This is a genomic window from Xanthobacter sediminis (genome assembly GCF_043195015.1).
Taxonomy (GTDB): Bacteria; Pseudomonadota; Alphaproteobacteria; order Rhizobiales; family Xanthobacteraceae; genus Xanthobacter.
In genome coordinates this window covers 110,959-167,821 of sequence record NZ_JBAFWH010000008.1, presented here as the reverse complement: position 1 = coordinate 167,821, position 56,863 = coordinate 110,959, and the positions used below count along the sequence as shown (strand labels likewise).

Here is a 56,863-nt window from a genome sequence, read left to right as displayed (position 1 = left end):
CGCGACGGCAGCCTCGACCTGCTCGACCGCGCCTCCGACCAGACCGTGAGCCTCGACGACCTCGACCTCACCGGCGAGGCCCGCTCCCTCTCCGGCCCGTTCAGGCTGGACGGCGAGGTCGCGGCCTCCGGTGCCCGCTTCGGCCTGCGCGCCACCCTGGGCAAGCTCGACGCGGCGGGCAGCGGCAAGCTGCGCCTCGTGCTCGACGGTCGCACCCGCCCCTACAAGGTGGATCTTGACGGCGCCCTTTCCGCCGCCGATGGCGTGCCCGGCTTCGACGGCCGCGCGAGCCTGATCCGCAAGGGCGCGGGCGGGCTCGAATCCTGGCAGCTCTCCGGCCACCTGAAGGCCTCCCCCGCCCAGATGCTGGCGGACAGCCTGGAGCTGGCCCTGGGCGGCGAGGCGACACCGGCCCAGCTCGCCGGCGCCGCGCGCCTCACCCTGGGGCGGGCCATCGGGCTCGATGTGGTGCTGAACGCCCGCAGCCTCGATCTCGACGCCCTCGGCGCCTCCGGCGGCGCCACGGACGGGATGAGCCCGGCCGTGCGCCCGGCCGAGACCCTGGCGCGCGGCGCGCGCCTGCTGGCCGACCTGCCAGCGCCCGACATCGCCTCGCGCATCGGGGTCTCCTCCGAGCAGCTCATGCTGGGCGGCACCGTGGTGCGCGACGTGCGCCTCGACATCACCGGCAGCCATGCCGGCTGGCGCATCGACACCGCCGAGGCCCAGTTCCCCGGCAAGGCGACCCTGAAGGCCTCCGGCGCGCCGGAGGCGGGCGGCTTTTCCGGCAACCTCTCGCTCGCCGCCGAGGACCCCGCAGCCTTCCTGCGCTGGGCGGCACCGGAGGCCGCGCGCGATCTTGCGGCGAGCGTGGCTGGCCCGGCGCGCGTGGCGACCCGGCTGAAGCTCTCGCCCGGCGCCGTCGCCCTCGACAACCTGAACGCCGCCTTCGGCGACAGCCGGCTCACCGGTTCCATCTCCGCCGCCCTGCCCGACAGCGGCGGCCCGAAGCTGGACATGAGCCTCGCCATGGACGGCTTCGCACTCGACCCGCTGGTGGCGGCGCTGCAGCGGGCGGCCACCGCCGTGGGCGGCGGCGCCGACGCCAGCCTGAAGCTCGACGGCCGCAACCTCACCCTCGCCGGCCAGCCCCTGGGCCGCCTCGCCCTCGATGCCGCCGCCACCAGCGGCAGCTGGCGGGTGAAGCGCATGGTGATGGACGACCTCGCCGGCCTTCATCTGGAGGGCGCGGGCTGGATGGAGAATTTCTCCACCACCCCGCGCGGCGAGTTCAATCTCACGATGAGCGGTGCCAAGGCCGATGGCCTCGTGCCCGTGGCCGCCCTCGTGGCCGGGCCCGAGACCGCCGAGGTCATGGCGCGCCTCGCGCCGGTAGCGGCTCCGGTGAAGCTTTCCACAGCCGTGGTGTGGGGCGAGGCCGGCAGCCGCGGCATCACCACCGCCGGCAGCCTCGGCCGCATCACCGGCGAGGTCGCCTTCACCCGCAGCACCGCCGGCGTGCCGCTGGCGGTCTCGCTCACCGCCGACGCGGCCGACGGCGCGGCGGTGCTGGGCGCGCTCGGCATCGGCGGGCTCAACCCGAAGCTCGGCGCGGTCCACGGCACCTTCAGCCTCTCCCCCCTCACCCAGGGCGAGGGCGATGTGCGCGCGGCGCTCACCGCCACCGGCGTGAGCCTGACCGCCGAAGGCACGGCGCGGCTCGTCAACGGCGCGTTCGCGCCGCAGCTCGCAGTGCGTGCCGATGGCGCCGACCTCGGCCGGCTGCTGCCGCAGGTCGCGGCCGCAGCCGGCAACGCCCCCGTGCCCGCCGCCCTCGCCTTTTCCCTTTCCCGCGCGGACGGGTCGTGGCAGGCCGCGAACCTTGAGGGCTCCCTCGGCGGCGCGCCCATTGCCGGCGCGCTGGCGTTGGAGCCCGGCAGCGTGCCGCGCCTCACCGGTCGGCTCTCCTTCGACACGCTCTCCGCGCCGGTGCTGATCGGCCTGTTCGGCGCGCGCGCGGCCGAGCCGCCAGCGGGCCCGGCCGCCCTGCCCTGGAGCAACGCCCGCTTCCTGCCCAATCCGGTGAACGGCATCGCCCTCGGCATCGATCTCGACGCCGGCCGGCTCGCCCTCATCGGCCCCTACGTACTGGAGCAGGGGAAGCTGAGGCTCGCGAGCGACGGCACCGGCCTGGAGCTGCGGGACATCTCCGGCGCCTTCGGCGGCGGCAAGGTGGGCGCGCGCATCGAGCTGCACCGGCGCGCCGACGATGTGGTGGAGGCGGAAGGCCGCCTGCTGCTGGACAAGGTGGAAGTCGCCGCCCTCGCCGCGCTGGCGGGCGCGCGCACACCGCCCTCAGGCCGCGTCAGCCTCTCCCTCGACCTCGGCGGCACCGGCCGCACGCCGCTGCAGCTGGTGCAGGCCCTTTCGGGCCAGGGCACCATCGCGGTGCAGGACCTCGGCGTCGCGGACGCCGACCCAGCCGCCCTCGCGGCGGTGCTGGCGGAGGCCGAAAGCCTCTCCCCGCCCCCGGACGAGCGGCACACGGCCCTCATGTTCGACCGTGCGCTGATGCGCGGCCCGCTGGCGGTGCCGGTGGCCGAATCCACCCTGAGCGTGGTGGGCGGGGCAGCCCGCCTCTCCCCCGCCCGCGCCCAGGCGGGCGACACCCGGCTCGCGTTCTCCGGCAGCCTCGATCTGGCGCGGCTGCTGGTGGAAACCGCCATCGACTATGAGGGCCCCGCCCAGGGCGGGGCCGCGCCCACGGCCACGCTCGCCTGGCGCGGCAACCTTGCCGCCCCCGACCGTCGCGTGAGCGCCACCGGGCTCACCGGCGTGATCGCCATGCGCGCCATCGAGCGCGAGACCCGCCGCCTGGAGGAGCAGCACGGCGGCGCCCCCTCGCCGACCACGCCGACCGCATCGCCGGCCCCCACGACAGCGGCTCCCACCACGCCCGCACCGGCCGTGCAGGCCGCGCCGGTGCCGCCACCGGCCACGGCCCTCCGCCCTGCCCCATCGCCGGCCCCCGCCACACCGACACCGGCCGTGCCGACCACTCCAACGCCGCCGCCGGCCGCGACGCCCCCGTCCACCGTCCAGCCGCCCCCCGCAACGCCCGCTCCTGCCGCGCAGACCCCTCCGGCGCAGCCGCCGGCCGCAGCCTTTCGCCCGGCCGCTCCGGCGACGGCGCAGCCGGCACGTGCCTCGCCCGGCCGCGCCGGTGGGGTGATCGAGCGCCAGGACCTGCCGCCACCCGCAGCCGCTCCCTTTGGCGCCGCCACCGGCGCACCCACGGCCGGCGCCGCGACGAGCGGAGGCCCGGCGGCCGAGCCGATCCGAGGCCCCGCAGCCGTGGCGTCCCCCCCCGCACCGGCTCCGGCAAGCGCGCCGGAAGCCGCGCGGCCGGGCACCACTCCGGCGCCCCATCGCGCCCCGCCCCAACAGGCCGCGCCTCCCACCAGCGTCCAGGCGCGCCCGCGCCCGGCGGCGACCGCGCAGCCGGCGGCGCAGAGGCCTCCGGCCAATGTCGTGCGCCCACCGCTGCCACTGGAACCCACCCTGCCGCCCACCCGCGGCTTCGGCGACCTGCCGCGCCCGCCGGGCCTGGTGGGCGACTAGCCGGCTCGGGCAAGGCCGGCACAGGACAGGGCGAAGAAACGCGCGGCGGGGTGCAAGGGGCACCGCCCGCCGCTGGCTGGGCGCGGCCCCCGAAGGGGCTTCGCCAGCATCGCCGCTCGGGCGCGGCGTGGAGCCCACTCGGCGCTCGCGTGGGAGCTCCGCCCCACACCCCCGGCATGATCTTCGCGCAGGCAAAGTGCTGTGCAAAATTTCGGCACGGTGCCTGAAGAACGACGTTGCCTTCGCTCGCCCTTCCGACTTTTATGAATGCAATGAGTTGGCGGCTAGGGTTCCGGTCTCGCAGGAGACGCTGGTCCGAGAGCTGCTACCCGGGCGGGAGACATCCGCGCGGGCACGGCGGGGCAAAATCCCGGGAGACCTCAGTGGCCAGGAATTGGCACCACTAGGTCTCGCCAGTTCCAGGTCTCGATTGGATCTCGCGCCGAAACAGGCGCGCTTCGAACCACGAGGGGAATTGGCGATGTCAGGCAAATACCACATCCAGAACATCCTCAAGGCCGGCGCGCTCGCGCTCGGCGTGCTCGCGGCCACGGTGCCGCTGAGCACCGGCAGCGCTTTTGCCGCGCCGAAGAAGGACTTCAAGCTGGCCTGGACCATCTATGTGGGCTGGATGCCCTGGGGCTACGCGAAGGAAGCCGGCATCGTCAAGAAGTGGGCCGACAAGTACGGCATCAACATCGATGTCGTTCAGGTGAACGACTATGCCGAATCCATCAATCAATACACGGTGGGCGGCTTCGATGCCCTGACCGTCACCAACATGGACGCCCTCTCCACTCCGGCGGTGGGCGGCGTGGACACCACCGCCCTCATCATCGGCGACTTCTCCAACGGCAACGACGCCGTGATCCTGAAGGACAAGGACAAGCTGGCCGACATCAAGGGCCAGAAGGTGAACCTGGTCGAGTTCTCCGTCTCCCACTACCTGCTCGCCCGCGCGCTCGCCTCCATCAACCTCGCGGAGAAGGACGTGAAGGTGGTCTCCACCTCCGACGCCGACATGGCGAGCGCCTGGAAGACCCCGGACGTGACCTCGGTGGTCACCTGGAACCCCATCGTCTCCGAGATCCTGGCCGATCCCAAGGCCCACAAGGTGTTCGATTCCTCGCAGATCCCCGGCGAGATCATGGACCTCACCGTGGTGAACACGCAGACGCTGAAGGACAACCCCGCCTTCGCCAAGGCCCTCACCGGCATCTGGTACGAGACGCTGGCCCTCATGATCGCCGACACGCCGGAGGGCAAGGCCGCCCGCGAGGCCATGGGCAAGGCCTCCGGCACCGATCTCGCCGGCTTCGAAAAGCAGATGGCCGCCACCAAGCTGTTCGCCAAGCCCGCCGACGCGGCCGCCTTCGCCCGCTCGCCCGAGGTGGGCACCACCATGGACAAGGTGCGCCACTTCCTGTTCGACCACGGCCTCTTGGGCAACGGCGCGCCGTCCGTGGACGTCGTGGGCATCGAGCTCGCCGACGGCAAGGTGCTGGGCGACAAGAAGAACGTGAAGCTGCGCTTCAACGACGCCTTCATGTCGGACGCCGCCGCCGGCAAGCTCTGAGGCTTCCTGCCCTCGCCCCTCTCCCCACGCGGGAGAGGGGACCCGAGCCACCTTCCCCGCCGCGCCGGCCGCGCCCGCGCACCCCGCATGAACCCCGCCGAGAGAGGACCGTCGATGCGCCTCGTCAATCGACTCCCCGCCCCAGGATGGGCCCGGGTCCTGGCGCTGCTGCCCTTCGTCTGCGTGCTGGTGCTTTATCTCGTCGCCTCGGCGGTGCGCCTCGCGGACAATCCGGCGGACAAGCTGCTGCCCTCCTTCGCCACCATCGGCGACGCCGTCGTGCGCATGGCCTTCACGGTGGATCCGCGCACCGGAACCATTCCGCTGTGGTCCGACACGGCGGCGAGCCTCGGGCGCCTGTTCGCCGGGCTCGGCATCGCCACCCTGGTCGGCGCGGTGCTCGGCATCGCCATCGGCGTGCTGCCCTATCTGCGGGCGCTGCTGGGGCAGTTCGTGGCGGTCGTCTCCATGGTGCCGCCGCTCGCCATATTGCCCATCCTGTTCATCACCATGGGGCTGGGCGAAGCGTCCAAGATCGCGCTCATCGCCATCGGCATCGCGCCTCTTCTCGTGCGCGACATCGCACTGCGCGTCACCGACATGCCGCCACAGCAATTCATCAAGGCGCAGACCCTGGGCGCCTCCTCCTGGACGCTGGTGCTGCGGGTGGTGCTGCCGCAGATCCTGCCCCGGCTCATCGATTCGGTGCGGCTCCAGATCGGCCCGGCGTGGCTGTTCCTCATCTCGGCGGAGGCGATCGCCTCCGAGAGCGGGCTCGGCTACCGCATCTTCCTGGTGCGCCGCTATCTCGCCATGGACGTGATCCTGCCCTACGTCGTCTGGATCACGCTGCTCGCCTTCCTCATGGAAATCGCGCTGGTGGCGCTCCAGCGCCGCGCCTTCCCCTGGTTCGCCGCCGCGAGGACCGCCCAATGAGCCTCATCAGCGTCCGCCACCTGTGGAAGGAATATGACGACCGCGTGGTGCTGGAGGACATCGACCTGGAGATCGAGGAGCGGGCGTTCGTGGCGCTGGTCGGGCCCTCCGGCTGCGGCAAGACCACCTTCCTGAAAATGCTGCTCTCCGAGGAAGTGCCCACCCGCGGCGTGATCGAGCTGGACGGCAAGCCCATTCCGGCCGAGCCCGGCCCCGAGCGCGGTGTGGTTTACCAGCGCTATTCCGTGTTTCCGCACCTCACCGTCCTCGGCAACGTGGTGCTGGCGCGGGAGCTGGGCGCCCGCGATGCCGGCGGGCGCCTCCTCGGCCGCCTGTTCGGCGCCGCGCGCCGCGCCGCCACGGAGAAGGCCCGCGAGCTGCTCGCCGCCGTCGGCCTTTCCCACGCGGCGGACAAGTATCCGAGCGCGCTTTCCGGCGGCATGCAGCAGCGCCTCGCCTTGGCCCAGGCGCTGATGGCCGAGCCGCGCGTGCTGCTGCTGGACGAGCCGTTCGGCGCCCTCGACCCCGGCATCCGCGCCGACATTCACGTGCTGATGCGCAAGCTCTGGCACGAGCGCGCCCTCACGGCGGTGATGGTGACCCACGACCTGCCCGAGGCGTTCGGCCTCGCCACCCGTGTCATCGCCTTCGAGCGGCGGCGCGACGAGCCCACCGACGGCGGACGCTACGGCGCCCGCATCGCCAAGGACATCGGCATCTGGCCGCCGCGCGTCGCCGGCGCCCCGCAAGGCCGGCCCTGACACTCAACCTCTCCGGCCGGGACGACCCGGCGCGCAAACGGCCATCAGGCGGGACGACCCGCCGGTTCAAGGCGTTGAGACATGACATCATCGATCGACACCCCCGATGCCGAGAAGGCAGCCCTGATCGCCGCCCGCCGCCGCAATTACGAGCAGCTCAAGGCCGCCGGCGACGCCGCCGCCCCCCGCGTGCTGCCCGCCCCCACGGCGCGCGACGGCGCGCCCCTCGCGCCCGAGGCCGTGCGCCATGCCGAGACCATTCCCGGCGGCTGGTACTGGACCAAGGTGATCCGCCGCGGCGAGGGCCTGCGCCTCCTCAACACCGCCGGCAATTCCGGCGTGGCGCTGTTCGCGTGGACCCTCACCGACCCCTCCGAGCGCTACAACAGCGCCGACACGGTGAAGATCCAGTGGACCGCCGACATCCGCAAGGGCCGGGTGCTGCTCTCGGACATGGGCCGCGTGCTGCTCTCCATCGTGGAGGACACCTGCTGCGCCCATGACACCATCATCGGCGGCTCCACCCCCGCCTCGAACCTCGCGAAATACGGCGACGCCGCCCTGCGCAACACGCGTGACAACATGTGGCTCGCCGCCGCCAAGCACGGCCTCGGCGTGCGCGACGTGGCACCCGTCATCTCCTTCTTCGCGCCGGTCTCGTTCGTGGACCACAGGCCGGTGTGGCGCGACGGCGTGGTGAAGCCCGGCGACTTCGTGGACCTGCGCGCGGAGCTGGACCTCATCGTCGCCATTTCAAACTGCCCGCATCCGCTGGCGCCGGAGGCCGCCTTCGCGCCCGCGCCCATCGAGGCCACCGTGTTCCGCCTTCCCGCGCCGGCGCAGGACGATCTCTGCCGCACCGCCACCGCCGAGGCCCGCCGCGGCTTCGAGAACAACGCCACCTACCTGCAGGCCTGAGGGAGGGAAAAATGACCGCGCTCAATACCGCTTCCGCCACCACCCCCTTCTTCGCCCAGCCGGTGCTCGACCCCGCCAAGGCCGTCTACGACTTCACCGTGCCGGCCAACCGGCCGTGGTCGAAGGTGATCGCCAAGGGCCAGATCCTGCGCATCGTCGATCTCAAGGGCTGCCAGGCCGTGGACACCCTCGTCTACGACGCCCACGACACCTCCGAGCGCTATTCGGCGCAGGACACCATCCTCACCCAGGGCGCGCCCTACGTGACCACCGGCACGCGGCTCATGTCGAACTTCGGCAACGTGCTGGCGGTGGTGGTGGGCGACAGCTGCGGGCGGCACGACACCTCCGCCGGCGCCTGCTCGTGCGAGGCGAACACGGTGCGCTTCGGCCACCACACCCGCTACATGCACGCCTGCCGCGAGAATTTCGTGATGGCCGCCGCCCGGCACGGCATGACCAAGCGGGACATCGTGCCCAACATCAACTTCTTCATGAACGTGCCCATCGAGGCCGACGGCAAGCTCGCCATCGTGGACGGCGTTTCCGCCCCCGGCGACCATGTGGACCTCCTGGCCGCGCGCGACATGCTGGTGCTCATCTCCAATTGTCCGCAGGTGAACAACCCCTGCAACGATTTCGACCCGACGCCCATCCGCGTCCTGGTGTTCGATCCCACCACGGCGTGAGGGAGGAGGCCCCATGTTCAAGAAGGTCCTCATCGCCAACCGTGGCGAGATCGCCGGGCGCGTTATCCGCACGCTCAGGAAGATGAACATCGGCTCGGTGGCGGTCTATTCCGATGCCGACCGCTTCACCGCGCCGGTGCTCGCCGCCGACGAGGCCGTGCACATCGGCCCCGACGCGGCCAGGGACAGCTATCTGAAGGCCGATGCCATCCTCGCAGCCTGCAAGGCGACGGGGGCGGAGGCCGTGCACCCCGGCTACGGCTTCCTCTCGGAGAATGCCGCCTTCGCGGAACGGCTGAAGGCCGAGGGCATCGCCTTCATCGGCCCGCGCCCGGAACATCTCACCGACTTCGGCCTGAAGCACACGGCCCGCGAGATCGCACGCGCGGCCGGTGTGCCGCTGCTGCCGGGCTCCGGCCTGCTGGACGACGCGGAAGCTGCGGTCGTGGCCGCCCGCGAGGTCGGCTATCCCGTGATGCTGAAGAGCACCGCCGGCGGCGGCGGCATCGGCATGCAGCTCTGCGCCGACGAGACGGAACTGCGCACGAAATTCGCGAACGTGCAGCGCATGGGCAAGGCGAGCTTCGGTGACGCGCGGGTCTATCTGGAGCGCTTCGTCGCCACCGCCCGCCATGTGGAGGTGCAGATCTTCGGCCTTGGCGACGGCCGGGTGCTGACCCTCGGCGAGCGCGACTGCTCGCTCCAGCGCCGCAACCAGAAGGTGCTGGAGGAAACCCCGCCGCCCGGCCTCACCCTTGAGCAGCGCGCGCGCCTCGCGGACGCCGCCCGCAAGCTCGGGGAAGCGGTGTCCTACGAAAGCGCCGGCACCGTCGAGTTCATCTGGGACGTGGCCCGCCGGGACTTCTATTTCCTAGAGGTGAACACCCGCCTGCAGGTGGAGCACCCGGTCACGGAAGAAGTGTTCGGCGTCGATCTGGTGGAATGGATGATCCGCCAGGCGGCGGGCGAATTCACCCCGCCCGAAAGCCTCACGCCCAGGGGCGCGGCCATCGAGGCGCGCATCTATGCGGAGAATCCGCAGGCGGATTTCCGCCCCTCCACCGGCCGTGTCACCGCGCTGTCCTTCCCCGCGGGCGCGCGCGTGGATGGCTGGATCGAGCGCGGCAGCGAGGTGACCGCCCATTACGACCCCATGCTCGCCAAGCTCATCGTCCATGGCGCCGACCGCGCCGAGGCGGTGCAGAAGCTCCAGGCGGCGCTGAAGGCGGCGCGCATTTACGGCCTCGAGACCAATCTCGACTACCTGGGCGCGGTCACGGCCGGCGACGCCTTCGTGTCCGGCGAGGTCGCCACCAGCGTGCTGAAGGACTTTTCCTTCACGCCCCGCGCCATCGCGGTGCTGAGCCCCGGCGCGCAGACCAGTGTGCAGGACGTGCCCGGCCGGCTGGGCCTGTGGGACGTGGGCATTCCGCCCTCCGGCCCCATGGACGCGCGCTCCCACCGCCTCGCCAACGCCCTGGTGGGCAATCCGGAGAGCGCTGCGGCGCTCGAATGCACCCTCACCGGCCCCACCCTGCGCTTCCACCGCGACGCGCTGATCGCCCTCGCCGGCGCCGACATGCAGGCGAAAGTGGACGGCCGCCCCGTGCCGCGCTTCGCGCCGGTGGCGATCAAGGCGGGCGAGACACTGAGCCTGAAGGCCATCACCGGCCCCGGCCAGCGGGCCTATCTCGCCGTGGCGGGCGGGCTCGACGTGCCCGACTTCATGGGCTCCAAGGCCACTTTCGGCCTCGGCGGCTTCGGCGGCCATGCCACCGGCACCCTGCGCGCCGGCGACGTGCTCAAGATCGGCGATGCCGAAACCACGCCCGCCCGCGCGGCGGCGCCGGAAGAGATCCCCGCCCTCACCGGCGAATGGACGCTCACGGTGCGCTCCGGGCCCCACGGCGCGCCGGATTTCTTCCAGGTGGAGGACATTTCCGACCTCTTCACCCACCGCTACGAGGTGCATTTCAACAGCGCCCGCACCGGCGTGCGCCTCATGGGCCCGCAGCCGCGCTGGGCCCGCACCGACGGCGGCGAGGCGGGGCTCCACCCCTCCAACATCCACGACAATGCCTATGCGGTGGGCGCGCTCGATTTCACCGGCGACATGCCCATCATCCTCGGCCCGGACGGGCCCAGCCTCGGCGGCTTCGTCTGCCCCGTGGTGGTGGCGAGCGAGGACCTGTGGAAGGTGGGCCAGCTCAAGCCCGGCGACGGCGTGCGCTTCGCGTGCGCCGACGGCTACGTGGCCGACAGCCCGCGCATCACGGCGCCCACGGTGCTGCCGGCGGCGCAGGGCCTCACCCAGAGCCCCATCCTCGGCTCCATCCCCGATGGCGAGGTGCCGGTGGTCTATCGCCGGGCGGGAGATGAATATCTCCTGGTCGAGTACGGCCCCATGGTGCTCGACATCGCCCTGCGCCTGCGCGTGGGCCTGCTGGCCAAGGCCATCCGCGCCGCGAAGCTGCCGGGCATCGTGGACCTGACGCCGGGCATCCGCTCGCTGCAGGTGCATTTCGATCCCGCCCGCATCTCCGGCGCCAGGCTGGCGGCGGCGCTGGCGGAGCTGGAGGCGGGCCTGCCCCACGCCGAGGATGTCACGGTGCCCTCGCGCATCGTGCACCTGCCCCTGTCGTGGAACGACCCCTCGGTGCAGCTCGCCATGCGCAAGTACCAGGAGCTGGTGCGGCCCGACGCCCCCTGGTGCCCCTCCAACATCGAGTTCATCCGCCGCATCAACGGGTTGGAGTCCATCGCAGACGTCCACCGCATCGTGTTCGAGGCGGACTATCTGGTGCTGGGCCTGGGTGATGTCTATCTCGGCGCGCCGGTGGCGACCCCGCTCGACCCGCGCCACCGCCTCGTCACCACCAAGTACAATCCGGCCCGCACCTGGACCCCGGAGAATGCGGTGGGCATCGGCGGCGCCTATCTGTGCGTCTACGGCATGGAGGGACCGGGCGGCTACCAGTTGTTCGGCCGCACCATCCAGATGTGGAACTCCTGGCGCGCCACCCGCGAGTTTCCGGATGGGCACCCCCACCTGCTGCGCTTCTTCGACCGCATCCGCTTCTACCCGGTGGACGAGAAGGAGCTGGCCGAGGCGCGCGCCGCCTTCCCCCATGGCCGCTACCCCTTGAAAATCGAGGAAACGGAGTTCTCCTGGCGCGAGCACGCGCGCTTCCTCGACGCGAACAAGGCGGAGATCGACGCTTTCCAGGCCCGCCGGCAGGCCGCCTTCGAGGCCGAGCGGGCGGATTGGAAGGCCCGGGGGCTCGACAGCTTCGTGGCGGAAGACGCCCTGGTGCGCGCCGCCGGCGAGGAGGAGCCCCTGCCCTCCGGCGCCACGGCGGTTGCCGCGCACATGACCGGCACGGTGTGGAAGGTGGTGGCCGAGGAAGGCGCCGTGGTAAAGGCGGGCGAGCCCATCGCCATCCTCGAGTCCATGAAGATGGAGATGGAAGTGCTCGCCCCCGCCTCGGGCCGCCTTCTGGAAGTGCGCTGCAAGCCCGGCCGCACGGTGCGAGCCGGCGACGTGATCGCGGTGGTGGAGGAGAGTGCCTGATGCTGCCGGACATGCTGGACATCTCGACCCTGAAGGCGGGCTACGCCTCCGGCGCCTTCACGCCCCTCGACGTGATGGAGGAGGTGATCCGCCGCCGAAGCGCGGGCACCGATCCGGCGGTGTGGATCTCGCGGGTTCCGGACGAGGCGCTCCGCGCCGCCGCCCGCGCGCTCATGGCCGCGGGCGGGCGCGAGGCCCGGCCGCTCTGGGGCATCCCGTTCGCGGTGAAGGACAATATCGACGTGGCGGGGCTGCCCACCACCGCCGCCTGCCCCGCCTTCGCCTACCAGCCGAAGCGGGATGCCGTGGTGGTGGAGCGGCTGAGGGCGGCCGGCGCGCTGGTGATCGGCAAGACCAACCTCGACCAGTTCGCCACCGGCCTCAACGGCACCCGTTCGCCCTATGGCGCGCCGCGCTCGGTGTTCGATGCCGATTACGTCTCCGGCGGCTCCTCCTCCGGCTCGGCGGTGGCGGTGGCCTCGGGGCAGGTCGCCTTCTCCCTCGGCACCGACACCGCGGGCTCGGGCCGCGTGCCGGCGGCCTTCAACAACCTCGTGGGCGTGAAGCCCACCAAGGGGCTGGTGCCCAACACCGGCCTCGTGCCGGCCTGCCGCAGCATCGACTGCATCTCGGTGTTCGGCGTCACCGCGGGCGACGCCACCCTCGTGCGCGGGGTGATGCAGGGCGAGGACGCCGGCGACGCCTATTCGCGCGCCGATGCACCGCGCCCGCTGCCGCTCGAAGGCTTCCGCTTCGGCGTGCTCGCCGGCCGGGAGCGCTTCTTCGACGGCGACCGCGAGGCCGAGGCGCTCTACGACGCCTCCGTCGCGCGCCTCACGGCCCTGGGCGGCACCGCCGTGGAGATCGACTACGTGCCGTTCCGCGAGTGCGCGAACCTGCTCTACGGCGGCCCCTGGGTGGCCGAGCGGCTGGCGGCGGTGGAAGCCTTCTTCGACGCCCATGAAGCGGAGATGGACCCCACCGTGCGCACCATCGTCGCCGGCGCGCGCCGCTTCTCGGCGGTGGATGCCTTCCACGGCGCCTATGCGCTCGAAGCCTATCGCAAGGCCACGGACGCCCAGTGGGCGAAGATGGACCTGCTGCTGCTGCCCACCGCGCCGCGCATCGTCAAGGTGGCCGACATGCTGGCCGATCCCATCGGCCTCAATGCCATGCTGGGGCGCTACACCAATTTCGTGAACCTGCTCGACTGCTGCGCCGTGGCGGTACCCGCCGGCTTCCGGGCCGATGGCCTGCCGGTGGGCGTCACCCTCGTCGCCCCCGCCTTCCGCGACGATGCCCTCGCCGTGCTGGCGGACCGCCTGCACCGCGCCGCCGCCGCGCAGGGCGGCTGCGGCATCGGCCGCGACCGGACGGCGGCGGTACCGGAAAGCGCGCGCCTCGCCCCCGCCACCGAGGGGCTGGTGCCGCTGGCCGTGGTGGGCGCCCACCTCTCCGGCATGCCGCTCAACCCCGAGCTGACGCGGGCCGGCGGCGTGCTGCTGAAAGCCTGCCGCACCGCGCCCGACTACCAGCTCTTCGCCTTGCCCGGCACCGTGCCGGCCAAGCCGGGCCTCGTGCGCGCGCCGGGCTTCTCGGGGCCGGGCGTGGAGGTGGAGGTGTGGGGCCTGCCGCCGGCGGCCTTCACCGCCTTCGTCGCCGCCATTCCCGCCCCGCTCGGCATCGGCAAGCTCACGCTGGAGGACGGGAGCGCCGTGAGCGGCTTCCTGTGCGAGGCCCACGCCACCGCCGGCGCCGAGGACATCACCGCCTTCGGCGGCTGGCGCCCCTGGTGCGCCCGCGGCGCCGCTGCCTGAGCCGGCGCCGCTTCGCAGGAGTGCCCGGCACGGGCCGGCGGCGACCGCCCCGGACGCCCCGGCGGAGGCCCGCACCAGCAGGCACCGAGGACATCACGTTTTCGACGGCCGGCGCCCCAGGTACGCCCGCGACGCCGTCGCCCGAGCCGGCGCCGCTTCGCAAACGGGCACGACGCGGGCCGGCGGCGGTACGCCGGGGATGCTTCCGGCATGCGGGCGCCCACCCGGACACCCCGGCGGGGGCCCCGCGCCGGAGGGCACCGAGGACATCACCGCTTTCGGAGGCCGGCGCCCTGGTGCACCCGCGGCTCCGCCAGAGCCGGCGCCGCTTCACAGAGGAAGCCACGGACCGGCGGCGACGAGCCGGGGCATCTTCCCTCGGATCCCCCGTCAGAAGCCCGCACCGGCAGGCACCGAAGACGTCACCGCCGTCGGCGGCTGGCGCCCACCGACGGGAATGCAGGCTCCCGCGCCTTGCGGACCCGCGCCGAGAAGCCGGCTCGGCTGCCGGGGGCATCCTACAGGGCGCGGCGCGACGCCCAGCGCGGGAAGGCAACGCCCGAAGTCGCGCGATCTCGCGACGGCCGCAACCGGGCCGCCGCGCCGGCTATCCCGCTGAAGCTCTCCACCATCGCCCTCGGCGATCTGAACGCCGCCTTCGGCGACAGCCGGCTCACCGGTTCCGGTTCCGTCTCCGCCCCCCCGCGCGGCGGCGGCGACGATCGGGGGAAGCAGGCGGAGCCCATGGGAATGCGAAACCGCGACGCCTCCGGCATGCCTCCGCTCACCCGGACCCGCGCCCGGCACGCGCCGTCCTTTCCAGTCTCAGGTAAGCGGAGCACAGGACGCCCTCACCACCAGCGGCGCTTCGCACGGGCGGCGGGCAGGGCCCCGCCCGCAGTAAACGGCCGCTTCTGGAACAGCCGCCCCCGAAGGCCGGAGCACGGCGCCACCCGGCCCGGAGCGGCGGCGCGGCGCCGCCGGCGAGGCGCGTTTCAAAGAATCGCGGCGATGCTCTAAGAGTGGCGGCATCCCTGCGTCTTCCCCGCGCGATCCCGCCATCGGGCGTGCGCGAAAGGGCCCGCCATGACCGAAACGCCCCCATCCGAAACGCCGTCCCCCGAAAAGCGCGCCTCCGTGCCCGCCTCTCCCCCGCCGCGGCCGCGCCGGCGCGCGCCGGCGCGGGAAACCCCGAAGCTGGGCGGCGCGCTCATGGTGCTGTTCTGGTGCGCCTGCGGCATCACCGCCTTGCCGCTGGCGGCGCTGTTCTCGCTGGTGGCGGCCACCGGCGTCTCCGGCGCGAGCTGGGCGCTCAGCGAGACCTTCGCCGGCTCCACCATCCAGGCCCAGTTGCTGCGCCTCGGCCTGTGGCCGCAGCTGGTGCTGTTCGCCTGGGGGGCGAGCTTCGTGGTGCTCACGGTGATGAAGTCGCGCCATGCGCTCACCGTCACGCCGGTGCTGCTCATCGCCTGGGTGGCGGTTTCCACCTACAGCCAGTTCTCCATCCGCTCGGCCATGGCGCCCGATGGCGCCACGGTGGCGGATTTCGCGGCCCTCGCGCCCGGCATCCTGGCCCAGGTGGTGGGCGCCGCCGCCCTGTTCGGCTACTTCCGGGAGGGCAGCCGGCCGAAGGCCTATTTCGTGCGCGGCTAGGGCCTTTTCACGCGCAAGGTGAAGCCGGCGCGTGAGGAAAACACGGCAACTCAATGAGCTGGGGCATCTCCCCGTTTCCGTAAAACGGGGAGATGCCCCACGCGGCCGCTACAGGAACCGCCGCGCCGAGAAGGGCTTGGGATCGGTGAAGGGGGTGTTGCCGGTCATCATCTGCGCCAGCAGCAGGCCGGTGACGGGGCCGAGCGTGAGCCCCCAGTGCCCGTGGCCGAGGGCGAGGTGCAGCCCGCCGATGCCGGGGGCCGGGCCGATGATGGGCTTCGAATCCGGCAGCGCCGGGCGCCGGCCCAGCCACGGCTCCGCCTCGCGCACCGCGCCGAGGGGCAGAAGCTCGCGCGCCATGGGAATGTCCTTCTCCACCTGCACCGGGGTGGCCGGCGCGTCGCGGGCGGCGATCTCGATGCCGGTGGTCAGGCGGATGCCGTAGCGCGTGCTCTGCAGGGCGTAGCCGCCGGCCACGTCCACCAGCGCGCGGCCCAGCGTCATGCCGCCCTCGGGCGCGAGGTGGACATGGTAGCCGCGCTTGGCCACCAGCGGTACCCGCACACCCAGCGCGTCGAGCAGGTCTCGGCTCCAGGGGCCGAGTGCCACCACCGCCTCCTCCGCGTCCACCGGCCCCTCGGCCGTCTCCGCCCGCCAATAGGCGCCGGCGCGGCGCAGGCTCTGCGCATCGCCGTGGAGGAACAGGCCGCCGCGCTGCTCGAACAGCCCGGCGTAGGCCTTCACGAGGCCGCCGGGGTCCGCGCAATTGTCGCAATCGTGCCAGTGGATCGCGGCCTCGAAGCGGGGCTTCAGGAAGGGTTCGAGGGCGATGGCGCCGGCCGGGTCCAGCACCGTGTAGGCCACCTTCAGCTCGTCCGCGAGGGCGCGCTCGGCGGCGGTGGCCGCGAACGCGGCCTCGTCGCGATAGAGCTTCATCCAGCCGGTGGGGGTGAGGAGCCCCATGGCGCCGGCCGGCGCGGCGAGCGCGTGATGCTCGGCCCGCGCGCGCGCCATGAGGGGCCGCAGGTCACGGGCCGTGGCTTCCAGCGCCTGCGGCGTGGAATGGCGGAAATAATCCCACAGCCAGGGCGCCAGCTCCGGCAAATCGGAGGCGTGGTAATTGCTTTCCGGGGCCTGCTTCAGCGCGTGGCGCAGCAGGGTCAGGGGATCATGCGGGAAGCCCACCGGCAGCAGCGCGCTGCCCTCGATGACCCCGGCATTGCCGAAGGAGGTGCCCTCCCCCGGCTGCGCGCGGTCCATCAGCACCACCGAGAGGCCGTGCGCCTGCAGGTGCAGCGCCACGCTGACCCCGACGATACCGGCTCCCAGAACGACCACATCGCAACGCGCCATGACCTTGAGTCTCCCACAGGGACGGCCGATCTTAGGCGCGGCGGATGACATCAGCACGCCCATCCTGGGGCCGCGCCGGGGCAAATCCCTCGCTTATCGTTGCCGGCGGCGCCACAGCGCGGCGAGGCTCACCGCCAGCAGGGTGGCCGCGAGCGCATACCAGGTGAGGGCATATTCCAGGTGATGGTTGGGAAAGCAGAGGCGCGTCGTGCCCGCCACCGGCAGGCCGCCCAGCACCGGCCCGGCGTCGAGATCGATGATGAAGGGCGCCGCCCCCGCGAGCCCGCGCGCGACGGCGATGCTTTCCGGGTCGAGGCGGTAGAAGGCCTCGCGCGCCGCATCGTTCGCGGGCACGAACCAGCTCGCCTCCTCCGGCAGGCGCAGCAGGCCGGTCACCTCCACCTCGCCCGCCGCCTGCCCCTCGGCCCGGCTCGCGGGATCGCGCCGCGCCTGGGGCACGAAGCCCCGGTTGACCAGAAGCGGCGGCCCGTCCGGCCGCATCAGGGGCGTGACGACGAAGGCGCCCGGCCCGGCCGGCGGCCCCTCGTCCGCGCCGCGCACCGCATAGACCAGGGTCTCGCGCGCATGGTCGAAGCGGCCGCGCGCCCGTACGTGGAGATATTCGTCCCGCGCGCGGTTCAGCCCCGCCCAGAGCGAGGGCGGAGGCACATCCTGGGCCGGAACGCCGGCGCGGAGCGCGGCGGCGGCGATCAATTGCTCCTTCCAGGCGAGGCGCCGCAATTGCCAGGTGCCAAGGCCGGCGAGCACGAGGAATGCCGCCGCCACCGCCAGCGCCGGCACGAGGACGCCCCGCGCGCTGCCGGACGAAATGCGCTGCCGCACCGGACCCGCCGCGCGGGCGATCACGGCGGGCCGCGCCGGTCGAGGCGCCCTTCCGCCGCGCGGTTGCGGTATTGCAGCGCCACCAGCAGCCCCTTGAGCGGGCGCAGGAGGCCGAGTGTCACGGCCAGGGTGGCGGGAATCCACAAGACCGCATGCACCCACAGCGGCGGCTCGAACACCGCCTCCACCCACAGCGCCGCAGCCACCACCACGGAGCCGCCGATGAGGATGACGAACACCGCCGGCCCGTCCCCGGAATCGGCGAAGCCGTAGTCGAGCCCGCAGGCCGTGCAGGCGGGCGCGAGGCCGAGGAAGCCCTTGAACAAGCGCCCCCGGCCGCAGCGCGGGCAGCGCCCGAGAAGGCCGGACGCGAGGGGCGAGGCATCGCCCGGCTCGGGTGCGCGTGCCATGCCGACCTCAATGCGCCGCGCTGCCGAGGGAGCCCCACACATAGATGAAGGCGAACAGGAACACCCACACCACGTCCACGAAATGCCAGTACCAGGCCCCCGCCTCGAAGCCGAAATGGCGCTCCGGCGTGAAATCCCCGAGGTAGGCCCGCAGCAGGCACACCACGAGGAACACCGTGCCCGCGATGACGTGGAAGCCGTGGAAGCCGGTCGCCATGAAGAAGGTGGCGCCATAGATGTTGCCGGCGAAATCGAAATGGGCGTGGGCGTATTCATAGGCCTGGAGCAGCGTGAACAGCGCGCCGAGCCCCACCGTGCACCACAGGCCCCATTTCAGGCCCTCACGGTCGTTCTCGATCAGGGCATGGTGCGCCCAGGTGAGGGTGGTGGCGGATGTGAGCAGGATCAGCGTGTTGAGCAGGGGCAGGTGCCAGGGATCGAGGGTCTCGATGCCCTGGGGCGGCCACATGCCGCCGGTGACCTGGGTGCGCTGGAAATTGATGGTCTCGCCGGGAAACAGGGAGGCATCGAAGAAGGCCCAGAACCAGGCGACGAAGAACATGACCTCCGAGGCGATGAACAGGATCATGCCGTAGCGCAGGCCCAGGTCCACCACCAGGGTGTGGAGGCCCCGCCGCCCCTCGCGGATCACGTCCCGCCACCAGCCGGCCATGGTGAAGAGGATGCCGAGGCCGCCGAGCGCCATGATGAGCGCCGTTCCACCATGCATCCACACCACCGCGCCCAGGGTGAGCACCAGCGCCGAGAGCGAGCCCACGATGGGCCAGGGGCTGGGATCGACCACATGGTAGCCGTGCGCGGGTGCGTGCGCCTCATGGCCGGCGCGGGCCTCGACATCCGTATGGGCCATGGCGAACCCTCTCCCTTGCCTTGCATTCCCGTTCCGGCGCGCCCCGGTGACGCGGCGCGCCGTGTTATTCCCTGTGCCCTGCGCGCCCCGTCTCTCGGCGATCTCGGCCTAGCCGCCCGGCTCGCCGGCCCGCGGCCGGGCCGGGAAGAAGGTGTAGGAGAGCGTGATGGCGGGCAGCGTCCTGAGGTCCGGATCGTCGAGGATGGCCGGGTCCACGTAGAAGGCCACCGGCATGTCCGCCGCCGCGCCGGGGCCGAGGCGCTGCTCGTCGAAGCAGAAGCACTGCATCTTCACGAAATAGGCGCCCGCCTGGGGCGGGGAGACATTGTAGGCGGCGTTGCCCGCCGTCTCCGTGCCGGAGGTGTTGCGGGCGCTGTAATGGGCAAGGCTCGGGGCGCCGATCCGCACCACCATCTCACGCGCCTCGGGCGCGAAGCTCCAGGGCAGGCCGGCGGCGACATTGGCATCGAAACGGATGGTGATATCCCGCTCCGCCACCGCCTGCGGCGGGCGGGCCGCCACGCGGGTGCTGCCGCCAAAGCCGGTAAGGGTGCAGAAGGCCGCATAAAGGGGCGCCGAGGCATAGGTGACGCCCACCATGACCGCCACGAAGCCGGCGAGGGCCGCCGCCGTCACATGTCCCCGTCCGCGTCCGTCCATGGCCGCCTCCCCTTCCTCACAGCGGCCGGTCGAGGATGCCGGGGCCGAGCTTCACGAGGGTGACCGCGTAAAACAGCAGGGCGAGCGCCCCCAGCACCACGGCGATGGCGATGGAGCGGGCGCGCCGGCTGCGCCGCTGCTCGGGCGTGAGCACCAAGCCTTCCGGCGCGGCCTCCCGGTGCGGCGTGGCGACCACCGGCCCGGCCCCGCCCGCGCCTCCGCCCTTGCCCCCGGTGCCCCGGCGGCGTTCCGGCCCGGCGGCGGGGGCCCGCCCTTCCCTCAGCTTGCGGCTGCGCGTCACCACGAGCGTCCCTCCAGGACATGCGCCGCCAGCGCTTCCCCGAGCAGGGCCGCGAACAGCGCGAAGAGATAGAGGATGGAGAAGGCGAACAGCCCCCGCGCCGCCTTCACGGCCGCCTCGCCCCGCCGCACCCGGAACACGCGGACCGCCCGGCGCAGCATCACCGCCCCGGCGACCAGCGCCACCGCGCCATAGGCGGGCCCGGCAAGACCGAGCAGCGCCGGGCTCGCGGCCAGCGGCACCAGCATAAGGGTATAGAGCAGGATCTGGAGCCGGGTGGCGTCCGGCCCCGCCACCACCGGCAGCATGGGCACGCCGGCGCGGGCATAGTCGTCGGCCCGGAACAAAGCGAGAGCCCAGAAGTGCGGCGGCGTCCAGAAGAAGATGATGGCCACCAGCAGCAGCGGTTCCAGCGAGACGGTGCCGGCGGCGGCGGCCCAGGCCACCAGCGGCGGCAGCGCCCCCGCGAGCCCGCCGATGACGATGTTCTGCGGCGTCGCCCGCTTCAGCCACATGGTGTAGACCACCACGTAGAAGAAGATGGTGAAGGCCAGCAGCAGGGCCGCGAGCGGATTCACCAGCAGCCCCAGCACGCCCACCGAGAAGGCCGCCAGCGTCAGGCCGAAGGCCAGCGCCTCCCGCGGGGAGACGCGGCCGGCGGGCACCGGGCGGCCCCTCGTGCGGGCCATGAGGGCGTCGATGTCGGCATCCCACCACATGTTGAGGGCGCCCGCCGCCCCCGCGCCCACGGCGATGCACACCAGTGCGGTGAAGCCGAGCAGCGGGTGCAGATCCCCCGGCGCGCGCACGAGGCCGACGAGGGCGGTGAACACCACCAGCGACATCACCCGCGGCTTCATGAGGGCGAGGTAGTCGCCGGGGGTCGCGAGCCCCTCCGCCGGCGCGAGCCCCGCCCGCGCCGCGGAAGCGCCCGCGCCAAGCCCCGTATGGCTGATCCCGATGTCGCTCATGACTGTGACCCTCACGACATGCTTCACGGCCCGAGAAACGGGCGGCCGGGAAGCGGCGGCGTCTGCCCTCGCCGTCGCTTCCCTTCGCCATCCTCAGCTGATCCGCGGCAGCACCTGGAACTGGTGGAACGGCGGAGGCGAGGACAAGGTCCATTCCAGCGTGGTGGCGCCCTCTCCCCACGGGTTGTCGCCGGCCTTCTGCTTGCGCACGAAGGCGAGCGTGGTGCCGGTGAGGAAGATGAGCACCGCGACCCCCGAGATGTAGGAGCCCACGGAGGAAACGAAGTTCCAGGGCGCGAACGCATCCGGATAGTCCGCATAGCGGCGCGGCATGCCGGCGAGACCCAGGAAATGCTGGGGGAAGAAGATGAGGTTCACGCCGACGAAGGTGACCCAGAAGTGCAGCTTGCCCCAGAACTCGGGGATCATGTAGCCGAACATCTTCGGGAACCAGTAATACCAGCCGGCGAAGATGGCGAACACCGCGCCCAGAGACAGCACATAGTGAAAGTGCGCCACCACGTAGTAAGTGTCGTGCAGGGAGCGGTCTATGCCGGCATTGGAGAGCACCACGCCCGTCACGCCGCCGACGGTAAAGAGGAAGATGAAGCCGAGCGCCCACAGCATGGGCGTGCGGAACTGGAGGGAGCCGCCCCACATGGTGGCGATCCAGGAGAAGATCTTCACCCCCGTGGGCACGGCGATGATCATGGTGGCGGCCACGAAATAGGATTGCGTGCCGGCGGAAAGGCCCACCGTGTACATGTGGTGCGCCCACACCACGAAGCCCACGACGCCGATGGCCACCATCGCATAGGCCATGCCGAGATAGCCGAACACGGGCTTGCGCGCGAAGGTGGACACCACGTGGGAGATGATGCCGAACCCCGGCAGGATGAGGATGTACACCTCCGGGTGGCCGAAGAACCAGAACAGGTGCTGGAACAGGATGGGATCGCCCCCGCCCGCCGGATCGAAGAAGGTGGTGCCGAAGTTGCGGTCGGTGAGCAGCATGGTGATGGCACCCGCCAGCACCGGCAGCGACAGCAGCAGCAGGAAGCCGGTGACGAGCTGCGACCACACGAACAGCGGCATCTTGTGCAGCGTCATGCCCGGCGCGCGCATGTTGAAGATGGTGGTGATGAGGTTGATGGCGCCGAGCAGGGAGGAGATGCCCGCCAGGTGCAGCGCGAAGATCAGCAGGTCCATGGCCGGGCCCGGATGGCCCACCTTGGTGGAGAGCGGGGGATAGATGGTCCACCCGCCGCCGAAGCCGTTGGTGCCCGGCGCGCCTTCCACGAACAGGGAGGAGCCGGCCAGGATGAAGGCCGGCGGCAGCAGCCAGAAGGCGATGTTGTTGATGCGCGGGAAGGCGGTATCCGGCGCGCCGATCATCAGCGGCACGAAATAGTTGCCATAGCCGCCGATGAGCGCCGGCATCACCATGAAGAAGATCATGATGAGGCCATGGCCGGTGGTGAAGACGTTGAACACCTGCGGATCGGAGAAGATCTGCAGCCCCGGCTGCTGCAGCTCCATGCGGATGCCGATGGAGAGCGCGCCGCCCACGATCCCCGCCACGATGGCGAAGATCAAATACATGAGGCCGATGTCCTTGTGGTTGGTGGAGAACAGCCAGCGCCGCCATCCGGTGGGGATGGAGGCGTGATCGGCATCCGAAAGCGCATACATGGCCATGCCCTGCTCTCCCTGGCGAAGTCTCCCGCGGGGACCCGTGCCGCGCGCGGGCGCGGGGCCCGCCGGGCTGCGGGCGCCTCGGGATTCTTCCGCCCCGATGGCGCCCTGCCCCTCTTGTTCGTGTCCCTCAGCGTGCGTCGGCGAGGCGCCCGGCCGCATCCGATGCGGCGGCGAATTTGCCCTTGGCGGCCGCCACCCACGCCTCGAAGTCCTTCTCGCTCAGCGCCCGCACAGCGATGGGCATGAAGGCGTGGTCGCGCCCGCACAGCTCCGAGCACTGGCCGTAGTAGACCCCCTCCTTCGTGACCCTGAACCAGGTCTCGTTGAGGCGTCCCGGCAGGGCGTCGATCTTGATGCCGAAGGAGGGCACGGCGAACGAATGGATGACGTCCGCCGCGGTCACCTGCATGCGGATCACCTTGTTCACCGGCACCACCAGCTCGTTGTCCACGGTGAGCAGGCGCGGCTGGCCGGCCTTCAGCTCGGCCTCCTGCACCATCAGGGAATCGAAGCCGAAGCCGCCGTGGTCCGGATATTCGTAGGACCAGTACCACTGGTGGCCCACCGCCTTCAGCGTGATGTCGGCAACCGGCACCCTCAATTCCAGGTGCAGCAGGCGGAACGAGGGAATCGCGATGGCCACCAGGATCATCACCGGCACCACCGTCCAGATCACCTCGATCAGCGTGTTGTGGCTGGTGCGCGAGGGCACCGGATGGGCCTTCTCATTGAAGCGCAGCACCACGATGGCGAGCAGCACCAGCACGAACAGGACGATGGAAACGATGATGACCAAAAGGAAGGTATTGAAGTCGCGGATGCTCTCCATCACCGGCGTGGCCGCGCCCTGCAGGTTCATCTGCCATGGAGATGGTTGCCCGGTGCCGGCAAGGGCGGCCGAAGCGAAGGTGAACGCCGCGGAGAAACTCGACGCGGCGCAGGCGGCGATGGCCGTGCGCGACATGTCTTGCTCGCCTCTTCCCTGGCTCGGCCATTTGCTGCCGATGTGCCACCCCGTTCGGGGGATGTGCGGCTTTCGCCACAATCGCCGGCTTTTTGCCGGTCATGCTCAGGCTGCCACCATCGCAAAATTTCGGCAAACACATTCGTTTGTGCTTTGCAATGCGCCGACGCACCGCAGACATGCGACACAGTAGCGCTTTAGATGGCAGCGCCAGCCCCGCCCCACCGCAGACGGTCCTGAAAATCAAGATTACCTTTTTATTTCAAACGGACATGAAAGATCGGTGGTGATTGAACACCTCTCCACAGCGCCGGCTCAGACCCCTGTATCGTGACAATTTACCGCAGCCTGAGCCGAGCAGATTACCCCCGCAGGCGCCGGCACCGCCTGCCGGTTGCGGCAGCCCAATCGGCGGGTTCATGACGAGACGACGGACTCGGAATCGCCCCATTGTTGACAGGAACGCCTGAGCATTAAGGCAATCGTTGCGAAATGCCGCTATTCGAGATGCAGCCCGGCCCCAGGTCGAGGCGCCCCGCAGCTTCCGGAGTCGTGTTGATGGTCGTGTCGTCCCGTGCCCTCCTCCCCATCCCGGCCCTGCGTGGCGCGGCCCCGCACGGGCGGGCCCTCGGCGGCTTCAAGGGCCTGCTGCTGCTTGCGGTGCTCCTCATCGCCGGGCTCGGCGCGGCCGGCCCCGCCGCCGCCCAGGGGGTGGTGAAGTCGGTGCACGGGGAGTGGCAGATCCGCTGCGACACCCCGCCCGGCGCCCAGGGCGAGCAATGCGTGCTGCTCCAGTCGGTGCAGGCGGAGGACCGGCCCAACGTCGGCCTCACCGTGATCGTGCTGAAGACCGCCGACCAGAAAAGCCGCCTGCTGCGCGTACTCGCGCCCCTGGGTGTGCTGCTGCCGGCCGGGCTCGGCCTCAAGATCGACGACCAGGACGTGGGCCGCGCCGGCTTCGTGCGCTGCCTGCCCAACGGCTGCGTGGCCGAGGTGGTGATGGATGACAATCTCATCAACCGCCTCAAGACCGGCAAGCAGGCCACCTTCATCATCTTCCAGACCCCCGAGGAGGGCATCGGTGTGCCGCTGAGCCTCGAGGGCTTCGGACCGGGCTTCGACTCGCTGAAGTAGGCGCGGCCGGCAGGAGCCGTTGCCGTATTGCCGCACCGCCTGGGTTTATCGGCCCCGCCGCCGACATGCCCCATCGACGGCACGGTTTGGTCACGCTTTGATGCGCTCCTTGCGCCCGCGCCAATGGCCTTTGGGCCGGCGCTGCGGACCCCCGCGCGGGTGATGCGAGTTTCCATGGAGGCATCCGCCGGTCGCGGCGGCAGGGAGATTTGGGGATGCACGGCGAGGACCACACGCTGTTCGTCGCAGCGCTCGCGCTTCTGACCGCCGCCGTCATCTCGGTTCCCATCGCCCGGCGCCTCGGCTTCTCGCCCATCGTCGGCTACCTGCTGGTGGGGGTCGCCATCGGCCCGGTGGGGCTGAACGTGGCGGACCCCTCACTGGTCTCCACCGTCGCCGAGCTCGGCGTGGTGATGCTGCTGTTCCTGATCGGGCTGGAGCTGAAGCCCTCGCGGCTGCTCTCCATGGGGCGCTACATCTTCGGCCTCGGGGCGGCGCAGCTTCTGCTCAGCGGGCTCGCCTTCGCGCTGCTGGCCTATTTCGTGTTCGGGTTCGGCACGGCGGCGGCGGTGGTGAGCGGCATGGCGCTCTCAGTTTCCGGCACCGCCATCGCGCTCCAGCTCCTCAACGAGCGGGACGACCTCGCCTCCCCTTACGGCCAGCGCGCCTTCTCCATCCTGCTGTTCCAGGACATCGCGGTGGTGCCGCTGCTGGCGCTGGTGCCGCTGCTGGCGCCCGGCGAGAGCAAGCTTGCCCAGGACCCCATGGCGGCGCTGCTGCGCGCGGGCACCGCCATCGTCGCCATTGCCGTGATCGTGGTGGCCGGGCGCTACCTGCTCAATCCCCTGTTCCGGGTGCTGGCCCGCTCCGGCGCGCGAGAGGCGATGACGGCCGCCGCGCTGCTGGTGGTGCTGGGCGCCGCCGGCCTGATGCAGGCGGCGGGCATGTCCATGGCCCTCGGCGCCTTCCTGGCCGGGCTGCTGCTGTCCGAATCCACCTTCCGCCACGAGCTGGAGGCCAATGTGGACGCCTTCCGCGGCCTGCTGCTCGCCATGTTCTTCATGAGCGTGGGCATGTCGCTGAACGTGGCGGTGGTGGCGCACAACATCGGCCCCCTGCTCATCGCCACGGCCCTGGTCTCGGTGATGAAGTGCGTGGTGGTCTATTTCGTCTTCCGCAACGACAACATCGCGCCCCGGCAGTCGGCCCTGGCCTCGGTGGTGCTGCTGCCGGCGGGCGAGTTCGCCTTCGTGCTGTTTCCGCTGGGCCTCAACACCGGCATCCTCCAGCCGGCCCAGGCGGACCTGCTGATCGCCCTGGCGGTGCTCACCATGGTGCTCGGGCCGCTGCTGTTCGCGGCCATGGGGCTGGTGCTGCCGCGCCTCTCGCGTACCGCGCCCGAGCCGGAGGCCGACGACTTCTCCGATGCCGACGGCTCGGTGCTGGTGATCGGCTTCGGCCGCTTCGGGCAGATCGTCTCCCAGTGCCTGCTGGCAGAGGGGGTGGGCGTCACCATCATCGACAATGACGTGGAGATGATCCAGAGCGCGGGCCGCTTCGGGGTGCACATCTACTATGGCGACGGCACCCGGCTGGAGGTGCTGCGCGCCGCCGGCGCGGAAACCTGCAAGGTCATCTGCGTGTGCGTGGACGACAAGGAGGATGCCAACCGCATCGTGGAGGTGGTGAAGGCCTCCATGCCCGGCGCCAAGCTGTTCGTGCGCTCCTTCGATCGCATCCATTCCATGGAGCTGATGCGCCTCGGCGTGGATTTCGAGATTCGCGAGACCCTGGAATCGGCGCTCGGCTTCGGCGGGCAGGCGCTTCGGGCGCTGGGCATAGGCGCCGAGGCAGCGAGCGCCCGCGTGGCGGACGTGCGCGCGCGCGACAGCGCCCGCCTGCGGCGCCAGCTCGAGGAGGGCATCTTCGCCGCGCCGGAGCTGGTGCGCGGCCGCAAGGTGGAGCCCGAGCCCCTCCACACCCCGGAAAAGCCGGCCAAGCCGCTCAATCCCGAGGCCCAGGACATCCTGAGCCACGAGACCGAATTCTCGGGCTGACCCGAGCCCGTCTCCGCCTCAGCGGCGATCCCTTCGTGATTTTGACGCCCCCTTTGGTATAAGCTCTCCAAAAGGGATATCGCGCTGCGGCGCGGCTGCGGCTAGGTTGCACGCGACTGCAACCTCGCGCGCAGGAGCCGGCGTGCCGCCGTCGGGCCCGCGCTGGCGCAGCCCGTCACGACCGTGCGTGTGGCGCGACAACAACCCGCCGCACGCGGGCGAGGATACCGACCGGATCTGCCGGGCGACGAATCACAGCCTTCGGCGTCACCCGTCGAAGGAGGGTGGATGGATCAGTTCGTGGAGCCGCCGCGCGCCGCTCAAAGGGGACACGGGATGGAAAATCTTGCACGGGTCTATGGCCTCTCCGCGCAGCAGGCCAAGGCTGTCGCCGATGCCCTGATGCCCGCCTTCGCCGACGGCTTCCGGCACACCACCCAGTCGCCCGAGGCCATGGCCTCGCTGATGGCGCTCATGCTGAGCGGTCCCTATGGCGCCTATTACGGCCAGCCCGGCGCCTATGCCGCGCCCCAGCCCGCGCCGGCAGCGCCGCCCCCGCCGCAGCAGGCGGACATGAACCAGCTCGGCGTGGATGCCCTCAACGCGGTGTTCGGCTCCGATGAGGTCAGCCGCGCGGTGGCGGGCCATGTGGCGGCCTCCACCGGCCTCGGCATCGCCATCGTCAGGCAGATGATGCCCACCTTCGCCAGCCTGTTCGTGGGCGGGCTCGCCAAGTCGCTCGCCGCCTCCGGCGCGCTGCAGACCATGACCGCGGCGCTGCTCAGCCGCCTGCCGCTGGGCCTGCCGCAGACGCGGCCCGCCCCTATCTCGTCCGGCAATCCCTGGATCGACGCCTTCCTGGCGTTCTCGGCCACCACCGCAAGCCAGCCCACCTATTCCTCGGGCAACCCCTGGGCGGATGCGTTCGCGCGGGCGATGTTCCAGCATGGGGCGCCCCCCGCCCCGGCGCAGCCCCGCGCCAATCCCGCCAGCGCCTGGCAGGACGTGGTGAGCGCCATGGCCAACACCCTCGCCCAGACCGGCGCCCCGGCCCAGAATCCGGCCGCGCCGCCGCCCCCTCCGCCCCCGGTGCCGCCGATGCCGGCGCAGGGGGATGCACTGCTCAATCCCCTGCAGCCGTTCCAGGAATTCTTCGCGAAGATGTTCGCGCAGGGCTTCCCGCCCAATTTCCCCACCGGCGGCGCCGAGCGCCAGCCCTATTCCGTGCCTGAATTCTGGCTCGACGTGCTCAGCCGTGCACGCCAGGCGGTGCCCGAGGCGGAGATCCTGCCTCCGGAGAAGCCCCGCCTCGTCAAGAAGGACGGCGAGGGCCGCTAAAGCAAAAAGGACCCGCGCCGGTTGCGGTCGGCGCGGGTCCAGCATCGGCGGGGCAGAGGGGCGTGCCCGCCGATATTCCTTGAAGACGATTGTGCGGTCAGCCCTGGCCCAACTCACGGCACAGCAGGCGGCGGGCGGCGCGCCGCTCGGTGGCGCGCAGCACCAGCACGCGGGTGGGATCGGCCCCCAGGGGGGCGCTCACCGCGTCGCGCACGTCGGCGCGGGTGATGCCGATGTCCTTGAGCATGTGGTCCTCGAGCGCGGCGAGATCGGTCATCACGCGGCGGCTTTCGATGGTGCGCGCCACCACGGCAAGCCGGGTCACGGCCCAGGCCGCCGCGCGGCCGGCAGCCGCCACGAAGGCCGCCGCCGAAGACTGGAACCCTGCGCCCCCATGGGGCGCGTCGATGCTGCGGGTTTCACCAAGCGCGCTCATTCTCATCTCCCTCACCGCGACACGGTCGCCGCTCTCCCCTTCCAGGCGATCGACCCCCAGGTGCGGAGACGAGCGCCCTCATCCATCGATTTCGCCACGGTTCCGGTCACGCCTCCCGTGTACGGAGGGCCGCTGCCGCGAGGGCACCGGCGCGCCGCCTGAGCCGGCGTTGCGTGTCGTGAGGGACCGTGGCGGGGCTTCTTTTGCGCGCGGCGGACAAATCACGCTAGCGAATGTTTTTCATTCCACATATCATCTTGCGTGATGATTGATCCGGGGTGCCGCCGCCCCGCACCGGAGCCCCGCCATGACCGCCCTGCTCGACCCGGACCAGCTGCGGACCTTCGTCGCGATCGCCGAGACCGGCAGCTTCACCCGCGCGGCCGAGGTGGTGCACAAGACCCAGTCGGCGGTGTCCATGCAGATGAAGCGGCTGGAGGACCGGGTCGGCCGCGCCATCTTCGCGCGCGACGGCCGCGCCTCGCGCCTCACCGAGGACGGCGAGCGGCTGCTGGACTTCGCCCGGCGCATCGTGCGGCTGAACATGGAGGCCGTGCTCACCTTCGCCGACACCGAGCTTTCGGGGCGCGTGTGCCTCGGCGTGCCCGACGACTATGCCGACCGCTACCTGCCGGACATCATGGCCCGCTTCTCCCGCACCCATCCCGGCGTGGAGCTCACCGTGATCTGCGAGCCCACCAGCGAGCTGGTGCAGCGCATCGCCGCCGGCACCATCGACCTCGCCATCATCACCGCCACCGAGATCACCGCGCGCAATGCCCAGGTGATCCGGCGCGAGCGGCTCATGTGGGTGGCCTCGGCCCGCCACGCCGTGCACCAGGAGCCGGTGGTGCCCCTCGCCCTGGGCCGGCCCACCTGCCAGTGGCGCGGCATCGCGGTGGCGCGCCTCGCCGCCGCCGGGCGCGGCCACCGCATCCTCTATTCCAGCCCCAACAGCGGAGCGGTGGCGGCGGCGGTGCTCTCCGGGCTCGCGGTCTCCGTGTTCCCGGAATCGGGGCTGCGGCCGGGCATGCGGGTGCTGGGCCCGGCCGAGGGCTTCCCGCCCCTGCCGCCGTGCGACATCGGCCTGCTGCGCAACCGGCATGAGCCCTCGCCGCTCGCCGATGCGCTGGCGCAGCACGTGGTGCAGGGCCTCGACAACCTCACAGCCCAGGAGGCGGCGCAGTAGCCGCGCGGCGGGCCGCTCCCCCCTTGCGCGGCGGCGGAAACGGGGAAACCCTGTGCGCCTGCCCGCGAGGGAAAAGATGACGCGCCCCCCTGCCCTGATCTGGTTCCGCGACGATCTCCGCCTTTCCGACAACCCCGCCCTCGATGCGGCGGTGCGCTCCGGGCGGCCGCTGGCCGCCCTGTTCGTGCTCGACGAAGACGCGCCGGGCATCCGGCCCCTTGGCGGGGCGGCGCACTGGTGGCTGGCCGGATCGCTGCGGGTGCTGGCCGCGCAGCTCGGCCGCCACGGCGTGCCGCTGGCGCTGCGGCGCGGCCCCGCCACCCGCCTCGTGCCCCAGGCGGCGGCGGAGATCGGCGCCGCCCTTGTGGTGTTCAACGACCGCGCCGGCGGAGCCGAAGCGCGGGTAGACGATGCGGTGGCCGCACGCCTGCGCCAGGAGGAGCGGCAGGTGGAGCGCTTCTGCGGCCACCTGCTCCACGCGCCGGGCACGGTGACGACCGGCGGCGGGCGCCTGCCCCGCACCTTCTCCGCCTTCCATCGCGCCACCATGCGCCTGCCGGCGCCCGGCGCGCCCTTGCCGGCGCCCGAGCTTCTGCATCCGGCGCCGGCACTCGCGGGCGACGCGCTGGAAAGCTGGCGCCTGGAGCCGGAGCATCCCGATTGGGCGGGCGGCCTGCGCCTCACCTGGCTGCCGGGCGAGCCCGCGGCCCAGGAGCGCCTTTCCGATTTCATCGATGAAAGGCTGGCGGGCTATGGTGTGGGGCGGGACTTTCCCGCCCGGCCCCATGTCTCCCGCCTGTCGCCACACCTGCGGTTCGGGGAAATCTCCCCGCGCCAGATCCTGGCTGCGGTGACCCACGCTGTCGCGGCGGGCGAGGCACCGGCCGGCGACGCGGAGAAGTTCCTGAGCGAGCTCTACTGGCGCGAGTTCAGCCACCACCTGCTGGCGGCGGAACCGGATATCGCCCGCCGCAACATCCAGCCCGCCTTCGATGCCTTCCCATGGCGCGAGTGCCCCGGCGAGCTGAAGGCATGGCAGCGCGGCCAGACCGGCTATCCCCTGGTGGACGCGGGGCTGCGCGAGCTGTGGCAGACCGGCTGGATGCACAACCGCGTGCGCATGGTGGTCGCCTCCTTCCTCGCCAAACACCTCCTGATCGACTGGCGCGCGGGCGAGGCCTGGTTCTGGGACACGCTGGTGGACGCCGACCCCGCCAGCAACCCGGCGAGCTGGCAGTGGGTGGCGGGCACCGGCCTCGACGCCGCGCCCTTCTTCCGCATCTTCAACCCGGTGATCCAGGGCGAGAAGTTCGACCCCGACGGCGCCTACGTGCGCCGCTTCGTGCCCGAGCTGGCGCAATTGCCGGCAAGCGTGATCCACAAGCCCTGGACCGCCGACCCCGCCACCCTGCGGCGGGCCGGCATCACCCTCGGCGGCACCTATCCGCACCCCCTCGTGGACCACGCCGCCGCACGAGAGCGGGCGCTGCTCGCGCTCAAATCCACGAAATAATATCGGATAAATTGACTTGATACAGCCATCCTTAGCGATATAGGCTGAGCCTACTTTGTTTAAGGGCTTACTCGATCATGATCCGTAACGGTCTTGTGGAATCCATTGGCAACACGCCCCTCATTCGCCTGAAGCGCGCCTCGGAGGAAACCGGCTGCGAGATCCTCGCCAAGGCGGAATTTCTCAATCCCGGACAATCCGTGAAGGACCGCGCCGCCCTCGGCATCATCAGGGACGCCATCGCGCGTGGAGAGCTGCGGCCGGGCGGCGTGATCGTGGAAGGCACCGCCGGCAACACCGGCATCGGCCTCGCGCTGGTGGCGGCGCCGTTCGGCTTCCGCACGGTCATCGTCATTCCCGAGACCCAGTCCCAGGAAAAGAAGGACATGCTGCGGCTCGCCGGCGCCACGCTGGTGGAGGTGCCCGCGGCGCCCTATTCCAGCCCCAACAACTACGTGAAATATTCCGGCCGCCTCGCCGAGGCCCTCGCCAGGAGCGAGCCCAACGGCGCGGTGTGGGCCAACCAGTTCGACAACGTGGCCAACCGGCAGGCCCACATCGACACCACCGGCCCCGAGATCTACGAGCAGACCGGCGGCAAGGTGGACGGCTTCGTGTGCGCGGTGGGCTCGGGCGGCACCCTCGCCGGCATCGGCATCGCCCTCAAGGAGCGCGACAGCAACATCAAGATCGCCCTCGCCGATCCGCCCGGCGCCGCGCTCTATTCCTATTACACCACCGGCAGGCTGGAGGCCGAGGGCTCCTCCATCACGGAAGGCATCGGCCAGGGGCGCATCACCGCCAACCTGGAGGGCGCACCGGTGGACCTCGCGTTCCAGATCCCCGACACGGAATCGGTGCCCATCGTGTTCGACCTGCTGGAGCACGAGGGCCTGTGCGTGGGCGGCTCCTCGGGCGTGAACGTGGCGGGCGCCATCCGTCTCGCCAGGGAGATGGGGCCGGGCCACACCATCGTGACCATCCTCGCCGACTACGGCACGCGCTACCAGTCGAAGCTGTTCAATCCGGAATTCCTGCGTTCCAAGAGCCTGCCGGTGCCGGCGTGGCTGGAGCGCAAGACCGAGGTGCCCAGCGTCTTCCTCTAGGGCGTCCCTTGCGCGCATTGCTGCAAAATCCACTCTAGTTTGTTGATATCACGCATTTTCTTCACGCGAACCGCCCCACACACCGCGGGAAAATGCCCCAACGCCCTGCGACGCCGGGCCTGTGGATGAGCGCCGCCGGGCCCGCCCATGGGCCGCGCCCGGCGCGCTACAACCTGCCGGTCGCCCCCGCCGGGGCCACCCAAGAGGAGCATGTGCCATGGCCGACACCCCCGCCTTCGTGTCCACCGAGTGGCTCGCCGCCAACCTCGGCGCGCCCGATCTCGTCGTGGTGGACGCCTCCTGGCACATGCCGAACTCCGGCCGCAGCGGCGCAGCCGAGTTCGAGGCGCAGCACATTCCCGGCGCCGTCCATTTCGACATCGACGCCATCGCCGACCATTCCACCTCGCTGCCGCACATGCTGCCGGGCCCGCACGCCTTCGCCCAAGCAGCGGGCGCGCTCGGCATCGGCGACGGACTGCGCATCGTGGTCTACGACAGCCTCGGCCTGTTCTCCGCGCCGCGCGTGTGGTGGACCTTCCGGGTGTTTGGCGCCCAGGAGGTGATGATCCTCGACGGCGGCCTGCCCAAGTGGCTGGCCGAGGAGCGGCCGGTGGAAAGCGGCCCGGCGCGGCGCGCGCCCGCCACCTTCACCGCGCGCCTCGACCATTCCATGGTGGCGGACATCAACACCGTGGAACGGGCGCTCGCCGCCGGCAGCGCCCAGGTGCTCGACGCCCGCGCCGAGGCCCGCTTCCGCGGCGAGGCGCCCGAGCCGCGCGAGGGGCTGCCTTCCGGCCACATGCCCGGCGCCTTCAACCTGCCCCACGGCCGCGTGGTGGAAGGCGGGCGCCTGCTGCCGCCCGAGCAGGTGCGCACCATCGTGGAGGCCACCGGGCTCGATCTCTCGCGGCCGGTCATCACCTCCTGCGGCTCCGGCGTCTCGGCTGCCATCCTGTGGCTGGCGCTGGAGAGCATCGGCAAGCGCCCCCTGGCGCTCTACGACGGCTCCTGGACCGAGTGGGGCGCCAGCGGCAAGGCCATCGCCGTCGGCTGAGGCCCGCGAGCGGCGCGCGCAAATGCTTTTGCGCGCGCGATGGTGTATAGGGACGCGCGATCAACGAAGGGGCGTGACGGCAGATGCGGATCTTGATCACGGGTGGCGCGGGCTTCATCGGCTCGGCGGTGGTGCGGCATGTCGTGGGCCTCGGGCACGAGGCGCTCACCTTCGACAAGCTGACCTACGCGGGGAACCTCGCCTCCCTGGCGCCGGTGGCGGACAATCCGCGCCACCGCTTCCTCAAGGCGGACATCTGCGACGCCCAGGCCGTGCGCGCCGCGCTCGCCGCGTTCCGCCCGCAGCTCGTGATGCACCTGGCGGCCGAATCCCACGTGGACCGCTCCATCGACGGGCCCGCCGCCTTCATCGATACCAACGTGACCGGCACTTTCGTGATGCTGCAGGAGGCGCTCGCCTATTGGCGCGGCCTGCCGGACGCGGAGAAGGCCGCCTTCCGCTTCCACCACATCTCCACCGACGAGGTGTTCGGCAGCCTCGGGCCGGAGGGCCTGTTCCGCGAGGACACGCCCTATGCGCCGAACTCGCCCTACTCCGCCTCCAAGGCGGCCTCCGACCATCTGGTGCGGGCCTGGCACCACACCTATGGCCTGCCGGCGGTGATGTCCAACTGCTCCAATAATTACGGCCCCTACCACTTCCCCGAGAAGCTGATCCCGCTCGTGATCCTCAATGCCCTGGAGGGCGCCGAGCTGCCGGTCTACGGCACCGGCGAGAACGTGCGCGACTGGCTGTTCGTGGAGGACCACGCCGAGGCCCTGTTCACCATCGCCACGCGCGGGCGGCCGGGCGAGAGCTACAACGTCGGCGGCGCCAGCGAGCGGCGGAACATCGACGTGGTGCGCACCATCTGCGCCGCCCTCGACGCCAAGGTGCCCGATGCCGCCGGCCCGCGCGAGCGGCTGATCCGTTTCGTGGCCGACCGGCCGGGACACGACGCGCGCTACGCCATCGACTTCTCCAAGCTCAACACCGAGCTGGGCTGGTCGCCGCGCCACACCTTCGAGAGCGGCATCGCCGACACCGTGCAGTGGTATCTCGACAACCGCGCCTGGTGGGAGCCGCTGCGGCAGCGCTACCAGGGCCAGCGGCTCGGCCTCGCGCCGGAACGGAAGGCTTCCTGATGCGCATCCTGCTGCTTGGCGCCGGCGGCCAGCTCGGCCGCGAGATCACCGATCGCGCCTCCGCCCGCGGGGTGGAGCTCACCGGGCTCGACCACACCGCCCTCGACATCTGCGATCCCGCCGCCGTGGCGCGGGCCCTGGAGGCCCACCGGCCCGACGTGGTGGTGAACGCCGCCGCTTACACCGCCGTGGACAAGGCCGAGAGCGAGCCGGAAATCGCCGCCCGCATCAACGCCTTCGCCCCGGCCCATATCGCCGAGCGCTGCGAGCGCTATCGCACCCCCTTCATCCACGTCTCCACCGACTACGTGTTCGACGGCACCAAGCCCGCGCCCTATGTGGAGCAGGACCCGGTGGCGCCCATCGGCGTCTACGGCCGCACCAAGGCGGCGGGCGAATCGGCGGTGCGCTCGGCGACGGAGCGGCACATCATCGTACGCACGTCCTGGGTCTACGGCGCCCATGGCCACAACTTCCTGAAGACGGTGCTGCGCCTCGCGCGCGAGCGCGACCGGCTCACCATCGTGGCCGACCAGCACGGCTGCCCCACCGCCACGCACGACCTCGCCGAGGCTCTGCTCACCGCCGCCGCAGCGGCGGTGGCGGGTGAGGCGCGCTGGGGCACCTATCATTTCGCCGGCGACGGGGCGACCACGTGGCACGGCTTCGCCGCCGAGATCGTGCGCGTGGCGGGCCCGCGCCTGGGCCGCACGCCGGAGGTGGCGCCCATCACCACCGCCGACTACCCCACCCCGGCGCAGCGCCCGGCCAATTCGCGGCTCGCCAGCGACCTGTTCCAGCGCACCTTCGGCCTGCGCGCGGCGCCCTGGCAGGAGCGCGTGGCCGAAGTGGTGGACACCCTGCTCGCCGAGGCCCCGGCCGCGAGCTGACGACGACAGCGTGCTCCCGCGCGGACACGCCGCCGCACTTTTTCGCACCGCACGCATCCTGTAGGCTGCGCCGCGGCATTCCTGACGAAGCCCGCCGGATCTTGAGATGAGCAGCAACTTCAACGAAGAAACCGTGAAGAGCGTCCACCACTGGACCGACCGCCTCTTCACCTTCACCTGCACCCGCGATCCCGGCTTCCGCTTCCTCAACGGGCAGTTCGCCATGATCGGCCTGCTGGTGGACGGCCGCCCGCTGCTGCGCGCCTACTCCATGGCCAGCGCCAATTACGAGGAAGACCTCCAGTTCTTCTCCATCAAGGTGCAGAACGGCCCGCTCACCTCGCGCCTCCAGCACCTCAAGGTGGGCGACAAGATCCTGGTCGGGCGCAAGCCCACCGGCACCCTCATCCAGGACAACCTCCTGCCCGGCAAGCGGCTGTACCTGCTCTCCACGGGCACCGGCCTCGCGCCCTTCCTCTCCGTCACCAAGGACCCGGACGCCTACGAGCGTTTCGAGAACATCATCCTCGTCCACGGCACCCGCACGGTGGCCGAGCTGGCCTATGAGGACTTCTTCACCAAGGAATTGCCGCAGAACGAGTTCATCGGCGAAGAGGTGAAGAAGAAGCTGATCTACTACCCCACCGTCACCCGCGAGCCCTTCCGCAACCAGGGCCGGCTGACGGAGCTCATGACCTCCGGCAAGCTCTTCTCCGACATCGGCCTGCCCGTGATGTCGCCGGAGGAAGACCGCTTCATGCTGTGCGGCAGCCCGGCGATGCTGAAGGACACGGTGGCCATCCTGGAGGAGCGGGGCTTCAAGGAAGGCAGCCAGTCCGAGCCCGGCCATTATGTGATCGAAAAGGCCTTCGCTGAGCGCTGAGGTCGCACCGGTTCCCCTTGAGCCGCCCCCGGGGGCCTCTTGCGCCGGTCGCATCCAGCAGTCCTAATGCCAACGGCCCGTGGGCGTTCTCATGGGTATCCGGCCTGGCCCGTGCCGCGACGGAGCGAGCCCCGTCCGGCGCTGGGCGGGCCGATGATGCAATGCAGCAGGCGGCCGCGTGAGGGCAACCGAGGGGGTGGACGAACCGGGGCATGTTCGACGCGGTCATCATAGGCGGCGGACCCGCCGGCGCCTCCTGCGCCCTGTGGCTCAAGATGCTGGGCTTCCGCCCCTGCCTCATCGAGCGCAGGGCGGCCCTGGGCGGGCTGCAGAACGACAACCCCTACCCCAACGAATGGATCGCCTCCGCCCCCGACCGCACCGGCTACGAGGTGGCGAGCGACATCCATCGCCACGTTCTCGCCCATGACATCGTGTGCCGCCTGGGCGAGGGGGTGAGCGCACTCGACCGGATCGACGGCGGCTTCCGCGCCACCACCACCAGCGGCGCCATGGTGTTCGCCCGCACCGCCGTGCTCGCGAGCGGGGTGCGGCCGGTGAAGGGCGGGCTCGCGGCCTCCGAGCAAGTGCTCATCGGCCCCGGCCGCACCATGTTCAACGCCGCCTTCGAGGGCCAGGAGGTGGCCATCCTCGGCGGCGGCGACAACGCCTTCGAGAACTACATGTTCGTGCGCAAGCGCGGCGCGGCGGCGGTGCACATCTATGCCCGCACCATCCGCGCCCGCCGCGAGTTCCTGGAAAAGGTGCCCGCCAACGACGTGCGCATCGGCTCCTACCACGTGGAGCCGGAGCGCCCGGCGGTGGCGAGCCGCCCCTATGACCGGCTGGTGGTGCTCTACGGCTGGGAGCCCTACCTGCCCTATGCCGCCCACCTCGACCTCGCCCGCACCGCGCGCGGCTTCGTGGAGACCGACCCGGACTGCCAGACCTCCATTCCCGGCCTCTACGCCATCGGTGAGATCGCCCAGCGCATGCACCCGTGCTGCGTCACCTCCATGGCCGATGGAGTGGTGGCGGCCAAGGCCATCCAGCGCACCCTGGAGCAGGATGCGGTCTCTCGCTTCGTGGAGCGCGTGCGCGCGAGCCGGGCGGCGGAGGAGTAAGGCCAGGGCCGGCGGGCATCGTTCCCGTGGGCCCGGCGCGTGGGCCGATGATCGCGCCCACGCCGCGTTCGGGCGAGACCTGCTGGAGGCCGACCAAGGACCACTACCAAGGGCATGAAGCTTCGCAGCGCCCCGCTTCATTTCCTGGCCACCGGCGCGACCTGCGCCGATGACAGGGGAGCGCCCTCATCTCGTACCACGGCAGCAGGCGCGGCCAAGGCCGCCGCCACCGCGCGCCGGCGCATAAGGGCGGCGGCAAGGACCACAACCAGGAGAATGAAGCGTCGCAGCGCCCCGCCTCATTCCCCGGCCACCGGCGCGACCTGCACCGATGGCAAGGACACGCCCTCATCACGCACCACGGCAGCAGGCGCGGCCAGGGCCGCCGCTACCTCGGGCCGGCGCATGAGGGCGGCGGCGGCGGCATAGACGTCGCCGGGGTCGCTGGCGGGGGTCTGCGGCACCTGCGCCATCATCCGCGCGGGGCGTGGGGACAGCACCACGATGCGGTCCGCGAGGCGCACGGCCTCCGCCAGATCGTGGGTGACGAACAGCACCGCCGTGCCCGCCCGCTCCACCTCCCGCCGCACCAGGGCCTGCAGCTCCTGCCGCAGGCCCACGTCGAGCGCGGAGAAGGGCTCGTCCATCAGCACGAGGTCCGGCGCGGGCGCGAGCGCGCGGGCGATGGCCACGCGCTGCTGCATGCCGCCGGAGAGCATGGACGGCCGCTTGGCGAGATCGGCCGGCGAGAAGCCGAAGCGCAGGAGGATGTCGGCGGCCGCCGCGCGCCGGGCGGCGCGGGGCATGCCGCGCGCCTTGAGGCCGAAGGCGGCATTGTCCAGCGCATCGGCCCAAGGCAGCAGCCGCGGCTCCTGGAACACCATGGTGAGATTGGCAAAGCCGTTGCGCAGCGTGCCCGCGCTCGGCGCCTGCGCGCCGGCGGCGAGGCGCAGCAGCGTGGTCTTGCCGCAGCCGGAGCGGCCGATCAGCACCACCAGCTCGCCGGGCCGCACCTCGAGATCGACGTGGTCGAGCACCACGCCGTCGGCGAAGGCGAGGCCCACCCCCTCGAAGCGCAGCATGGCTCAGCCTCCCGCCATGGGCACGGCGGCGGAGGCGCCGTCGCGGGCCGCGAGCCAGCCGCGCAGGGGCGCCAGCAGCACCGCGTCCGCCAGCAGCAGGAACGCCACCACGAGCACGATCCACGCCATGGTCTCGGCCAGATCGAGATAGGCCCGCGCATTGGCGATGCCGCCGCCCACGCCGTCGGAGCCGCTCAGCACCTCCGCCATGACAGCCACCTTGAAGGAGAAGGCGAGCGCAGTGGCGAAGGCCGGCACCAGATGGTCCGCCAGGGCGGGCAATATGAGGTCCGTCGCCCGCAGGCGCGCGGGCGCGCGGTAGACCCGCGCCATCTCGTCGAGGCGCGGATCGCGGCTGCGCACGCCCTGGAGCGCGGCGAGGAACACGATGGGCGCCGCCGTGACCGCCACCGTGAAGGCCGGCGCCCCGCCGCCGGGGCCGAACCACAGGAGCGCCAGCACCACCCAGGCGATGGGCGGGGTGCCCAGGATCATGACGAGCACCGGCGCGGCCATGGCGCCCACCGGCATCACGAGGCCGCCGGCAAGGCCCAGCGCCAGGCCCGCGGCCCCGCCCGCCAGGAAGCCGCCGAGCGCATGGCCGGCGGTGGCGGCGAGCGCGGGCAGCGCCAGTCCTTCCGCGACCAGGCGCCAGAGCGCCCGCGCGGTCTCCTGCAGCGACGGCAGCACGAACGGGCCGAGGGCGTAGTGCCCCCATTGCCACGCGGCCAGCAGCGCGAGCACGCCCAGCGCCCCCCACCCGAAGCGGGCGGCACGGCTCCCCCTCGACCGCCCCCGCAGGCGCGCATGCATGTCTGCCGCCTCACATGTCCAGGTAGAAGTCGTCCGGCGGCAGCTTGCCGCCCAGGGCGTCCGGCTGCATGGACAGGATCGTCTCATAGAAGGCGACGAGGCCGGGCTTCAACGTTTTGGCGCCGGTGGCGACCACGTTGAAGTGGTCGAGCGAGGCGGCGAATACGGGCGCCTTCATGCCCATTTTTTCCTGCGCCAGCTCGCCGGCGGCGGCCTTGTCGGCCAGCACCCAGTCCTTGGCGGGCACGAGGCCGGTGCGCAGGGCCGCCACCACCTCCGGATTGTCCTCCAGAAGCTTCTCGTGCACGGCGATGCCGGCCATGGGCAGGCCGAGCCCGTTGTGCTGCTCCCGCCACACGGTCTGCAGATTGACCGCGCGATAGAGGCTCTTGCCGGCGTGCTTCGCCATCATGATGGCGGCGGTGGCCGGCGGCTCGGAGAGCACGGCGGTGGTGGCGCGCCCGGCGGCGAGCATCTGCGCCGCCTCCATGGGGGTCTGCACGTAGGTGAGCGTCACGTCCTTGTCCGGGTCCATGCCGGCGCCCTTCAGGCAGGCGCGGAAGACGAGGTCCGGCATGTCGTTGCGGAAGAAGCCCAGCACCTCCTTGCCGGCGAGATCCTTCAGGTCCTTGATGTTCTCGTCCGCGCTCACCACCGTGAGGTGGCCCATGGAGAGGATGGCGAACAGCTTCAGCGGCAGGCCGCGGTTGGCGAGGTTCGCGGGCACGTGGGTGGGGGTGGTGAAAAGACGGGTGCGGCCGGAGACGATGGCCGCGCGCAGGTCATCGGTGTCGCGCCACAGGCGGAAGGTGGCGCCGGGGGCGGCGGCATCGAGCCCGCCGGAGGCCAGGAGGCGCACCAGGACGATGGTGGAGCCATTGGGCGCACCGAGAATCTCGAGCCCCTCGGCCGGCTTGGCGAAGGCCCGCGAGAGGCCGCCGGCGCCGAACGCGGCGAGGCCCGTGGACGCCATGGCGCCGAGCATCTGCCGGCGGGAAAGCAATGCGGTCATGAAAATCATCCCCTCGACGCCCCAGCGGCCGGGGCGCAATGCTATATACAATTAGACATAGCACAGCCTGTGCGCGGACTTCACGCGGCAGAGAGCCGCCACGATGTCGCGCCGGGGAGGCGGGTAGCCTTTTGCCTGCCGAGATGGCAGCATCCGGACCCATCGCGCTTTCGGGAACGGGGGAAGACATGAGGGCTCTTGCGAAGCGGCTGCTGGCCGTGGCGGTGGCGGTGCTGCTGCCGGCGGGAGCGCTGCCGGTGGCGGCGCAGACGCTGGACCGGGTGGCCCAGAGCCAGGCCTTCCGCATCGGCTATCGCCAGTCCGCCCCGCCCTATTCCTACGCCGCCGCCGACGGCAAGCCCGCCGGCTATGTGGTGGACCTGTGCCGCGAGGTGGCGGCGGGCGTGCAGAAGGCGCTGAAGCTGCCCAAGCTCAACATCGAATATGTGCGGGTTTCCGCCGATGACCGGCTCCAGGCGGTGCACGACGGGCGGGTGGACGTGCTGTGCGAGCCCACCTCCATGACCATGTCGCGCCGCGCGCTGGTGGACTTCTCCCTGCCCACCTTCATCGACGGCGCCAGCGTCGTCACCCGCGGCACGCCGGTGAAGGGGCTGGAGGATCTCGCCGGCCGCAAGGTGGGCGTGCTGAAGGGCACCACCACCGAGGAGACCCTGCGCTCCACCCTCGCGCAGATGGGCGTGAAGGCGGACGTGGTGGCCGTGGACGACCACCCCCAGGGCCTGAAGATGCTGGCCGACGGCAAGCTGGACGCCTATTTCGGCGACCGGGGGATCCTGTTCTACCTCGTCACCAACAGCCCCTATGCCAAGTCGCTCTCGCTGTCGGACCAGTATTTCACCTTCGAGACCTACGCCCTCGCCTTGCCGCGCGGCGACCAGGCCTTCCGCCTGCTGGTGGATACGACGCTGGCCGACCTCTACCGAACCGAGCGCATCCGCGACATCTACGCCCGCACCTTCGGCAAGTTTCCGCCGGACCAGTTCCTGAATGCGCTGTTCGTCATCAACGGCGTGCCGAGATAATCCCCGCGGCGGAGCCCCTGCCGTAGCGAGACCGACTTCTCCGCGTCGTGCAGTCATGCCAGGAAGGGGCGGAAACCCGTCCTGAAACTGATTGCCCGAACGGATTGCCCATGAACGGTCTCGAAACCGAAGGCCTGCTCTCCGCCTGGTCCTTCGACGGCAAGGGCGCAGCCACCCAGATCGGCTGGAACGAGATCCTCAACACGCCGATTCCCGAGCAGGGCTTCGTGTGGCTGCACTTCCGCCACCTCGAACGCGCGCCCCAAGAGTGGCTGCGGCAGAAATCGGGCATCGACCCCTCCGCCATCGAGGCGCTGGTGGAGGCGGAGGCCCGCCCGCGCTGCGCCGTGTTCGCGGACGGCGCCCTGCTTTCCCTGCGCGGCATCAACCTGCAGCGCAATGCGCTGCCGGAGGAACTCATCACCGTGCACCTGTGGGTGGATGCCAAGCGCATCATCTCGGTGCAGCACGAGGCCCTCTCCGCCATCGCCGATTACGAGGACATGCTCAAGCGCGGCCGCTGCCCGCGCACCCAGGGCGAGTTCGTGGCCGAGCTCTCCATGCGCCTCGTGGACCGGATGGACGCGGTGGTGAACAGCCTCATCGACGAGGCCGACGACCTGGAGGACGATGTCGCGCGGCTCGAAAGCTCGGTGCTGCTGCCCAAGGTCGCCATCCTCCGGCGGGTCGCCATCAAGCTGCGCCGGCACATCGCGCCCCAGCGCGAGGCGCTCAACCATTTCTCCCTGGAGGACGATTCCTGGCTCGGCCCCAAGGACCGCAACCGCCTGCGCGACGCTGCCGACCGCGTGACCCGCTTCACGGAAGAGCTCGACAGTGTGCGCGAGCGCGCCGCCGTCATCCGCGACCAGATGGTGGATCGCCGGGCCGAGCAGATGAACCAGTCCATGCTGGTGCTGGCGGTGGTGACGGTGGTGTTCGCCCCGCTCACCCTCATCTCCGGCATGTTCGGCATGAACGTGGGCGGCATCCCCGGCTCCCAGGACGGCGAGGGCTTCTGGATCGTGACGGTGATCCTGGTACTGCTTGGCCTGTTCTTCCTGTGGGCCTTCCGGCGCCTGCGCTGGATCTGACGGGCGCCCTGCCAAAAGAAAGGGAGCGCCCCGGCACGACGGCCGCGGCGCTCCCCCTTATCCTGCCGGATCAGATGGCCTTGCTGTACAGCTCGGCCACGTAGTCCCAGTTTACCAGGTGGTCCACGAAAGCCTTCAGGTAGTCGGGACGGCGATTGCGATAATCAATGTAATAGGAGTGCTCCCACACGTCGACGCCCAGAATGGGGGTCGCGCCGTGGATCAGCGGGTTCTCGCCGTTGGGAGACTTGGAGACCTCGAGCTTGCCGTCCTTGACGGACAGCCAGGCCCAGCCCGAGCCGAACTGGCTGGCACCGGCGGCGATGAAGTCTTCCTTGAACTTCTCGACCGAGCCGATGTCGGCGATGATCTTCTTTTCCAGCTCGCCGGGAATGGCGCCGCCGCCGTTCGGCTTCAGCCAGTTCCAGAAATGCAGGTGGTTATAGTGCTGGCCGGCGTTGTTGAAGAGCGCGGCATTCTTGCCGTAGGAGCCCTTCACCACCTCCTCAAGGGATTTCCCTTCAAATTCAGTTCCCTTTAGGAGATTGTTGCCATTATTGACATAAGCGAGATGGTGCTTGTCGTGATGGTACTCCAGGGTCTCACGCGACATGTACGGGGTGAGAGCATCGTAGGAGTAAGGCAGGTCGGGCAGCGTAAAGGACATGAAACATCTCCGCAAACGATCCGGCACACACTCGGCGCCAGATCGCAGGTCCCGACCGGGCGGGAGATGCGGAGCGACCGAGCTGCGAACTAGATAGGGCGGGGTCGTTCCTCAAACAACCTTGATCTCGCCAATTTTCTGGATGCGACGCCTCCCTGGCGTCCTGTCCGGATGGACTGCAAAGGGGCATCCGGCCACCGGTCTCTTCGGGACGCGCGCGGCCGGCACAGCGGAGTGGGGTAGCGGGATGTGGTGGTTTCTGGTCCTTCTCGGCATACTGATCGCGCTCTCGGGCCTCTCGGTCATCGCGCTCGGCATTTCCATCTTCGTATCGACCTTCGGCAACACGCTCATCACCACCGGCGCGGTGGCGGCCTCGGGCGGGTTCGTCATCACCGCCATGGGGCTGGTGCTGCGCCAGATGGAGCGCCTGACCCGGCGCGTCGAGGCCGTGATCGGCCGAGACAGCGCCGAGGCGCCCGCAGCCGAGGCTGAGCCAGCCGCAGAACCCGCGCCGTCCCGGCGCGGCAAGGCCGCAGCGCCCGCCGCCACGGAAGCGCCGTCCGCGGAGGCGCCGTCCGCGCAGGCCCGCGCCGCCGAGCCCACGCCGGAGGGCCCCGCCCGCGACCTTTCCGCCATGGGCGACAAGCGCGGCATCGGCGCTCCAGCGCCTGAAATGAAGCTCATGACCGCCCGCGAGCGGATGAAGCCGGAACTGCGCGCGCCACGCCTGCCGGCGGACGAGGCCAAGCCCGCCGAGCCCGCAGCGCCGGAACCCCCGCGTGCCGCCCAGCCGGCGCCGGCGGAGGACCCCATGGTCCAGGCGCGGCGCGAGCGGCTGGAGCGCCGCGGCGAGACGCCCGCCGCCACGCCGGCGGAACCGCGCGCGCCCCTGCCGCCACGCCTGCGCGCCGGCCTGGAGCAGCCCGCGCCGCGCGGCCCCCGCCCGCCCGAGCCGCGCGCCACGGAACCGCGTGAAGCGGAAACCCGCGCCACAGAGCCCCGCGCGCCGGAGACGGAGGCCGCCACGCCGGCCGCCCCTGAAGCGCCGGCTGCGGAACCCCAGGCCGCTGCGTCGCCCGAGGAACCGCGCATCCTCAAGTCCGGCATCGTCGGCGGAATGGCCTATACGCTGTATTCGGACGGCTCCATCCAGGCCGAGCTGCCCGATGGCGTGGTGCGCTTCTCCTCGTTGCAGGAGCTGCGCGACCATGTGGCGCGGGCCCAGCAGATGCGCTGACGCCACCGCGCCCTCCGCGACGCCGGGGGCGCCTCGCACCGGCGGGATATGGGCTCCCGGAGGCACAACTCCAGATGGATTTTCGGAACGTCTTTCACGCAGACAGCATTCCGTCCAGAGTGGCGAATGCCGCGCACAGCACTCCACGCCTCTCTGCGGCCGAGATGCCTTGCGCACGATGCCCCCGGAAGCCGCTGGAGCAGCCCGAAGGCCCACGGGAGAGGCGCTCCCGCGCGCCGGGGCGTGGTGCGGACGGCGGGGATCGAACCCGCATACCCGGAGGTGAGGGATTTTAAGTCCCTTGCGTCTACCAGTTCCGCCACGTCCGCATCGCGCCCGGCCGGACGGGAATGCCTCAGGATTGGGCGTAAGTCGAGGGGTCCGCCGGGGTCAGCGAAACCGACTCGCCACAACCGCAGGAAGAAACCTGATTCGGATTGTTGAAGACAAACTGGGCGGCCAGCTTGTCCACCTTAAAGTCCATCTCGGTTCCCAGCAGGAACAGCAGGGCCTTCGAATCGATCACCACCCGCACGCCCTTATCCTCGACGACGGTATCCAAGGGGCCGGTGTCGTGAGTATATTCCATGGTGTACGACATCCCGGCGCAGCCTCCATTGGCCACGCCCAGTCGCACCGCGTCGCCGGGCCGCTCGGCGGCGGCGAGAAGCTCCTTCAGGCGCGCGGCGGCAGCGTCGGTGATGCGGAGAACCGGTGGACGTGGACGCCTGCCCTCGGTCGGACGCTGGCCCTCGGCCGGCGGGGAAACCTCGCTCATGAACGCTCTCCAGCTCGCGCCCCACAGCCTGGGGCGATCCTTATCCCCTAGATGGTGGATCGCACCGGCCACGGCAAGGCATCGTCCCGCCGCGGCGGTGCACGCCGGCAGCGGCTAGAGGGGAACCCCGGAATCCGGTATTTGCCGGCCCGCCCCCGTGTTCCCCGGGGCCGGCACTGTCCCGCTGATCGAGAGTTCGAGTACGAGATGCTTATCCGCAGTCAAAGCCTGGGCCTGACGATCGCATACGTGGTCATCGCGGGCATCTGGCTGCTCCTCCCCGACATGTTTCTCGCCCGCCTCCTCGGGGCGGACACGGCCGCCGTGATCTCCCCTTACCGCAACGCCCTGTTCGTGGCCTTCTCGGCGCCGCTCCTGCTGCTGGCGCTGCAACGCACGGGCGGCGCGGAAGGGCGCGCGCGCGCGCTCCAGCCCAAGCTGGTACACATGGCGATCGCCTCGCTGGTGCTCAGCATCGCGGTCATCGCCGGCATCGCCTACACCTACGAGACCGCCTCCCAGCGTCTCATCAGCGACAACCGCCGCTACCTCGCCGGCTTCACCGAGGTGCAGAACCAGACCCTGCTGCGACAGCGTGCCCTGCGGACCGCCGCGACCCAGGCCATTGCCGGCATGCCCGCCCTCGCCGGCGCGACGGAGCCCGACACCTCAGGCCGGGAACAGGCGCGCCTGCTGCTCGAGCATTCCACATCCGCCTTCGATTTCAGCGCCTTCCAGGTGCTCGACCTCGACGGCCGCCCCCTGGTTGCCACCGCCAAGGGCCTGGTGGTTCCGCCCGGCATCACGAGAGGCATCCGTCAGGCGGCGGAAACCCGCGAACCGGTGTTCGTGCCGCTCTGGGATTCCGGGGATGGCGACACCCGCAGCGGCGTGCTGGCCCCCATCATCGACGCGAAGGCGCCGGGCAGGCCCGTCTCCGGCGTGCTGCTGAGCGAGACCTCTGCCTCGCAATTCCTCTACCCTTTGCTCGCCGGCGCGCTGCGCGGCTCAAACACCACCGACGTCTTCCTCATGCGCCCCGCCGAAGGCGGGCGCTGGATCATCACCTCGCCCCAGCGGGGCAGCGATTCGCCCCCCCTCACCGAGACCATCGACGGGCGCACCTACGATTTCGCCGCCAGCCCCGACGGCAGGCAGATCGGCATCGGTACCGATCACCTCGGGCAGCCGGTGCTGGCCTTCCGCCGCCCGCTGGAAGGCACGCCAGCCGATGTGGTGGCGAAAACCGATCTCCAGGAAGTGCTGGGCAACGCGCAGATGGTAGCCGCGCTTTCCACCGCGGTCGCCGGGCTCTCGCTCATGCTCGCCTTCGCCGTCGGCTATGCGGTCACCGAAAGCGCCAAGCGGCGCGCGACGGCCCGCATCACCGCCCAGGCGCGGGCGCTCGACCATGCCGAGATCCGCTTCCGCGCCACCTTCGAGCAGGCGGCCGTGGGCATCGCCCATGTCGGGCTCGACGACACCTTCCTCGAGGTGAACGAGACCCTGTGCAGCCTGCTCGGCTACACCAAGCAGGAACTGGCCGGCCAGCACTATGGGCGCATCCGCCGCCCGGACGAGAGCGCCGACGACATCCGCATCTGGCGCGCCCTCATCGCCGGCGACGTGCCGAACGTGCAGACCGAGCAGCGCCATGTGCGCAAGGACGGCAGCGAGGTCTGGCTCGCCTGCACCACCTCCCTCGCCCGTACGCCCGAGGGCGAGCCGGACTATTTCATCATGGTTGCCCGCGACATGTCGGTGCGCCGCGCGCAGGAGATCGCCCTGCTCGAAAGCCAGGAGCGGTTCGAGCTTGCCGTGGGCAGCACCGAGCAGGGGGTGTGGGACTGGCGCCGCCGCGGGCCCGGCATCTACCTCTCGGAGCGCTGCTACACCCTGCTGGACCTGCCGGCCGACAGCCCGCTCGACCTCACGCGCCTGTGGCGCGAGCTGCTGCATCCGGAAGACCGGGCCGTGTTCCGCAAGGCCTGGCACCGCCTGCGCAACTCCACGGACGACCTGTTCCAGGCCGACGTGCGGCTGCTCCACGCCGACGGCACCTATCACGACTACCGCCTGCGCGGCTGCGCCAAGCGCGACCGGAGCGGCATGGTGGAACGCGTGGTGGGCATGCTCGACGACGTGACGCAGGACCGGCGCACCGAGCGCCACCTGCGGCTCGCCGCCGCCGTCTTCGTCAGCTCGAACGAGGGGCTGGTGGTCACCGACCTCGGCGGCACCATCTCCGCGGTCAATCCCGCCTTCACCCTCATCACCGGCTACGAAGAGCACGATGTGGTGGGGATGAACATGCATGTCATGCGCTCCGGCCGCCACGACATCACCTTCTACAAGCAGATGTGGGGCGCCATCCGGAAGAATGGAAGCTGGCAGGGCGAGATCTGGAACCGGCGCAAGAACGGCGAGGTGTTCCTGCAGCAGCTCGTCATCAGCACCGTCTACGACGCCGACGGCGCGCCGCAGAGCTATGTGGGCGCCTTCCACGATATCACCGCCATCAAGCGCAGCGAGTTCGAGCTCGACCACATCGCCCATTACGACCTGCTCACCGACCTGCCGAACCGCACCCTGCTCGCCTCCCTGCTCGACCACGCGGTGACGCGGCCGGCCGCGCGCTGCGCCGTGCTGTGCGTGGACCTCGACCGCTTCAAGACCGTGAACGAGAGCTATGGCCATGTGGCGGGCGACCAGGTGCTGCAGATGGCCGCCGCCCGCATGCGCGGCGTGCTCGGTGCCAACACCACCCTGGGCCGCTACGGGGCGGACGAGTTCCTCGTGATCGTCGACGACGTGAGGGGGCCGCAGGATGCGGCCGCCACCGCCAGCACCGTCATCGCCGCGCTTGCCGCGCCCTATGTGTTCCCCCCGGACGGGCAGGATGTCTACGTAGGCGCAAGCGTCGGCATCTCGCTCTATCCCGAAGATGCGGACAACGCGCAGAAGCTGGTGCAGCACGCCAACTCCGCCCTGTTCGAAGCCAAGAACAACGGGCGCGGCTCCTATGCCTTCTACACCCGCGAGCTGACGGACACCGCCAAGGCCCGCATCGAGATGGAGGCGGAGCTGCGCCGTGCCCTGGCACGCCAGGAATTCGAGCTGCACTACCAGCCCTGCGTCGATCTCACCACCGGGCATATCCGCAGCGTCGAGGCCCTGGTGCGCTGGCGCAGCCCCACGCGCGGCCTGGTGCCGCCGGACCGCTTCATCCCCTTCGCGGAGGAAACAGGCCTCATCGTGCCGCTGGGCGACTGGGTGCTGGAGGAGGCCTGCCGCCAGATGGCGAAATGGCTGAAAGCGGGCATGGTCTGCGACTATGTCGGCGTCAACCTCTCGCCCCGCCAGTTCAGCCGCGACACCGTCTGCGACCGGGTGCGCGAGGTGCTACGCCTCACCGGCCTGCCCCCCGAGCGCCTGGAGGTGGAGATCACCGAGGGCATGCTGTTCGAGGCGCGGGCGGCGGCCGAGCAGAAGTGCCAGAAGCTCGCCCACATGGGCGTGCACATCGCCCTCGACGATTTCGGCACGGGCTATTCCTCGCTCGGCTACCTCAAGCGCTTCCCCATCTCCAAGCTGAAGATCGACCGCTCCTTCGTGCGCGACCTGCCGCAGTCGGGGGCGGACGGGGAGATCACCGTCGCCATCATCGCCGTGGCGAAGGCCCTCGGCATGGAGGTGGTGGCGGAGGGGATCGAGACCGCGGCGCAGTATGACTTCCTGCGCAAGCGCTCCTGCGACCTCGGCCAGGGCTACCTGTTCAGTCGCCCGCTGATGGTGGCCGACATCGAAGCCCGTTTCGCCAGCAAGCAGGTTCCCCTCGCCGAGCTGGCCGAGGCTGCCGTGACTGCCTGACGCCCAGTCCCAGGGCCATCCCCCAGGCTCTCGGCCATGCCCGCGCGGCATTGGGGCTGATCTTTCGGGGTCGGCCAGAGGATCGGGGCCGATGACATCGGCCGGCCGGGCCGGCTTACGGAAGGTCGGGCCGGTGATTGAGGACACGGCCGCAGGGTGGCCTGCCGGCCGCGCGAAACCGCGGACGCGCACAGCAGGGGCGCGACGGTGGCACCCGCACCGGGCCCCTCGCACCTCTCCGTTCAGTAGTTGGTCCAGAGGCCGGGGCTGGCGATCTCCGCGAGGTTGCCGTCCGGGTCGCGAAAATAGAGGCTCGTGCCGCCGCGCGGCCAGTGCACCTCGCCCTCGATGACGACCCCGTGGGCCTCAAGATGCCGCCGCCAGGGCTCCACGTCCGTCGCCGAGAAGGCGAAATGCGCGTGTCCGGCGCCGTCATGGGGCGGGATGGTGCCGCCGAAGGGCAGTTCCACCGGCGCGTTCGCCGCGCCGCGCAGGAACAGCAGCAGCACCGTGCCGCCCACAGGGTAGGCGATGAACCGCGCATCCGCCCGCATGGGCGAGAGGCCCATCACGCCTTCGTAGAAGGCCGCCGCGCGCGCGAGGTCATCCACATAGAGCCCTGTTTCCAGCACGCGGTCGAGAAGCGGCGGCCGGTCCATGGGCGGGCGCTCACCACAGGTTCAAGGTGGCCCGCGCCTCGTCGGACATGCGGCCCTGGTCCCAGGGCGGATCGAAGGTGATGTCCACCTTCACGCCCGAGACACCCGGCACGGTCGCCACGGCGTTCTCCACCATGCCCGGCAGCGAGGCGGCGGCCGGGCAGTTGGGGGTGGTCAGCGTCATCTCCACCGCCACCGAGCGGTCGTCGGCGATATCCACCTTGTAGATGAGCCCGAGCTCGTAGATGTCGACGGGGATCTCGGGGTCGAACACGGTCTTCAGCGCGTCCACGATACCGTCGGTGAGGCGCGACAGCTCGTCCTGCGGGACGCTGGAGTGAACCTGCGGCAGGTTGCCCGCCGCCGCAACGGTCTCGTGAGCCTTGGTCTCGGTCATGCGAACATATCCTGTGCCATGGGCCGGGCGCCGGTATGGCGATTTTCCAAATGTGGGACCAGATGTCGAACTTTGGTCTAACGGCCTCGGGCACCACGGCCTTGGGAGTCAGGCACCGGGCCGCGCCCGTCGGCGCCGCGCGCCGTCAGGGGGCGCGGGGTGCCACGCGAGCGGCGGCCACCTTTCATATCCGCCCAAACGACGCCGCGCGCAACGCCTTCGCGCTTTGCCCCGGGGCCAGACGGGAGACCCCGCGGGCCCTAGCCGGCCCGCCCGGCGAGCCACCACGCCATGCGCGCCACCAGTGCCTCGCGCACCGCCGGGTCCGCCACATGCTCCACCGCCTCGCCGGCGAAGGCCTGGATCAGCAGCATTTCCGCCTCGGCGCGCGGCAGGCCGCGGGACATGAGGTAGAACAGCATCTTGTCGTCGAGCGCGCCGGCGGTGGCGCCGTGGCCGCACTGCACGTCGTCGGCGAAGATCTCCAGCTCGGGCTTGTTGTCCATCTCCGCCTCGTCGGAGAGCAGCAGCGCCTGGCTCATCATGCGCCCGTCGGTCTTCTGCGCATCCGGCCGCACGGTGATCTTGCCCTGGAACACGCCCCGCGCGGCATCGGCCAGCACGGTCTTGAACAGCTCCCGGCTCTCGCAGCCGGGCACCGCATGGTCCAGGAACAGGGTCACGTCCGCGTGGCGCCGGCCCGAGAGCAGGCTCGCCCCGCGCACGCCCATATGGGCGCCGGAGCCGGCGAAGCGCCCGTGGACCGTGAGGCGCGAGAGCGCGGCGCCGAGGGTGAGCACGAAGGCGTCGTAGCGCGCCGCGCGGCCCAGCTCCACCACCAGCGTGCCGAGGTGGGTCGCCCCCTCCCCTTCCGCCTGAAGGCGCACATGGTCCACCCGCGCCCCGTCGCCCACCAGCAGCTCCACGACGGCATCGTCGAGATAGGCTGCGCTTGAGGCGCCCTCGAAGCTCTCGATGAGGGAAAGCTCGGCCCCCTCCTCCACCACCACCAGCAGGCGGGTGAAGACGCTGGCGGCATCGGCGGCGGCGAATACCTGCGCCACATGAATGGGCCGCGCCACCTTCGCCCCGGCCGCCACGTGCAGCACCACGCCCTGGTCGAGCAGGGCGGTGTTGAGGGCGAGGGGGGCATCGTAGAAGGCGGGCGCGGCGCCTGCGAGGCGCTCCAACAATGGATGGTCCGCCGCCAGCGCATCGGCGAGGGAGAGCAGCGTCACGCCTTCCGGCAGTTCGGCCGGCAGCGGGCCCACCCGCCCGTCGGAGATGGTGACGCGCAGCGCATCGGGAAAGCTCGCGGCCTCGCGCGTCGGAACCGAGGCGCCCGCCGCGCGGGGCGGCACGGCGCGCAGCAGCGCCCGCAGGTCGGTATAATGCCACTCCTCCACCCGCCGGTGGGGCAGCCCGTTCTGCGCGAAGGCGGCGGCCGCCGCGCGGCGCAGCTCGCCCACGCGGCCAGGCTCGGTGGCGGGGGCGGCCGCCAGCATGTCCATGAAGGCCTGCTCGGCGGGGGTGCGCAGGGCGCGCAGCTCCGTCCGCGCGGGGGGCTTGGGCCGGGGGCCCGCCTGTTCGGCGTTCAGCTTCCCGGCGTTGCGATTGTCGGCATTCATGGGGTCGTCCTCACGCCGCGTCCGCGCCGTAGGCGGCGTAGCCGGTTTCCTCCAGCTCCAGCGCCAGCTCCTTGCCGCCCGTACGCACGATGCGGCCCTTGTGCATGACGTGGATCACATCCGGCACGATATGGTCGAGCAGGCGCTGGTAATGGGTGATGACGAGCATGGAGCGATCCGGCGCGCGCAGGGCGTTCACGCCCTCCGCCACCACCTTCAGCGCATCGATGTCGAGGCCGGAATCGGCCTCGTCCAGGATGCACAGCCGGGGCTGGAGCAGCGCCATCTGCAGGATCTCGTTGCGCTTCTTCTCGCCGCCGGAGAAGCCCACGTTCACACCCCGGCGCAGCATGTCCTGGGAGATGCCGAGCGCGGGCGCCTTCTCCTTCACGAGGCGCAGGAAATCGGGGGTGGAGATCTCCTCCTCGCCGCGCGTGCGGCGCTGGGCGTTGAGGGCGGCGCGCAGGAAGGTCATGTTGGCGACGCCGGGCACCTCCACCGGATACTGGAAGGCGAGGAACACCCCCGCCGCCGCCCGCTGGTCGGCCGAGAGCGCCAGCAGGTCCTGGCCCTCGAAAGTGACGGAGCCGTCGGTGACCTCGTACTCCTCCTTGCCCGTGAGCACATAGGAGAGGGTGGACTTGCCGGAGCCGTTGGGGCCCATGATGGCGTGCACCTGCCCGGCCGGCACCGTGAGGTCGAGCCCCTTGATGATCTCATTGCCGCCGATGCGGGCGTGCAGGTTCCTGATTTCGAGCATGTCTCGCAGTCCTTGAAGCGTGTTCGTCGCGGGGGGCGCCCTGCGCCCGCCTGCCGCGCCGTGCCGCCCTATGCGGGCGGCATCATCCGTTGGAAGCCCGCCGGCCCCGAGGCCGAACCGGGCGGAATGGCGCCGGCCCTCAGCCCACCGAGCCTTCGAGGCTCACGGCGATGAGCTTCTGCGCCTCCACCGCGAACTCCATGGGCAGCTGCTGCAGCACATCGCGCACGAAGCCGTTCACGATGAGCGCCACCGCCTCCTCCTGCGAGAGCCCGCGCTGGAGGCAGTAGAAGAGCTGGTCCTCGGAGATCTTGGAGGTGGTCGCTTCGTGCTCGAACACGGCGGAGGCGTTCTTCGCCTCCATGTAGGGCACGGTGTGGGCGCCGCAGGCGTCACCGATGAGCAGCGAATCGCAATTGGTGAAGTTGCGCGCACCGGCGGCCTTACGGTGGGCCGAGACGAGCCCCCGGTAGGTGTTGTTCGAGTGCCCGGCGGAGATGCCCTTGGAGATGATGCGGCTCGACGTGTTCTTGCCGAGATGGATCATCTTGGTGCCCGAATCCACCTGCTGGTGGCCGTTCGAGATGGCGATCGAGTAGAACTCGCCGCGCGAATTGTCGCCGCGCAGGATGCAGCTCGGATACTTCCAGGTGATGGCCGATCCGGTCTCCACCTGGGTCCAGGAGATCTTGGAATTATCACCCCGGCAATCGCCGCGCTTGGTGACGAAATTGTAGATGCCACCCCTGCCGTCCTTATCGCCGGGGTACCAGTTCTGGACCGTGGAATACTTGATCTCCGCGTCCTTCAGCGCCACCAGCTCCACCACGGCGGCGTGAAGCTGGTTTTCATCGCGCTGGGGGGCGGTGCAGCCTTCCAGGTAGCTCACATAGGAGCCCGCATCGGCGATGATGAGGGTGCGCTCGAACTGGCCGGTGTTCTTCTCATTGATGCGGAAGTAGGTGGACAGCTCCATGGGGCAGCGCACGCCCGGCGGCACGTAGACGAACGAGCCGTCGGAGAACACTGCCGAGTTGAGCGTGGCGTAGAAATTGTCCGACACCGGCACCACCGAGCCCAGATATTTCCGCACCAGATCGGGATGCTCGCGGATGGCCTCGGAGATGGGCATGAAGATGACGCCCGCCCTGGCCAGCTCCGCCTTGAAGGTGGTGGCCACCGAGACGCTGTCGAACACCGCGTCCACCGCCACCTTCGGCCGCTCCGCGCCCTCGATGCCGAGCAGCGCGTCGCGCTCGCGCAGGGGGATGCCGAGCTTCTCGTAGGTCTTGAGGATCTCGGGATCGATCTCGTCGATGGACTTGGGCGCCGCCTTGGGGCGCGCGTAATAGTAGTAGCTCTGGAAATCGATCTTCGGATAGCTCACCCGCGCCCACACGGGCTCTTCCATGGTGAGCCAGCGGCGATAGGCGTCGAGCCGCCATTCCAGCATCCATTCCGGCTCGTTCTTCTGAGCCGAGATGTAACGCACGATGTCCTCTGACAGACCCTTGGGCGCCTTTTCGCTCTCAATGTCCGTCACGAACCCGTACTTGTACTGATCCACATCGATCGCGCGCACCTGCGCGACGGTCTCCTGGACGGCAGACATCTTCACTTCTCCTCTCCCGCGCGGGGTCAAGGCCCGCGGGTCAAGTACGCATCCCCTGGCTCCGGCCGCGGCCGGGGCCCATCAGGCCGCCCGCGACGCGCGGCCTCTCACCTGCGGCACGACCTTTTGCAAGGCCTCCACCGCCCTATCCACATCCTCCTCGCCGCTCGACCAGCCGAGCGAGAGGCGGATGGCGCCCGCCGCCCGCTCCGCATCAAGCCCCATGGCCTCCAGCACGTGGGACGGGCCCACCTTACCCGAAGAGCAGGCCGAGCCGGCACTCACGCTTATGTGGGCGAGATCGAGCGCAATCACCAGCGTTTCCGCGCGCAATCCGGAAAAAGCCACAAGAGCGGTATTGGGAAGCCGCTCCACCGCCGCCCCCACCACGGAAGCGCCGGGAATGCGCGCCAGCACCTCGCCCTCCAGCCGCCTGCGGGCGGCGGCGAGGCGCGCCGCATCCTCCCGCAGCGCGGCCACGGCCGCGGCGGCGCCGAAGCCGGCGATGGCAGCGACATTCTCGGTGCCGGCGCGCCGGTTGCGCTCCTGCCCGCCGCCGGCCACCAGCGGCGCCACCCGCGTGTCGTCCCGCCCCGCCACCAGCGCCCCCGCGCCCTGCGGCCCGCCGATCTTGTGGGCGGACACGGCGACGAGGTCGAGATCCAGATCGCCCATGTGCAGCGGCACACGCCCGGCCGCCTGCACCGCATCGCAGAACACCACCCCGTCGTACGCATGCACGAGCTGCGCCGCCTGGGCGAGGGGCTGGAGCACGCCGGTCTCGTTGTTGGCCGCCATCAGCGCCACCATGGCGCGCCGTCCGGCGTCGCGGTGGTGGCGCAGGCGCGCCTCCAGAGCGTCGAGGTCGATGCGGCCGGCCACGTCCACCGGCACCCGCTCCGCTACCGGGAAGCGATGGCCCTTCAGCACCGCCGGATGCTCCACCGCGCTCGCCAGCAGCACGTCGCAGCGGTGCGGGCGGCCGCCGATCTCAACATCCGGGTGGAGCGCCAGGGAGATGGCCTCGGTGGCGCCGGAGGTGAAGACCACGCCGCGCGCCGGCCCGCCCACCAGCGTCGCCACCGCGCCGCGCGCGCGCTCCAGCTCGGCGCGGGCAGAGCGCCCCTCGCTGTGCACGGAAGAGGCGTTGCCCGGCGCGTCGAGCAGCGCGAGCATGGCCGCGCGCGCCTCGGGCCGCAGGGGGCTGGTGGCGTTATGGTCGAGATAGACCCGCGCCGGCGCGCCCGCTCGCGCCTGCTCCGCCGCCTGCCGCTCGTTCATGTCCGCCTCGATCCGCCTCGCATCCACCGGAGCTGACGCATGTTCCTCATGCGCACCGGCCCTCCCTTCCCCGGGATGCACAGGGCGAAGGGATGAGCCGAAGGCTTGCAATTGCCAGAAATCTCGGCCATAGGTCAAATCCCAGCCGTTCCTGCCTGCGTCACCCAGGGCTCCACCTCTCGGCAGAGCCCGGCGCGCGGGAACACGCTGGAATGATCGGAAATGATGGGTTCACCCCGTCTTGAAGTCAAGGCGCTCAACGCAAGGACCGGGCCCGAGGCGGGCTCGCAGCCGATGCGGCAGCGCCGTCCCGGCAGAATTCTGATCGGCGCCGCCGGCTGAGGACCCCCTCTTTCCCGGCAGCACCCGAGACCGGCCCGCGAATCAAGACGCCTCGCGGACTGACCTGTGAGAGATCGCCACCTAAGAGGTTGCGGACGTCCATGCCCGAAGTCATCTTCCCCGGCGAAAAGGGGCGGCTCGAAGGCCGCTACCAGCCCGCCAAGACCCGCAATGCCCCCATCGCCATCATTCTTCATCCGCATCCGCAGTTCGGCGGAACGATGAACAACCCGGTGGTGTACAACCTCTATTACCAGTTCGCGAACCGCGGCTTCTCGGTGCTGCGCTTCAATTTCCGCGGCGTCGGCCGCTCCCAGGGCTCGTTCGACCACGGCCAGGGCGAGCTTTCGGATGCCGCCGCCGCCCTCGACTGGGCGCAGTCCGTGAACCCGGACGCGCGCGCCTGCTGGATCGCCGGCTTCTCCTTCGGCGCCTGGATCGGCATGCAGCTGCTGATGCGCCGCCCGGAGGTGGAGGGCTTCATCTCCATCGCCGCCCCGGCCAACCTCTACGACTTCTCCTTCCTCGCCCCCTGCCCCTCCTCCGGCCTGTTCGTGCACGGGGACAAGGACGCGGTGGTGCCCACCACCGCGGTGCAGACCCTGGTGGAGAAGCTGAAGACCCAGAAGGGCATCGTCATCGAGCAGCAGGTGGTGCCCGGCGCCAACCACTTCTTCGACGGCAAGACCGAGGAGCTGATGGGCGTGGTGGGCACCTACCTGGACAAGCGCCTGCCCGGCACCCGCTCCAACAGCGCCGCCTGAGGCAAAGCCCCGCGCCTTCGACCAAGGGGCCGCCACGCGGCCCCTTTTTCATGCCGTGAGGCGGGCGCGCCGGCCCTCAGACGAAGCCTCCCGCACTGTTCTGATGGCCCCTTGGCCAGACCCGCGCGGCGTTCGCGCGCAACTCGCCCGGCACCGGCGAAGACCGGGCCGACGGCATCACGTCTCCACGATGCCGGTGGTGTTGCCGGAGGCGGTGGAATCCGGCCGGCCGTGGGGCTTCGCCAGATATTCGCCCGAGCGCATCTCGTGCAGGCGCGACACCGTGCGCGCGAACTCGAACGCCTCGGTGCCGTCGCTCGCCACATAGAGCCC

The 56,863-nt window shown here is 70.8% G+C and carries 47 protein-coding genes, 1 tRNA gene and 1 riboswitch (2 of these 49 running past the window's edge); of the genes, 25 read left to right on the top strand and 23 right to left on the bottom strand.

The features are described from left to right. From V5F61_RS12700 to V5F61_RS12660, 9 genes are all read left to right on the top strand, one after another. Positions 1-3,621: the 3' portion of an AsmA family protein gene (locus V5F61_RS12700; RefSeq protein WP_393989356.1), read on the top strand. The gene continues 414 nt to the left of window position 1, outside the view; the window shows 3,621 of its 4,035 coding nt (coding positions 415-4,035); the start codon falls outside the window, past its left edge; it ends in the stop codon at positions 3,619-3,621. Between the two features lie 273 nt (positions 3,622-3,894). Next, a riboswitch (guanidine-I (ykkC/yxkD leader) is annotated at positions 3,895-4,000 on the top strand. A 102-nt stretch (positions 4,001-4,102) separates the two neighbouring features. Continuing rightward, positions 4,103-5,197 carry a putative urea ABC transporter substrate-binding protein gene (locus tag V5F61_RS12695; RefSeq protein ID WP_393989355.1) on the top strand — a complete coding sequence of 365 codons (1,095 nt, stop codon included), beginning with the start codon at positions 4,103-4,105 and terminating at the stop codon, positions 5,195-5,197. A 114-nt stretch (positions 5,198-5,311) separates the two neighbouring features. Continuing rightward, positions 5,312-6,133, top strand: coding sequence for an ABC transporter permease (locus V5F61_RS12690; protein WP_393989354.1), 822 nt, complete (start codon positions 5,312-5,314; stop codon positions 6,131-6,133). Next, positions 6,130-6,894, top strand: coding sequence for an ATP-binding cassette domain-containing protein (locus V5F61_RS12685; protein WP_393989353.1), 765 nt, complete (start codon positions 6,130-6,132; stop codon positions 6,892-6,894). Before V5F61_RS12690 ends, V5F61_RS12685 begins: the two co-directional genes overlap by 4 nt. 81 nt (positions 6,895-6,975) lie before the next feature. Further along, positions 6,976-7,812: an urea amidolyase associated protein UAAP1 gene (locus V5F61_RS12680; RefSeq protein ID WP_393989352.1), complete on the top strand. Its 837-nt coding sequence runs from the start codon at positions 6,976-6,978 to the stop codon at positions 7,810-7,812. An 11-nt stretch (positions 7,813-7,823) separates the two neighbouring features. Next, on the top strand, positions 7,824-8,501 hold the full coding sequence (locus V5F61_RS12675) for an urea amidolyase associated protein UAAP2 (protein WP_393989351.1): 678 nt from the start codon (positions 7,824-7,826) through the stop codon (positions 8,499-8,501). Between the two features lie 13 nt (positions 8,502-8,514). After that, positions 8,515-12,072, top strand: coding sequence for an urea carboxylase (gene uca, locus V5F61_RS12670; protein ID WP_393989350.1), 3,558 nt, complete (start codon positions 8,515-8,517; stop codon positions 12,070-12,072). Then, complete coding sequence (gene atzF / locus V5F61_RS12665; RefSeq protein WP_393989349.1) at positions 12,072-13,889, top strand: allophanate hydrolase; 1,818 nt, start codon at positions 12,072-12,074, stop codon at positions 13,887-13,889. Before uca ends, atzF begins: the two co-directional genes overlap by 1 nt. A 1,086-nt stretch (positions 13,890-14,975) precedes the next feature. Then, on the top strand, positions 14,976-15,542 hold the full coding sequence (locus tag V5F61_RS12660; protein WP_393989348.1) for a hypothetical protein: 567 nt from the start codon (positions 14,976-14,978) through the stop codon (positions 15,540-15,542). Between the two features lie 108 nt (positions 15,543-15,650). Here the strand turns inward: V5F61_RS12660 and V5F61_RS12655 are convergent, their stop codons facing one another. From V5F61_RS12655 to coxB, 9 genes are all read right to left on the bottom strand, one after another. Then, complete coding sequence (locus V5F61_RS12655) at positions 15,651-16,895, bottom strand: NAD(P)/FAD-dependent oxidoreductase (protein ID WP_393989347.1); 1,245 nt, start codon at positions 16,893-16,895, stop codon at positions 15,651-15,653. Positions 16,896-16,988: 93 nt separating this feature from the next. Continuing rightward, a complete protein-coding gene (locus V5F61_RS12650) occupies positions 16,989-17,762 on the bottom strand; it encodes an SURF1 family protein (RefSeq protein WP_393989346.1) in 774 nt (257 codons plus the stop codon). Continuing rightward, positions 17,759-18,148, bottom strand: a complete 390-nt coding sequence (locus V5F61_RS12645; RefSeq protein ID WP_393989345.1) for a DUF983 domain-containing protein — start codon at positions 18,146-18,148, stop codon at positions 17,759-17,761. Before V5F61_RS12645 ends, V5F61_RS12650 begins: the two co-directional genes overlap by 4 nt. Positions 18,149-18,155: 7 nt before the next feature. Further along, positions 18,156-19,019 carry a cytochrome c oxidase subunit 3 gene (locus V5F61_RS12640; protein ID WP_393989344.1) on the bottom strand — a complete coding sequence of 288 codons (864 nt, stop codon included), beginning with the start codon at positions 19,017-19,019 and terminating at the stop codon, positions 18,156-18,158. Positions 19,020-19,127: 108 nt separating this feature from the next. Beyond that, positions 19,128-19,679: a cytochrome c oxidase assembly protein gene (locus tag V5F61_RS12635; protein ID WP_393989343.1), complete on the bottom strand. Its 552-nt coding sequence runs from the start codon at positions 19,677-19,679 to the stop codon at positions 19,128-19,130. A gap of 16 nt (positions 19,680-19,695) precedes the next feature. Then, positions 19,696-19,875, bottom strand: coding sequence for a hypothetical protein (locus V5F61_RS12630; RefSeq protein ID WP_393989405.1), 180 nt, complete (start codon positions 19,873-19,875; stop codon positions 19,696-19,698). A 101-nt stretch (positions 19,876-19,976) separates the two neighbouring features. After that, the gene (locus tag V5F61_RS12625) at positions 19,977-20,951 is read right to left on the bottom strand and encodes a heme o synthase (protein ID WP_393989342.1); all 975 of its coding nucleotides are present in this window, start codon (positions 20,949-20,951) and stop codon (positions 19,977-19,979) included. Positions 20,952-21,044: 93 nt separating this feature from the next. Then, entirely contained in the window at positions 21,045-22,649 is a 1,605-nt protein-coding gene (gene ctaD / locus V5F61_RS12620; RefSeq protein ID WP_393989341.1) for a cytochrome c oxidase subunit I, read from the bottom strand. 127 nt (positions 22,650-22,776) lie between these two features. Further along, positions 22,777-23,613: a cytochrome c oxidase subunit II gene (gene coxB, locus V5F61_RS12615; RefSeq protein ID WP_393989340.1), complete on the bottom strand. Its 837-nt coding sequence runs from the start codon at positions 23,611-23,613 to the stop codon at positions 22,777-22,779. Positions 23,614-24,171: 558 nt separating this feature from the next. Here coxB and V5F61_RS12610 point away from each other — a divergent pair. The 3 genes from V5F61_RS12610 (at position 24,172) to V5F61_RS12600 (ending at position 28,142) form a co-directional block, all read left to right on the top strand. After that, positions 24,172-24,747 (top strand): invasion associated locus B family protein, encoded by a 576-nt coding sequence (locus V5F61_RS12610; protein WP_393989339.1) that lies wholly within the window; start codon positions 24,172-24,174, stop codon positions 24,745-24,747. Positions 24,748-24,962: 215 nt separating this feature from the next. Then, entirely contained in the window at positions 24,963-26,804 is a 1,842-nt protein-coding gene (locus tag V5F61_RS12605) for a monovalent cation:proton antiporter-2 (CPA2) family protein (RefSeq protein WP_393989338.1), read from the top strand. 288 nt (positions 26,805-27,092) lie between these two features. After that, the gene (locus tag V5F61_RS12600) at positions 27,093-28,142 is read left to right on the top strand and encodes a DUF937 domain-containing protein (RefSeq protein WP_393989337.1); all 1,050 of its coding nucleotides are present in this window, start codon (positions 27,093-27,095) and stop codon (positions 28,140-28,142) included. A gap of 97 nt (positions 28,143-28,239) precedes the next feature. Here V5F61_RS12600 and V5F61_RS12595 read toward each other — a convergent pair whose 3' ends face one another. Next, complete coding sequence (locus tag V5F61_RS12595) at positions 28,240-28,578, bottom strand: DUF1127 domain-containing protein (protein ID WP_393989336.1); 339 nt, start codon at positions 28,576-28,578, stop codon at positions 28,240-28,242. 307 nt (positions 28,579-28,885) lie between these two features. Between V5F61_RS12595 and V5F61_RS12590 the strand changes: the two genes are divergently transcribed. The 8 genes from V5F61_RS12590 (at position 28,886) to V5F61_RS12555 (ending at position 37,485) form a co-directional block, all read left to right on the top strand. Continuing rightward, complete coding sequence (locus tag V5F61_RS12590; RefSeq protein ID WP_393989335.1) at positions 28,886-29,767, top strand: LysR substrate-binding domain-containing protein; 882 nt, start codon at positions 28,886-28,888, stop codon at positions 29,765-29,767. 76 nt (positions 29,768-29,843) lie between these two features. Then, entirely contained in the window at positions 29,844-31,280 is a 1,437-nt protein-coding gene (locus V5F61_RS12585) for a cryptochrome/photolyase family protein (protein WP_393989334.1), read from the top strand. Positions 31,281-31,357: 77 nt separating this feature from the next. After that, positions 31,358-32,386 carry a cysteine synthase A gene (locus V5F61_RS12580; protein WP_393989333.1) on the top strand — a complete coding sequence of 343 codons (1,029 nt, stop codon included), beginning with the start codon at positions 31,358-31,360 and terminating at the stop codon, positions 32,384-32,386. A gap of 217 nt (positions 32,387-32,603) precedes the next feature. After that, entirely contained in the window at positions 32,604-33,443 is an 840-nt protein-coding gene (sseA, locus tag V5F61_RS12575; protein WP_393989332.1) for a 3-mercaptopyruvate sulfurtransferase, read from the top strand. A gap of 83 nt (positions 33,444-33,526) precedes the next feature. After that, positions 33,527-34,588: a dTDP-glucose 4,6-dehydratase gene (gene rfbB / locus V5F61_RS12570; protein WP_393989331.1), complete on the top strand. Its 1,062-nt coding sequence runs from the start codon at positions 33,527-33,529 to the stop codon at positions 34,586-34,588. Then, entirely contained in the window at positions 34,588-35,478 is an 891-nt protein-coding gene (rfbD, locus tag V5F61_RS12565) for a dTDP-4-dehydrorhamnose reductase (protein WP_393989330.1), read from the top strand. Before rfbB ends, rfbD begins: the two co-directional genes overlap by 1 nt. Positions 35,479-35,584: 106 nt before the next feature. Beyond that, on the top strand, positions 35,585-36,361 hold the full coding sequence (locus tag V5F61_RS12560) for a ferredoxin--NADP reductase (protein ID WP_393989329.1): 777 nt from the start codon (positions 35,585-35,587) through the stop codon (positions 36,359-36,361). A 212-nt stretch (positions 36,362-36,573) separates the two neighbouring features. Continuing rightward, a complete protein-coding gene (locus tag V5F61_RS12555; protein WP_393989328.1) occupies positions 36,574-37,485 on the top strand; it encodes an NAD(P)/FAD-dependent oxidoreductase in 912 nt (303 codons plus the stop codon). A gap of 299 nt (positions 37,486-37,784) precedes the next feature. On the opposite strand, the gene V5F61_RS12550 is transcribed toward V5F61_RS12555, so the two are convergent. The 3 genes from V5F61_RS12550 to V5F61_RS12540 are packed head-to-tail and all read right to left on the bottom strand — an operon-like array spanning position 37,785 to position 40,392. After that, positions 37,785-38,567, bottom strand: a complete 783-nt coding sequence (locus tag V5F61_RS12550; protein ID WP_393989327.1) for an ABC transporter ATP-binding protein — start codon at positions 38,565-38,567, stop codon at positions 37,785-37,787. A gap of 3 nt (positions 38,568-38,570) precedes the next feature. Continuing rightward, positions 38,571-39,380 (bottom strand): ABC transporter permease, encoded by an 810-nt coding sequence (locus tag V5F61_RS12545; protein WP_393989326.1) that lies wholly within the window; start codon positions 39,378-39,380, stop codon positions 38,571-38,573. 10 nt (positions 39,381-39,390) lie between these two features. Next, positions 39,391-40,392, bottom strand: coding sequence for an ABC transporter substrate-binding protein (locus tag V5F61_RS12540; RefSeq protein ID WP_393989325.1), 1,002 nt, complete (start codon positions 40,390-40,392; stop codon positions 39,391-39,393). A 188-nt stretch (positions 40,393-40,580) separates the two neighbouring features. Between V5F61_RS12540 and V5F61_RS12535 the strand changes: the two genes are divergently transcribed. Both V5F61_RS12535 and V5F61_RS12530 read left to right on the top strand, forming a co-directional pair. Next, entirely contained in the window at positions 40,581-41,438 is an 858-nt protein-coding gene (locus V5F61_RS12535) for an amino acid ABC transporter substrate-binding protein (protein ID WP_393989324.1), read from the top strand. Positions 41,439-41,548: 110 nt separating this feature from the next. Continuing rightward, entirely contained in the window at positions 41,549-42,532 is a 984-nt protein-coding gene (locus V5F61_RS12530) for a zinc transporter ZntB (protein ID WP_393989323.1), read from the top strand. A 70-nt stretch (positions 42,533-42,602) separates the two neighbouring features. Here V5F61_RS12530 and V5F61_RS12525 read toward each other — a convergent pair whose 3' ends face one another. Further along, complete coding sequence (locus V5F61_RS12525) at positions 42,603-43,199, bottom strand: superoxide dismutase (protein ID WP_393989322.1); 597 nt, start codon at positions 43,197-43,199, stop codon at positions 42,603-42,605. 247 nt (positions 43,200-43,446) lie between these two features. On the opposite strand from V5F61_RS12525, the gene V5F61_RS12520 reads away from it, so the two are divergent. Then, positions 43,447-44,439 carry a hypothetical protein gene (locus V5F61_RS12520; protein WP_393989321.1) on the top strand — a complete coding sequence of 331 codons (993 nt, stop codon included), beginning with the start codon at positions 43,447-43,449 and terminating at the stop codon, positions 44,437-44,439. Between the two features lie 244 nt (positions 44,440-44,683). Here the strand turns inward: V5F61_RS12520 and V5F61_RS12515 are convergent. After that, a tRNA-Leu gene (locus tag V5F61_RS12515) sits at positions 44,684-44,768 on the bottom strand. Positions 44,769-44,794: 26 nt separating this feature from the next. Next, positions 44,795-45,217, bottom strand: coding sequence for a HesB/IscA family protein (locus V5F61_RS12510; protein ID WP_393989320.1), 423 nt, complete (start codon positions 45,215-45,217; stop codon positions 44,795-44,797). Positions 45,218-45,424: 207 nt separating this feature from the next. Between V5F61_RS12510 and V5F61_RS12505 the strand changes: the two genes are divergently transcribed. After that, positions 45,425-49,087, top strand: coding sequence for a sensor domain-containing protein (locus V5F61_RS12505; RefSeq protein WP_393989319.1), 3,663 nt, complete (start codon positions 45,425-45,427; stop codon positions 49,085-49,087). Positions 49,088-49,329: 242 nt separating this feature from the next. On the opposite strand, the gene V5F61_RS12500 is transcribed toward V5F61_RS12505, so the two are convergent. The 6 genes from V5F61_RS12500 to V5F61_RS12475 all read right to left on the bottom strand — a co-directional run bounded on the left by V5F61_RS12500 (position 49,330) and on the right by V5F61_RS12475 (position 55,424). Continuing rightward, on the bottom strand, positions 49,330-49,746 hold the full coding sequence (locus V5F61_RS12500; protein WP_393989318.1) for a VOC family protein: 417 nt from the start codon (positions 49,744-49,746) through the stop codon (positions 49,330-49,332). A 10-nt stretch (positions 49,747-49,756) separates the two neighbouring features. Next, positions 49,757-50,143: an SUF system Fe-S cluster assembly protein gene (locus V5F61_RS12495; protein ID WP_393989317.1), complete on the bottom strand. Its 387-nt coding sequence runs from the start codon at positions 50,141-50,143 to the stop codon at positions 49,757-49,759. A gap of 260 nt (positions 50,144-50,403) precedes the next feature. Beyond that, the gene (sufD, locus tag V5F61_RS12490) at positions 50,404-51,771 is read right to left on the bottom strand and encodes a Fe-S cluster assembly protein SufD (RefSeq protein ID WP_393989316.1); all 1,368 of its coding nucleotides are present in this window, start codon (positions 51,769-51,771) and stop codon (positions 50,404-50,406) included. A 10-nt stretch (positions 51,772-51,781) separates the two neighbouring features. Continuing rightward, the gene (gene sufC / locus V5F61_RS12485) at positions 51,782-52,531 is read right to left on the bottom strand and encodes a Fe-S cluster assembly ATPase SufC (protein WP_393989315.1); all 750 of its coding nucleotides are present in this window, start codon (positions 52,529-52,531) and stop codon (positions 51,782-51,784) included. A gap of 139 nt (positions 52,532-52,670) precedes the next feature. Next, positions 52,671-54,143 (bottom strand): Fe-S cluster assembly protein SufB, encoded by a 1,473-nt coding sequence (gene sufB / locus V5F61_RS12480; protein ID WP_393989314.1) that lies wholly within the window; start codon positions 54,141-54,143, stop codon positions 52,671-52,673. Positions 54,144-54,224: 81 nt separating this feature from the next. After that, the gene (locus V5F61_RS12475; RefSeq protein ID WP_393989313.1) at positions 54,225-55,424 is read right to left on the bottom strand and encodes a cysteine desulfurase family protein; all 1,200 of its coding nucleotides are present in this window, start codon (positions 55,422-55,424) and stop codon (positions 54,225-54,227) included. Positions 55,425-55,867: 443 nt separating this feature from the next. Between V5F61_RS12475 and V5F61_RS12470 the strand changes: the two genes are divergently transcribed. Further along, positions 55,868-56,530: an alpha/beta hydrolase gene (locus V5F61_RS12470; protein ID WP_393989312.1), complete on the top strand. Its 663-nt coding sequence runs from the start codon at positions 55,868-55,870 to the stop codon at positions 56,528-56,530. 177 nt (positions 56,531-56,707) lie between these two features. Here V5F61_RS12470 and zapE read toward each other — a convergent pair whose 3' ends face one another. Beyond that, positions 56,708-56,863: the final stretch of a cell division protein ZapE gene (gene zapE / locus V5F61_RS12465; protein ID WP_393989311.1), read on the bottom strand. It continues 1,035 nt past the right edge of the window; the window shows 156 of its 1,191 coding nt (coding positions 1,036-1,191); its start codon lies beyond the right edge, outside the window; the stop codon is at positions 56,708-56,710.

Excerpts from the sequence above, each read along its gene's own strand:
- V5F61_RS12695 (WP_393989355.1), top strand. The coding sequence starts at position 4,103 with ATGTCAGGCAAATACCACATCCAGAACATCCTCAAGGCCGGCGCGCTC.
- V5F61_RS12690 (WP_393989354.1), top strand. The coding sequence starts at position 5,312 with ATGCGCCTCGTCAATCGACTCCCCGCCCCAGGATGGGCCCGGGTCCTG.
- V5F61_RS12685 (WP_393989353.1), top strand. The coding sequence starts at position 6,130 with ATGAGCCTCATCAGCGTCCGCCACCTGTGGAAGGAATATGACGACCGC.
- V5F61_RS12680 (WP_393989352.1), top strand. The coding sequence starts at position 6,976 with ATGACATCATCGATCGACACCCCCGATGCCGAGAAGGCAGCCCTGATC.
- V5F61_RS12675 (WP_393989351.1), top strand. The coding sequence starts at position 7,824 with ATGACCGCGCTCAATACCGCTTCCGCCACCACCCCCTTCTTCGCCCAG.
- uca (WP_393989350.1), top strand. The coding sequence starts at position 8,515 with ATGTTCAAGAAGGTCCTCATCGCCAACCGTGGCGAGATCGCCGGGCGC.
- atzF (WP_393989349.1), top strand. The coding sequence starts at position 12,072 with ATGCTGCCGGACATGCTGGACATCTCGACCCTGAAGGCGGGCTACGCC.
- V5F61_RS12660 (WP_393989348.1), top strand. The coding sequence starts at position 14,976 with ATGACCGAAACGCCCCCATCCGAAACGCCGTCCCCCGAAAAGCGCGCC.
- V5F61_RS12655 (WP_393989347.1), bottom strand. The coding sequence starts at position 16,895 with ATGGCGCGTTGCGATGTGGTCGTTCTGGGAGCCGGTATCGTCGGGGTC.
- V5F61_RS12645 (WP_393989345.1), bottom strand. The coding sequence starts at position 18,148 with ATGGCACGCGCACCCGAGCCGGGCGATGCCTCGCCCCTCGCGTCCGGC.
- V5F61_RS12640 (WP_393989344.1), bottom strand. The coding sequence starts at position 19,019 with ATGGCCCATACGGATGTCGAGGCCCGCGCCGGCCATGAGGCGCACGCA.
- V5F61_RS12635 (WP_393989343.1), bottom strand. The coding sequence starts at position 19,679 with ATGGACGGACGCGGACGGGGACATGTGACGGCGGCGGCCCTCGCCGGC.
- V5F61_RS12625 (WP_393989342.1), bottom strand. The coding sequence starts at position 20,951 with ATGAGCGACATCGGGATCAGCCATACGGGGCTTGGCGCGGGCGCTTCC.
- ctaD (WP_393989341.1), bottom strand. The coding sequence starts at position 22,649 with ATGGCCATGTATGCGCTTTCGGATGCCGATCACGCCTCCATCCCCACC.
- coxB (WP_393989340.1), bottom strand. The coding sequence starts at position 23,613 with ATGTCGCGCACGGCCATCGCCGCCTGCGCCGCGTCGAGTTTCTCCGCG.
- V5F61_RS12610 (WP_393989339.1), top strand. The coding sequence starts at position 24,172 with ATGGTCGTGTCGTCCCGTGCCCTCCTCCCCATCCCGGCCCTGCGTGGC.
- V5F61_RS12605 (WP_393989338.1), top strand. The coding sequence starts at position 24,963 with ATGCACGGCGAGGACCACACGCTGTTCGTCGCAGCGCTCGCGCTTCTG.
- V5F61_RS12600 (WP_393989337.1), top strand. The coding sequence starts at position 27,093 with ATGGATCAGTTCGTGGAGCCGCCGCGCGCCGCTCAAAGGGGACACGGG.
- V5F61_RS12595 (WP_393989336.1), bottom strand. The coding sequence starts at position 28,578 with ATGAGCGCGCTTGGTGAAACCCGCAGCATCGACGCGCCCCATGGGGGC.
- V5F61_RS12590 (WP_393989335.1), top strand. The coding sequence starts at position 28,886 with ATGACCGCCCTGCTCGACCCGGACCAGCTGCGGACCTTCGTCGCGATC.
- V5F61_RS12585 (WP_393989334.1), top strand. The coding sequence starts at position 29,844 with ATGACGCGCCCCCCTGCCCTGATCTGGTTCCGCGACGATCTCCGCCTT.
- V5F61_RS12580 (WP_393989333.1), top strand. The coding sequence starts at position 31,358 with ATGATCCGTAACGGTCTTGTGGAATCCATTGGCAACACGCCCCTCATT.
- sseA (WP_393989332.1), top strand. The coding sequence starts at position 32,604 with ATGGCCGACACCCCCGCCTTCGTGTCCACCGAGTGGCTCGCCGCCAAC.
- rfbB (WP_393989331.1), top strand. The coding sequence starts at position 33,527 with ATGCGGATCTTGATCACGGGTGGCGCGGGCTTCATCGGCTCGGCGGTG.
- rfbD (WP_393989330.1), top strand. The coding sequence starts at position 34,588 with ATGCGCATCCTGCTGCTTGGCGCCGGCGGCCAGCTCGGCCGCGAGATC.
- V5F61_RS12560 (WP_393989329.1), top strand. The coding sequence starts at position 35,585 with ATGAGCAGCAACTTCAACGAAGAAACCGTGAAGAGCGTCCACCACTGG.
- V5F61_RS12555 (WP_393989328.1), top strand. The coding sequence starts at position 36,574 with ATGTTCGACGCGGTCATCATAGGCGGCGGACCCGCCGGCGCCTCCTGC.
- V5F61_RS12550 (WP_393989327.1), bottom strand. The coding sequence starts at position 38,567 with ATGCTGCGCTTCGAGGGGGTGGGCCTCGCCTTCGCCGACGGCGTGGTG.
- V5F61_RS12545 (WP_393989326.1), bottom strand. The coding sequence starts at position 39,380 with ATGCATGCGCGCCTGCGGGGGCGGTCGAGGGGGAGCCGTGCCGCCCGC.
- V5F61_RS12540 (WP_393989325.1), bottom strand. The coding sequence starts at position 40,392 with ATGACCGCATTGCTTTCCCGCCGGCAGATGCTCGGCGCCATGGCGTCC.
- V5F61_RS12535 (WP_393989324.1), top strand. The coding sequence starts at position 40,581 with ATGAGGGCTCTTGCGAAGCGGCTGCTGGCCGTGGCGGTGGCGGTGCTG.
- V5F61_RS12530 (WP_393989323.1), top strand. The coding sequence starts at position 41,549 with ATGAACGGTCTCGAAACCGAAGGCCTGCTCTCCGCCTGGTCCTTCGAC.
- V5F61_RS12525 (WP_393989322.1), bottom strand. The coding sequence starts at position 43,199 with ATGTCCTTTACGCTGCCCGACCTGCCTTACTCCTACGATGCTCTCACC.
- V5F61_RS12520 (WP_393989321.1), top strand. The coding sequence starts at position 43,447 with ATGTGGTGGTTTCTGGTCCTTCTCGGCATACTGATCGCGCTCTCGGGC.
- V5F61_RS12510 (WP_393989320.1), bottom strand. The coding sequence starts at position 45,217 with ATGAGCGAGGTTTCCCCGCCGGCCGAGGGCCAGCGTCCGACCGAGGGC.
- V5F61_RS12505 (WP_393989319.1), top strand. The coding sequence starts at position 45,425 with ATGCTTATCCGCAGTCAAAGCCTGGGCCTGACGATCGCATACGTGGTC.
- V5F61_RS12500 (WP_393989318.1), bottom strand. The coding sequence starts at position 49,746 with ATGGACCGGCCGCCGCTTCTCGACCGCGTGCTGGAAACAGGGCTCTAT.
- V5F61_RS12495 (WP_393989317.1), bottom strand. The coding sequence starts at position 50,143 with ATGACCGAGACCAAGGCTCACGAGACCGTTGCGGCGGCGGGCAACCTG.
- sufD (WP_393989316.1), bottom strand. The coding sequence starts at position 51,771 with ATGAATGCCGACAATCGCAACGCCGGGAAGCTGAACGCCGAACAGGCG.
- sufC (WP_393989315.1), bottom strand. The coding sequence starts at position 52,531 with ATGCTCGAAATCAGGAACCTGCACGCCCGCATCGGCGGCAATGAGATC.
- sufB (WP_393989314.1), bottom strand. The coding sequence starts at position 54,143 with ATGTCTGCCGTCCAGGAGACCGTCGCGCAGGTGCGCGCGATCGATGTG.
- V5F61_RS12475 (WP_393989313.1), bottom strand. The coding sequence starts at position 55,424 with ATGAACGAGCGGCAGGCGGCGGAGCAGGCGCGAGCGGGCGCGCCGGCG.
- V5F61_RS12470 (WP_393989312.1), top strand. The coding sequence starts at position 55,868 with ATGCCCGAAGTCATCTTCCCCGGCGAAAAGGGGCGGCTCGAAGGCCGC.